The sequence below is a fragment of the Oligoflexus tunisiensis genome, assembly GCF_001748245.1.
GTDB classification, from domain to species: domain Bacteria; phylum Bdellovibrionota_B; class Oligoflexia; order Oligoflexales; family Oligoflexaceae; genus Oligoflexus; species Oligoflexus tunisiensis.
Genome location: NZ_BDFO01000001.1, coordinates 7,397,884 through 7,454,980, shown reverse-complemented (window position 1 = coordinate 7,454,980; position 57,097 = coordinate 7,397,884). Strand labels below are relative to the sequence as shown.

General features: G+C 55.3%; 53 protein-coding genes and 4 tRNA genes (2 of these 57 running past the window's edge). 29 read left to right on the top strand and 28 right to left on the bottom strand.

Annotation, left to right across the window (positions count from 1 at the left end; genetic code table 11):
- From dapA to OLTU_RS31210, 8 genes are all read right to left on the bottom strand, one after another.
- On the bottom strand, positions 1–83 hold the 5' end (the start) of the coding sequence (gene dapA, locus OLTU_RS31245; protein ID WP_141736625.1) for a 4-hydroxy-tetrahydrodipicolinate synthase. The gene continues 832 nt to the left of window position 1, outside the view; only the first 83 of its 915 coding nucleotides appear in the window; it begins with the start codon at positions 81–83; its stop codon lies off the left edge, out of view.
- A gap of 3 nt (positions 84–86) precedes the next feature.
- The gene (locus OLTU_RS31240) at positions 87–1,490 is read right to left on the bottom strand and encodes a hypothetical protein (RefSeq protein WP_141736624.1); all 1,404 of its coding nucleotides are present in this window, start codon (positions 1,488–1,490) and stop codon (positions 87–89) included.
- 124 nt (positions 1,491–1,614) lie between these two features.
- Positions 1,615–3,180: a hypothetical protein gene (locus OLTU_RS31235; RefSeq protein WP_141736623.1), complete on the bottom strand. Its 1,566-nt coding sequence runs from the start codon at positions 3,178–3,180 to the stop codon at positions 1,615–1,617.
- 131 nt (positions 3,181–3,311) lie between these two features.
- The gene (locus tag OLTU_RS31230; RefSeq protein WP_141736622.1) at positions 3,312–4,148 is read right to left on the bottom strand and encodes a TIGR00282 family metallophosphoesterase; all 837 of its coding nucleotides are present in this window, start codon (positions 4,146–4,148) and stop codon (positions 3,312–3,314) included.
- On the bottom strand, positions 4,145–5,710 hold the full coding sequence (rny, locus tag OLTU_RS31225; RefSeq protein ID WP_176737122.1) for a ribonuclease Y: 1,566 nt from the start codon (positions 5,708–5,710) through the stop codon (positions 4,145–4,147). Before rny ends, OLTU_RS31230 begins: the two co-directional genes overlap by 4 nt.
- Before the next feature lie 208 nt (positions 5,711–5,918).
- On the bottom strand, positions 5,919–6,416 hold the full coding sequence (pal, locus tag OLTU_RS31220; protein WP_141736620.1) for a peptidoglycan-associated lipoprotein Pal: 498 nt from the start codon (positions 6,414–6,416) through the stop codon (positions 5,919–5,921).
- A 210-nt stretch (positions 6,417–6,626) separates the two neighbouring features.
- Complete coding sequence (locus OLTU_RS31215) at positions 6,627–8,093, bottom strand: UDP-N-acetylmuramate--L-alanine ligase (RefSeq protein WP_141736619.1); 1,467 nt, start codon at positions 8,091–8,093, stop codon at positions 6,627–6,629.
- 9 nt (positions 8,094–8,102) lie between these two features.
- Positions 8,103–9,020, bottom strand: a complete 918-nt coding sequence (locus OLTU_RS31210) for a S66 peptidase family protein (RefSeq protein ID WP_141736618.1) — start codon at positions 9,018–9,020, stop codon at positions 8,103–8,105.
- A gap of 56 nt (positions 9,021–9,076) precedes the next feature.
- Here OLTU_RS31210 and OLTU_RS31205 point away from each other — a divergent pair, with 56 nt between their 5' ends.
- Both OLTU_RS31205 and OLTU_RS31200 read left to right on the top strand, forming a co-directional pair.
- Complete coding sequence (locus OLTU_RS31205; RefSeq protein ID WP_141736617.1) at positions 9,077–10,210, top strand: glycosyltransferase family 9 protein; 1,134 nt, start codon at positions 9,077–9,079, stop codon at positions 10,208–10,210.
- A 135-nt stretch (positions 10,211–10,345) separates the two neighbouring features.
- The gene (locus OLTU_RS31200) at positions 10,346–11,152 is read left to right on the top strand and encodes a DUF3050 domain-containing protein (RefSeq protein ID WP_176737121.1); all 807 of its coding nucleotides are present in this window, start codon (positions 10,346–10,348) and stop codon (positions 11,150–11,152) included.
- Between the two features lie 178 nt (positions 11,153–11,330).
- Here the strand turns inward: OLTU_RS31200 and OLTU_RS31195 are convergent, their stop codons facing one another.
- On the bottom strand, positions 11,331–11,981 hold the full coding sequence (locus tag OLTU_RS31195; RefSeq protein ID WP_141736615.1) for an HAD family hydrolase: 651 nt from the start codon (positions 11,979–11,981) through the stop codon (positions 11,331–11,333).
- 128 nt (positions 11,982–12,109) lie between these two features.
- On the opposite strand from OLTU_RS31195, the gene OLTU_RS31190 reads away from it, so the two are divergent.
- Entirely contained in the window at positions 12,110–14,563 is a 2,454-nt protein-coding gene (locus OLTU_RS31190) for an ATP-dependent Clp protease ATP-binding subunit (RefSeq protein ID WP_176737120.1), read from the top strand.
- 94 nt (positions 14,564–14,657) lie between these two features.
- Complete coding sequence (locus OLTU_RS31185; RefSeq protein ID WP_141736613.1) at positions 14,658–15,197, top strand: hypothetical protein; 540 nt, start codon at positions 14,658–14,660, stop codon at positions 15,195–15,197.
- On the opposite strand, the gene queA is transcribed toward OLTU_RS31185, so the two are convergent.
- From queA to OLTU_RS31170, 3 genes are all read right to left on the bottom strand, one after another.
- Positions 15,194–16,303, bottom strand: a complete 1,110-nt coding sequence (gene queA, locus OLTU_RS31180; RefSeq protein ID WP_141736612.1) for a tRNA preQ1(34) S-adenosylmethionine ribosyltransferase-isomerase QueA — start codon at positions 16,301–16,303, stop codon at positions 15,194–15,196. The two genes, OLTU_RS31185 and queA, sit on opposite strands and share 4 nt — an antisense overlap.
- A gap of 86 nt (positions 16,304–16,389) precedes the next feature.
- The gene (locus OLTU_RS31175) at positions 16,390–17,457 is read right to left on the bottom strand and encodes a M14 family zinc carboxypeptidase (RefSeq protein ID WP_218110389.1); all 1,068 of its coding nucleotides are present in this window, start codon (positions 17,455–17,457) and stop codon (positions 16,390–16,392) included.
- Between the two features lie 82 nt (positions 17,458–17,539).
- Positions 17,540–19,567, bottom strand: a complete 2,028-nt coding sequence (locus OLTU_RS31170) for a long-chain-fatty-acid--protein ligase (RefSeq protein WP_141736610.1) — start codon at positions 19,565–19,567, stop codon at positions 17,540–17,542.
- 180 nt (positions 19,568–19,747) lie between these two features.
- Here OLTU_RS31170 and OLTU_RS31165 point away from each other — a divergent pair, with 180 nt between their 5' ends.
- The 6 genes from OLTU_RS31165 (at position 19,748) to OLTU_RS31140 (ending at position 24,284) form a co-directional block, all read left to right on the top strand.
- Complete coding sequence (locus tag OLTU_RS31165; protein ID WP_176737118.1) at positions 19,748–20,566, top strand: segregation and condensation protein A; 819 nt, start codon at positions 19,748–19,750, stop codon at positions 20,564–20,566.
- Positions 20,567–20,568: 2 nt separating this feature from the next.
- Positions 20,569–21,654 (top strand): SMC-Scp complex subunit ScpB, encoded by a 1,086-nt coding sequence (scpB, locus tag OLTU_RS32820; protein ID WP_245676849.1) that lies wholly within the window; start codon positions 20,569–20,571, stop codon positions 21,652–21,654.
- Positions 21,590–22,273, top strand: coding sequence for a pseudouridine synthase (locus tag OLTU_RS31155; protein ID WP_369696369.1), 684 nt, complete (start codon positions 21,590–21,592; stop codon positions 22,271–22,273). Before scpB ends, OLTU_RS31155 begins: the two co-directional genes overlap by 65 nt.
- Before the next feature lie 15 nt (positions 22,274–22,288).
- Positions 22,289–23,266: a fumarylacetoacetate hydrolase family protein gene (locus tag OLTU_RS31150; protein ID WP_141736606.1), complete on the top strand. Its 978-nt coding sequence runs from the start codon at positions 22,289–22,291 to the stop codon at positions 23,264–23,266.
- Positions 23,267–23,580: 314 nt separating this feature from the next.
- A complete protein-coding gene (locus OLTU_RS31145) occupies positions 23,581–23,868 on the top strand; it encodes a type II toxin-antitoxin system prevent-host-death family antitoxin (protein ID WP_141736605.1) in 288 nt (95 codons plus the stop codon).
- A 17-nt stretch (positions 23,869–23,885) separates the two neighbouring features.
- Positions 23,886–24,284 carry a type II toxin-antitoxin system VapC family toxin gene (locus tag OLTU_RS31140; protein WP_176737116.1) on the top strand — a complete coding sequence of 133 codons (399 nt, stop codon included), beginning with the start codon at positions 23,886–23,888 and terminating at the stop codon, positions 24,282–24,284.
- Positions 24,285–24,335: 51 nt separating this feature from the next.
- Here the strand turns inward: OLTU_RS31140 and OLTU_RS31135 are convergent, their stop codons facing one another.
- Entirely contained in the window at positions 24,336–25,343 is a 1,008-nt protein-coding gene (locus OLTU_RS31135; RefSeq protein ID WP_141736915.1) for an alpha/beta fold hydrolase, read from the bottom strand.
- A 119-nt stretch (positions 25,344–25,462) separates the two neighbouring features.
- Between OLTU_RS31135 and OLTU_RS31130 the strand changes: the two genes are divergently transcribed.
- Positions 25,463–26,458 (top strand): Gfo/Idh/MocA family protein, encoded by a 996-nt coding sequence (locus OLTU_RS31130; RefSeq protein ID WP_141736603.1) that lies wholly within the window; start codon positions 25,463–25,465, stop codon positions 26,456–26,458.
- Here the strand turns inward: OLTU_RS31130 and OLTU_RS31125 are convergent.
- From OLTU_RS31125 to OLTU_RS31115, 3 genes are all read right to left on the bottom strand, one after another.
- Positions 26,455–27,216 carry an SDR family NAD(P)-dependent oxidoreductase gene (locus tag OLTU_RS31125; protein WP_141736602.1) on the bottom strand — a complete coding sequence of 254 codons (762 nt, stop codon included), beginning with the start codon at positions 27,214–27,216 and terminating at the stop codon, positions 26,455–26,457. The genes OLTU_RS31130 and OLTU_RS31125 overlap by 4 nt on opposite strands.
- Positions 27,213–28,112 (bottom strand): R3H domain-containing nucleic acid-binding protein, encoded by a 900-nt coding sequence (locus OLTU_RS31120; RefSeq protein WP_218110386.1) that lies wholly within the window; start codon positions 28,110–28,112, stop codon positions 27,213–27,215. Before OLTU_RS31120 ends, OLTU_RS31125 begins: the two co-directional genes overlap by 4 nt.
- Positions 28,113–28,352: 240 nt before the next feature.
- Positions 28,353–28,673 (bottom strand): hypothetical protein, encoded by a 321-nt coding sequence (locus OLTU_RS31115; RefSeq protein WP_141736600.1) that lies wholly within the window; start codon positions 28,671–28,673, stop codon positions 28,353–28,355.
- A 182-nt stretch (positions 28,674–28,855) separates the two neighbouring features.
- Here OLTU_RS31115 and OLTU_RS31110 point away from each other — a divergent pair.
- The 4 genes from OLTU_RS31110 to recN all read left to right on the top strand — a co-directional run bounded on the left by OLTU_RS31110 (position 28,856) and on the right by recN (position 31,075).
- Positions 28,856–28,928 (top strand) — tRNA-Lys (locus tag OLTU_RS31110).
- 11 nt (positions 28,929–28,939) lie between these two features.
- Positions 28,940–29,016: transfer RNA gene (locus OLTU_RS31105), tRNA-Glu, on the top strand.
- A 94-nt stretch (positions 29,017–29,110) separates the two neighbouring features.
- Positions 29,111–29,186, top strand: a tRNA-Thr gene (locus OLTU_RS31100).
- Between the two features lie 104 nt (positions 29,187–29,290).
- Entirely contained in the window at positions 29,291–31,075 is a 1,785-nt protein-coding gene (gene recN / locus OLTU_RS31095) for a DNA repair protein RecN (protein WP_141736599.1), read from the top strand.
- 1 nt (position 31,076) lies between these two features.
- Here the strand turns inward: recN and OLTU_RS31090 are convergent, their stop codons facing one another.
- From OLTU_RS31090 to OLTU_RS31080, 3 genes are all read right to left on the bottom strand, one after another.
- The gene (locus OLTU_RS31090) at positions 31,077–32,597 is read right to left on the bottom strand and encodes a hypothetical protein (RefSeq protein WP_218110385.1); all 1,521 of its coding nucleotides are present in this window, start codon (positions 32,595–32,597) and stop codon (positions 31,077–31,079) included.
- A gap of 69 nt (positions 32,598–32,666) precedes the next feature.
- Positions 32,667–33,395, bottom strand: a complete 729-nt coding sequence (locus OLTU_RS31085) for an outer membrane beta-barrel protein (RefSeq protein ID WP_141736597.1) — start codon at positions 33,393–33,395, stop codon at positions 32,667–32,669.
- A 41-nt stretch (positions 33,396–33,436) separates the two neighbouring features.
- Complete coding sequence (locus tag OLTU_RS31080) at positions 33,437–34,543, bottom strand: hypothetical protein (RefSeq protein WP_141736596.1); 1,107 nt, start codon at positions 34,541–34,543, stop codon at positions 33,437–33,439.
- Positions 34,544–34,893: 350 nt separating this feature from the next.
- Here OLTU_RS31080 and OLTU_RS31075 point away from each other — a divergent pair, with 350 nt between their 5' ends.
- From OLTU_RS31075 to OLTU_RS31045, 7 genes are all read left to right on the top strand, one after another.
- Positions 34,894–35,490: a TetR/AcrR family transcriptional regulator gene (locus OLTU_RS31075; RefSeq protein ID WP_176737115.1), complete on the top strand. Its 597-nt coding sequence runs from the start codon at positions 34,894–34,896 to the stop codon at positions 35,488–35,490.
- 521 nt (positions 35,491–36,011) lie between these two features.
- Positions 36,012–37,115 (top strand): tetratricopeptide repeat protein, encoded by a 1,104-nt coding sequence (locus OLTU_RS31070; protein WP_141736594.1) that lies wholly within the window; start codon positions 36,012–36,014, stop codon positions 37,113–37,115.
- Positions 37,116–37,172: 57 nt separating this feature from the next.
- Positions 37,173–38,099 (top strand): hypothetical protein, encoded by a 927-nt coding sequence (locus tag OLTU_RS31065; RefSeq protein ID WP_141736593.1) that lies wholly within the window; start codon positions 37,173–37,175, stop codon positions 38,097–38,099.
- Positions 38,096–39,913: a hypothetical protein gene (locus OLTU_RS31060; protein WP_141736592.1), complete on the top strand. Its 1,818-nt coding sequence runs from the start codon at positions 38,096–38,098 to the stop codon at positions 39,911–39,913. Before OLTU_RS31065 ends, OLTU_RS31060 begins: the two co-directional genes overlap by 4 nt.
- A gap of 217 nt (positions 39,914–40,130) precedes the next feature.
- A complete protein-coding gene (gene lpxC / locus OLTU_RS31055; RefSeq protein ID WP_141736591.1) occupies positions 40,131–41,066 on the top strand; it encodes a UDP-3-O-acyl-N-acetylglucosamine deacetylase in 936 nt (311 codons plus the stop codon).
- A 100-nt stretch (positions 41,067–41,166) separates the two neighbouring features.
- Positions 41,167–42,342 (top strand): ComEC/Rec2 family competence protein, encoded by a 1,176-nt coding sequence (locus OLTU_RS31050; RefSeq protein WP_141736590.1) that lies wholly within the window; start codon positions 41,167–41,169, stop codon positions 42,340–42,342.
- A gap of 58 nt (positions 42,343–42,400) precedes the next feature.
- Positions 42,401–42,838, top strand: coding sequence for a response regulator (locus OLTU_RS31045; RefSeq protein ID WP_141736589.1), 438 nt, complete (start codon positions 42,401–42,403; stop codon positions 42,836–42,838).
- Between the two features lie 8 nt (positions 42,839–42,846).
- On the opposite strand, the gene OLTU_RS31040 is transcribed toward OLTU_RS31045, so the two are convergent.
- On the bottom strand, positions 42,847–44,001 hold the full coding sequence (locus OLTU_RS31040; RefSeq protein ID WP_218110384.1) for a hypothetical protein: 1,155 nt from the start codon (positions 43,999–44,001) through the stop codon (positions 42,847–42,849).
- Between the two features lie 170 nt (positions 44,002–44,171).
- Here OLTU_RS31040 and dnaK point away from each other — a divergent pair, with 170 nt between their 5' ends.
- The gene (gene dnaK, locus OLTU_RS31035; protein ID WP_141736587.1) at positions 44,172–46,070 is read left to right on the top strand and encodes a molecular chaperone DnaK; all 1,899 of its coding nucleotides are present in this window, start codon (positions 44,172–44,174) and stop codon (positions 46,068–46,070) included.
- A 60-nt stretch (positions 46,071–46,130) separates the two neighbouring features.
- On the opposite strand, the gene OLTU_RS31030 is transcribed toward dnaK, so the two are convergent.
- The 4 genes from OLTU_RS31030 to OLTU_RS31015 form a co-directional block, all read right to left on the bottom strand.
- Positions 46,131–46,676 carry a hypothetical protein gene (locus OLTU_RS31030; protein WP_141736586.1) on the bottom strand — a complete coding sequence of 182 codons (546 nt, stop codon included), beginning with the start codon at positions 46,674–46,676 and terminating at the stop codon, positions 46,131–46,133.
- Positions 46,677–46,724: 48 nt separating this feature from the next.
- The gene (locus tag OLTU_RS31025) at positions 46,725–48,236 is read right to left on the bottom strand and encodes a response regulator (RefSeq protein WP_141736585.1); all 1,512 of its coding nucleotides are present in this window, start codon (positions 48,234–48,236) and stop codon (positions 46,725–46,727) included.
- A 52-nt stretch (positions 48,237–48,288) separates the two neighbouring features.
- Positions 48,289–49,017 (bottom strand): tetratricopeptide repeat protein, encoded by a 729-nt coding sequence (locus tag OLTU_RS31020; protein WP_141736584.1) that lies wholly within the window; start codon positions 49,015–49,017, stop codon positions 48,289–48,291.
- Between the two features lie 67 nt (positions 49,018–49,084).
- Positions 49,085–50,668 carry an Rnase Y domain-containing protein gene (locus OLTU_RS31015; protein WP_141736583.1) on the bottom strand — a complete coding sequence of 528 codons (1,584 nt, stop codon included), beginning with the start codon at positions 50,666–50,668 and terminating at the stop codon, positions 49,085–49,087.
- A 171-nt stretch (positions 50,669–50,839) separates the two neighbouring features.
- Here OLTU_RS31015 and OLTU_RS31010 point away from each other — a divergent pair, with 171 nt between their 5' ends.
- The 4 genes from OLTU_RS31010 (at position 50,840) to rplT (ending at position 53,287) form a co-directional block, all read left to right on the top strand.
- Positions 50,840–51,709, top strand: coding sequence for an inositol monophosphatase family protein (locus OLTU_RS31010; RefSeq protein WP_141736582.1), 870 nt, complete (start codon positions 50,840–50,842; stop codon positions 51,707–51,709).
- Between the two features lie 43 nt (positions 51,710–51,752).
- On the top strand, positions 51,753–52,532 hold the full coding sequence (locus OLTU_RS31005) for a hypothetical protein (protein ID WP_141736581.1): 780 nt from the start codon (positions 51,753–51,755) through the stop codon (positions 52,530–52,532).
- A gap of 152 nt (positions 52,533–52,684) precedes the next feature.
- Positions 52,685–52,882, top strand: coding sequence for a 50S ribosomal protein L35 (gene rpmI / locus OLTU_RS31000; protein WP_141736580.1), 198 nt, complete (start codon positions 52,685–52,687; stop codon positions 52,880–52,882).
- A 45-nt stretch (positions 52,883–52,927) separates the two neighbouring features.
- Complete coding sequence (gene rplT, locus OLTU_RS30995) at positions 52,928–53,287, top strand: 50S ribosomal protein L20 (protein WP_141736579.1); 360 nt, start codon at positions 52,928–52,930, stop codon at positions 53,285–53,287.
- A 374-nt stretch (positions 53,288–53,661) separates the two neighbouring features.
- On the opposite strand, the gene OLTU_RS30990 is transcribed toward rplT, so the two are convergent.
- From OLTU_RS30990 to OLTU_RS30975, 4 genes are all read right to left on the bottom strand, one after another.
- On the bottom strand, positions 53,662–54,969 hold the full coding sequence (locus tag OLTU_RS30990; RefSeq protein ID WP_141736578.1) for a hypothetical protein: 1,308 nt from the start codon (positions 54,967–54,969) through the stop codon (positions 53,662–53,664).
- 387 nt (positions 54,970–55,356) lie between these two features.
- Positions 55,357–55,953, bottom strand: a complete 597-nt coding sequence (locus tag OLTU_RS30985; RefSeq protein ID WP_176737113.1) for a mobile mystery protein B — start codon at positions 55,951–55,953, stop codon at positions 55,357–55,359.
- Positions 55,950–56,396, bottom strand: coding sequence for a helix-turn-helix domain-containing protein (locus OLTU_RS30980; RefSeq protein WP_218110383.1), 447 nt, complete (start codon positions 56,394–56,396; stop codon positions 55,950–55,952). The genes OLTU_RS30985 and OLTU_RS30980 overlap by 4 nt, the downstream gene beginning before the upstream one ends.
- A 138-nt stretch (positions 56,397–56,534) precedes the next feature.
- A tRNA-Leu gene (locus OLTU_RS30975) sits at positions 56,535–56,617 on the bottom strand.
- A gap of 130 nt (positions 56,618–56,747) precedes the next feature.
- On the opposite strand from OLTU_RS30975, the gene OLTU_RS30970 reads away from it, so the two are divergent.
- Complete coding sequence (locus OLTU_RS30970) at positions 56,748–56,996, top strand: DUF1844 domain-containing protein (RefSeq protein ID WP_176737112.1); 249 nt, start codon at positions 56,748–56,750, stop codon at positions 56,994–56,996.
- Positions 56,997–57,056: 60 nt separating this feature from the next.
- Positions 57,057–57,097: the 5' end (the start) of an ATP-dependent Clp protease ATP-binding subunit gene (locus OLTU_RS30965; RefSeq protein ID WP_141736574.1), read on the top strand. It continues 2,596 nt past the right edge of the window; the window shows 41 of its 2,637 coding nt (coding positions 1–41); it begins with the start codon at positions 57,057–57,059; the stop codon falls past the right edge of the window.

Sequence of the window (57,097 nt, the reverse complement as noted above, 5' to 3'; positions counted from 1 at the left end):
GCGCCCCAATCGATCTGTCCGTCCTTGGTAAAGGGGGTGACGATTGCCGTGTAGACGCCCGTGATCTGCGGTGCAGAGCCCATGCTTCATTTCTCCTGTGGTGCTGATGGTGAGGGTCGCACGGGTTTTTCCGTACGCTTCTGGTTTGTGCGTTGTTCCGCATGGTAGGGGACTGCGGGACGGAGGTCAAGGACGTCTGAGCGGGGAGCGGTTTTAACTCCACAGCCCGGAAAACAAAGGCACAGAACGGTCAGAACCAAAGCACGACTTAAGTTTGTCTGGATGACATGCAGCAACTTGTCTTTTCGATGCAAAACCACCTGTTTCTCCTGACTCAAGGAGGGACCGATCCCCTTATCCATAGCGATTTTACGAAGGATCTGCAAGGACGCCTCGTCCAGCTCGGGATGAATTCGATGCAGCTCGGCACCAAGCAGTTGGTCGGGTGCAACCAGGTGTTGGCGGCAGTAGCGTTCCAGTGCATCCATGGCAAGCTCGGCATCGCGGATGCTGACCGAACGGCTCAGAAGAGCGCTCAAAAGCTGACGGCGCTCGGCCATCGGCCAGATCCATTCTGCGGGTGGCTTCACGCGACTCGTGCGCAGAATATCCTGAAAGTGTTGTCTTATTTCATGGATTCCCGAACGCATGGCGAGCAGGGCCCCGAGCCAGCGATGGCGCCGGTTTTCCATTTGGGGCAAAGGCGCGGGTGCATAAGGCTGGGTTTTTTGCAGGCGGCCGAGTTCCCCTTGCAGATCCTCCAGGAGAATCTGAACCGCCTGCTCCTGATCGCCCAAAGTGCAGTTGAAACATAGCTGAATCAAAGTGGCGGATAGCAAGGAAAGCAGATTTTCCAGCTCAACCTGGACACCGCGCAGGCTGGCCTGCAGCTTATGAAAGGGCAAGGCCTCAACTTCACCCTGAGCAAAGCCCAGGTGGGTGGCCAGAGCCTTATCCAGCTCATCCAGTCGGGTATCCAAAGCGGGGAGAGGATAGTGCACCCGCAGGTTCAAACCCAGACTTTGCAGCTGTCCGGCGATGCCGCCAATATGAGTCGCTGCATCGACGAGGAAAATGGAGAAGAGCGAGCGGCGTTCGACCAGCTCCTGCTCGACGATGAGCATCGGCTGATTGAACATCAGCTCGGCTTTTTTGATGAGATCCTCGCTGAAATTCCACAGTTCCGTGGCCAGATCCTCACAGGCCCGGTTGATGGTCCAGCGGAACAGGAGGGTATCCAGTCCTTCCGCTCCATAGCGGGCCTGCAAAAGGGCGATCATGGAATTTTTCTGCTGCAGGAGCTCCTGCAGAAGGGTTTTTTGCCCTTCGCCACGCTGCTTCTGATGATCCTTGATGGTTTGCCTGAGGCTGTCGGCATCGCGATCGGTGGCGAGGCCCAGGTCGCAGAGGGCGGCCGCGCAGCCGGATAGAAAGGGAAGCAGATAGGATAAATCAAGACGTTGCAGGGCAGGCCATTCGCTTTGATGCATAGGCTTTCTCCGCTCGTGTGGGCGCATCGAGGATGCGGGCTGAAACTTCTCCATTATAAGGAATAAAGGCGGGGAAGGGCGAGAGAAACTCCAGCCAGGGATCCGGCTGGAGTGCGGATGCTTTTTAGAAATTGAAGCTGACGTGCGATTGCAGGAGGTAGCTGCTTTCGGTTTTGGCCTCGGCTTCGGTTTTCCAGGCATTGCCAGGCAGGCCGATGGCGCCGGCAAAACCGAATTCCATTTCCTTGCCCAGAGCGCGGGTATAGGACAGATCCAATTCAAAACCCAGCGCATCACCGTCGTAACCGATGCCGGTGTTGCCGGCCTCCTGCAGTGCGGTCGGCATCGATTCATTCATTTTCGCGGTGACGACCTTGGCTTCGAAATTGCCATTTTCAACGCTTTGATAACGATAGCCGGCGTTGAATACCGTCGCGTTCACGACGCGATAGGGATCGAATACACCATCGATGCGGCGGCTGTCACTTCTCTTGCGGCCGTTGAACAGCAAAAGACCGGGCTTGAAGTTGGGATGGAAGGCAAAGGCGCTGACCTTGCTGTCGCGCTCACTGACGGCAACATCAGCCGACGGGTATTCTGAATGATAACCATCGGCATCACCGGGAGCATAGGCATAGCCGGCGAAGATTGAATGCGACGTGGCGTTGCCCTGATTATATTCCTTGGGTCCGAGATAAGCTCCGGAGCGCGAGAGGAAATATTCCAAGGAACCTGCAAGGGCGATGGACTGCAGATCGTTGGACACACGGTTTTCGATATCGAGGGTGCGGGCGCCGCCGAGCAGCGACCAGCTGGGATCAGCCGATTTACCGAGGCGGAACACGGCCTCGTTTTGAATGACCATGTCCTGCAGCTGGAAGTTCAGATAAAGGTCGGCAATTTTCAGGTCGGTCCGGTTGTTGTCACCGCCCACCACGTTCGCAAAGTAGATGCCGATCTGCTTCGAAAAACCCTTGCCGGCATTGGCGCGATGATCGTTGTATTCGATGGTCAGAAAGAATTGATCGAGGTCATCACCGTTGTTGCTGGCGCCATAGGCTTCGGTCGCCACGCCGCTCGAAAGAATCGAGGCGCCGGTTTCCGTGATCTTGTCATAACCGACCGAGAAGCCGAGCGTCTGCGATTTTTGAATATTGATATCGCAGGTCACGCCATCGAACACGCTCGCATCCGTTGTGAAAGGACGGGTGCCGTCGTCAAGCAGAATGCCCATACCCCATTGGCGACCGCGGCGACCGGCTGTCAGAAGACAGTAATCCATGGCGTATTTCGCATAGAGTTTGGTGACCTTCGGCATATAGGGCTGATAACGCGGCTCGCCACTGTTCTGGTGCGTGATGGCACAATCCTGGCCTTCGGGAGTATTGGCTCCTGAAGGGCAAGGCTGGGGCCTCGCGGTATCACCGAGAAAGGCCTCGCGTTCGTCATCGAACACTTTAAATTCCATGAAAACGCTGGATTTGTCGTTAACCCGGAGTTCAGTATCGAGACGGAAGAACTGATCGACGGCTTGGAATGTGCTGGAACCTGCCTGAAACTCAGGTTTGGTACGGGTTTCACCGCGCAGGCTGTAGTAACCGTGGCCATCCACAAAAATTGCGGAAGCGGAACCACTGATAAGGGCACCGGCAAGACCGAAACTGCCCAGGATGAAGGATCCTCGTTGCATGCTGTGTTCTTCCTTCAAAAGATATTGGCGGCCAGGTCCCTCAGGTCCCCAGGCCCTATGTCATCCGGATGCTACCCCAATAGCTGGGGTTGACCCAACTTCATAACATGAATGCCGGGCGCTTGGCGAGCTTACTCATCTTCGTCGGAACCTGTGATCTGGTCTTTCATCTGCTCCCATTCCCAGCGGTGCCGCTGAATGGCGACACATTGACCCGTTGCCGGGTCGATTTCGGCCAGGATAAAGCAGAGCCACAGGTCGTGGGTTGCGGGTTCAAATCGGCGTTTCTCACCGGTCTGCATGCGCTGCAGCGCGGCCTCGGTCCGGATGCCGATAACGGAGTCATATGGACCAGTCATGCCGATATCCGTGGTGTAACCGGTGAAGCCAGCGAGGATGCGTTCATCCGCAGTCGGCACATGGCTGTGCGTTCCATAAACGAGCGAGGCGCGGCCCTTCAGAAAGTGACCAATGCCCTGCTTTTCGCTGGTGGCTTCGCCATGAAAATCCACGATACGGATTTTGCACTGCTCGGGAAGCTGTTTGAGGATGGTTTCAACCGGCGTGAAAAAATCGCGATTGTCCGGATGCATGAAGGCCCGGCCGATGAGGTTGATCACGGCAAAGCTGTGGCCGGAACGGCTTTTCAGGACGCGAAAGGCGGCATCGAGACGATCCACATTCATCATGTTCGCCGGCAGGACCATGCGCTCAGCCTGGGGAGCAAACCCATGAATTTCGGGTTTGTCGTGCCAGTGGTTGCCCATGGTAATGCAGTCGATGCCGAAGCTGTCGACAAACTGATTGTAAATTTTCTTCGTGATGCCAAAGCCTCCCGCAGCATTTTCCCCGTTACAGATCACGATGTCCGGTTGAAAACGCTCGCGGGCCAAAGGCAGAAGCTTGCTGAGACAGCGGCGACCTGGTTTTCCAATAACGTCGCCTATGGCGAGGACTTTAATGGTCATTTGGCGAATTCAGCGTATTTGCTCTCGCGGAGAACGATAACTTTCACCTGGCCAGGGAAGGTCATTTCCTTGCGGAGACGGAGTGCTATTTCATTGGCAATGTCGATCACTTCCGTATCGCTGACACCGGTTGGGGTCACGAGGGCACGGACTTCACGCCCAGCCTGGATTACATAGGATTCTTGAATCCCGCGAATCGAGTTGACGAGGCCTTCCATATCCTGGAGACGCTTGATGTAGGTTTCCAGAACTTCGCGACGGGCACCGGGCCGGCGCTCGGACAGGACGTTCGCGGCCTGCACCACAACCGTCAAAGGATAGGCGTAGTTGAGATCCTCGTTATGATGATTCAAGACAGCGTCCACGACTTCGGTCGGCTCGTTGTACTTGATGCAAAGGTCGGCCCCGATTTTGGAATGATGGCCTTCCGTTTCCTGGTCCACGGCCTTGCCGATATCGTGCAGAAGTCCCACGCGTTTGGCCTTTTTCACGTTCAGGCCCATTTCACCGGCCATGATCCCACAGATATGGGCCACTTCCACCGCATGCTGCAGAACGGTCTGCGCGCCGGCGGTCCGATATTTGAGTTTGCCGAGGTAACGCAGAAGCTCAGGATGCAGATCGGTGATGCCGGTATCGAAGGCCGCCTGCTCGCCATTTTCCTGGATGATCTGATCGAATTCCTCGGTGACCTTCTTCACGGTCTCCTCGATGCGCGCGGGGTGAATGCGACCATCGGCGATCAGACGTTGCAGGGAGATGTTGGCGATTTCGCGGCGGATGGGATTGAAGCAGGAGATGATCACAGCCTCCGGCGTATCATCGATGATCAGATCCACGCCGGTGGCCTGTTCGATGGCGCGGATGTTGCGACCTTCGCGACCGATGATCCGGCCCTTCATTTCATCGGAGGGGAGACCCACAACGGTGACAGTGGAATCGTTCACGTATTCGGAGGAAACCCGCTGAACGGCGAGACTGACCATGGAGCGGGCGATGCGTTCGCCTTCCAGTTTGGTATCCTCTTCAATTTTCTTCAGGCTTTCGCGCGCCTGGGCTTTGGCTTCGGCTTCGAGCGATCCAATCAGCTCACGCCTGGCCTCTTCCTGAGACAGATTGGCTATTGTTTCCAGCGTCTTGCGACTATCCTCGACGGCCTTTTCACTCTCGCGAATCAGCTGCTTCAGGCGTTCCTCTTCCTGATTGAGGTGGCCAGTCATTTTTTCAAGATCCTGCTCTTTTTTCTCGAGCTGACTGAGCTTCTTTTCCAGGAGTTCTTCGCGCGATTTTACCTTGCTTTCAAGCTTGGCCAATTCAGAACGGCGCTTTTTGGCTTCTTGTTCGAACTGAAGGCGGCGCGTTTTGGCCTCCTGTTTCACCTCGTTATGGGCTTCCTGAACGATGCGCTCTTTTTCGCGGTGCGCTTCTTCGAGGATGCGTTCGGAATCGGCCTGGGCTGCTTCAAAGGCTTTCTTGAAATTCTTCTTGTTGATCGCGATAAACGCGACAAAACTGACGAATATTGTCGCAACCAGGACGGCTATGATAATTGCGGTATCCACTGTGGGGGGCCTCCAGACAGAATAGAGCCAGAATAGAGCGGGACTCGCTACGGGATCTCGTGCTAGTCTAATGAACTTGTGATGGTAGCCCGAGACTGCAAAGAATGCAACGCAGTGCTGCGGTTGGGTGCAAGCTGTTTTCCGGGGGAAATGGCGGGGATCGGTTTTAGCCTGACCTCTGAGTCCAGGACTCAGAGGTCATGGAGCTTTAGGGATTGGACAGAACGAATTCAGCGCGGCGATTTTTCGCCCAAGCGGATTCGTCATGGCCATCCACGGCTGGCTTTTCTTCGCCGTAGCTCATGGTTGGCAGACGACTGGCGTCGATACCCAGCTGCACAAGATAATTCTTGGCCGATTGCGCACGGCGTTGGCCCAGAGCAAGGTTGTACTCAACCGAGCCGCGCTCGTCGGTGTGGCCTTCGATTTGAACCACAGCGTTGCCGCTGGTTTTCAGGAACTCGCCAAGTCTGTTCAGTTGACCTTGGCCTTCGCTGTTGAGCGAATAGTCGTCGAAAGCAAAGTAAACGGGCTGGGTCACTTCCGCTGCCGAAACAGTTGGAGCTGGCTCGGGAGGAGTAGCGGGTTGTTCGGCGGGAGCAGGCTGAACTACTTCTTCTGGTTTAGGGTCGTCCGAGCAACCAACCAGACCAATGGACAAAGCCATTGCTACAGCAGCCCAGGGTTTGCGAGTCTTGAGAATCATCCTGTCTTCTCCTGAGTATATGAAAAAATTCGAACACCTCAAATGTCGCCATTAACGAGGGGTAATCGTAATCACAGCAGGGTGGAAAATGCAACCTGGATTTCGCTGAAAAGGCCGTGAATCTCCTCCTCAAGGGAAGGGGGTGTGGGATTTTCAGACGAAAACCGGGCGGCCTCGCGCTTTGCTCGGCCAAATTTCTTGGGTGAAGTCCTAGACGTTCGGGTGACTCAGACGTTCACCCAATCGATACTGGATCCCCGAGAAGCTACTACTCGACATGAAAATGATAGCATCATTAGGTTTGGCTTGAGCAACTAAAGAATTCAATAATTCTTCATTGTCGCCAAAAGCCTGCGCTCGCTCACCGATCAGTTGGGCCATCTCCGCCGTATTCATCCTTTGGTCGGGCGGAATACGTTGATCAACTGGGCACGCGCCGATAAAGACCCGATCCGCCACGCTTAGAGACCTGGCGAACTCCTTCACAAATACATTCCGGCGGCTCGTGGCGTTCTTGGGTTCAAAGGCCACGATGAGGCGACGGCCGGGATAAAGCGTTCGCATGGACTCCAGGACGGCTTTCACCGCGGTGGGGTGATGCGCGAAATCTTCAAAGACATCGATGTCGCGCACGCTGGCCAAGCGATCCAGGCGACGCTTGACACCGGAGAATCTCTCAACGGCCTGAGCAATCTGTGCGAACTCCACGCGGGGAGCATCGCCCGCGGCCTGAATCAGATCGAGACAGGCCAGGACCTGACAGATATTGGCCGCGTTATGGGGACCCGCCAGCTGCGTTCTGACTTCACGTTTCTGTCCATCGGCGGTTTGCACGGTGAGCGTCCACAGGTCACCTTTGCCGGGAGCAGGCGGATCCAGTTTCAGAAGTTTCACTTTGGCGTTGGTATTTTTTCCGAGGGTCGCCACCGTGGTGACTTTCTGAGTCATCTGCAGGCGATCGAGCAGGCTGGCCACGCCGGGGTCATCGATGTTGGCGATGATTTTCTTCGGATCAGGGACCAGGCCGAGCAGCCGTGTGAACTGGGCTTCGATCGCCGCCAGATCCTTGAAAATGTCGGCATGATCGAATTCGATGTTGTTGAGGATCACGTATTGGGGCCGGTAGTGCAGAAACTTGGAATCCTTGTCGAAGAACGCGGTATCGTACTCGTCCCCTTCGATCGCAAAGATTTTCCCGGTGCCGAGCGAGAAACTGCGTGGCAGATCGCGGGGAATTCCTCCGATCAGATAACCCGGATCCCAGCCGAGATCCTTGCAGATGCAGGCCATGATCGAAGTCGTTGTGGTCTTGCCGTGTGTGCCGGCCACCACCACGCTCGCTCTTTTATGCAGGAAATGATCGCCGAGGAACGCAGGAAAACTGGTGTAAGGCGTCGCGCTGCTGAGCAAGGCTTCCAGTTCCACGTGACCACGCGACAGGGCGTTCGCCACCACCACCAGCTTGGGGTTCGCCTTGGTGAGGTTCTCAGGAGCGTAAGGCGTGTGGACGTGAATGCCAAGTTCCTCCAGCATGGTCGACATCGGAGGATAAAGGTTGGCATCACTGCCGCTCACCTTAAATCCTGCTTCCTGAGCCAGGCCAGCAACAGAAGCCATACCTGTTCCACCGATTCCCAGGAAATATACGGCATCGCCCGGTTGCAATTGCGTCGTCAAGGGTTCCTCCTAGCTAATGACAAGTTCAATGTTGGGTTCCAGCGTCCATCGCAGGCGATCGCCGTCCACTTCCACCGGCCAACCCACCGGCAAAGGCCAATTGGGTGAACAGTGACCAAAGAGCGGGCAAAACCAGACGGGAATATGAAGACGTTGCACCAGAGCCTCACGCATCTGGGCTTCGGTGCACATGCCTTCGACTTCACTGCCGACAAAGCGACCCAAAACAAGGCCACGAACGCCTTTCAAGGCTCCACTTTGCTGCCATTGATTCACAAAACGCATGATCCGCGCGGGATGTTCCGCGATATCCTCCCAATAGAGAATATGATCTTCGAGGGACTTGGGAAAATACGGTGTGCCGATGAGATTGGTGAGTACCGAAAGACAGCCACCGAAGGCAGGACCTTGCACGCGCGGAGGCAGCCCCTTGCCTTCATAGAGCAACGGCAGTTCAATCTCGTGCCTTGTTCCGCGCACAAGATCCAGCAAGGCGCGCACGTCATCATCCCCATGTTTCCGCCAAAGATCTGTAGCGGGCATGGGGCCATGAATGCTATTCCAACCTAACTTGGTGTAAAATGCTGAGTGAAGCGCGGAAATATCGGAAAATCCAATCACGGCCTTGGGCTTCATCGCGCGACACTGGTCCCAGTTAATGCCGTCAAGAAGGTCAGACACACCGTAACCGCCACGCACACTCATCAAATATTTGACCTCGGGTGCGTAAAGAGCGCTCTGCAGCTGTTCCAGCCGATCGAGACGACTGCCCGCCGTGAAGGGCCAGCTTGGATCAGGATTGACTTTGTGATAGCTCAGCGGGAGCCCGAGGTCTTCCAGTTCTTTCAGACGCGCGTCGAGCAGTTCCTCCTGGAAACGTCCGGCGGGACTGATGATGCGAATGTGGTGACGGTTTCGAGTCGGCATGGGAATCCCATGGCAAATGTTTTCATTCGAGCACTATAGCAGTTCAGGATAGGTCTATGGCATACAATTTTGACTGTCGATTGTTTTCAGGATACAAGCCCTGCGTCCACAAGCGTGACTGCGCAGGATGTCCGCACTACGATCCCGTGAAAGAGCGGATCTGTATTCTGAGTCTGGAGGCCATGGGCGCTGTTCTGCGCAGTACCTGCCTTCTGCCGGCGATCAAGCGCCGCTATCCAAACAGTCATATCACCTGGATCACACTGAAGAACACCAAAGCCTTGCTTGACAATAATCCCTATATCGACCGCATCCTGCTGGCCGATACCACAGCGATCAACACGGCGATGCATCTGCAATTTGACTTGCTGTTCGCGGTTGATAAATCGCTGGAAGCGGGAGCCATTGCCCAACGTTTGCAGGCGAAGGAAAAGCGCGGCTTTGGCCTTGATGGGAATGGCGTGATCGTGCCGCTCAATCCTGAAGCTGCTTATCAATACGATGTTGGGCTGAACGATGAACTGAAATTCTTTATCAATCAGAAAACTGAGACCCAGCAGATTACCGAAACCATGGCTCTCGAATGGCAACGTGATCCTTACATACTTCAGCTGACAGCGGCCGAGGAGCAGGAGACCCGCCGGCGTCGTGAAGGTTTGATCGGCGGAGGAGCGCGCGGCATCATTGGTTATAACACCGGCTGTTCGCTGCTGTTCCCTTACAAGAAATTCACGGTCGAACGGTCGATTGAATTGATTCAAGCCTGGCGTCAGGCCTGGCCGGAATGGGCGGTGGCCCTGCTCGGCGGTCCCGAAGATACCGAACGTCAGCGGCTGATGAAGCAGGCTTTCGCAAATGATCCTTTGGTTCTGAATACACCGACGACCGAAGGCCTTCGATCGGGTGTGCTCTGGATGAATACCGCGGATATGGTGCTCTCGGCCTGCTCGCTCGGTCTGCACATCGCCATCGGTCTGAAAAAACCATCGATCGCGTGGTTCGGTGTGAGTTGCATTCAGGAGATCGATCTCTACGATCGTGGCGTGAAATTACAGTCAGATGTCAGTTGTTCGCCGTGCTGGAAAAAATCCTGTGACAAGCCTGTGAAATGTTATGACCAGGTAAGTGTCGCGCGGATACTCTCTGCAACCAGCGAATTGATGGATCAGCATATCCTACCGAAAAGTTAAAGATTCGACGGGAATCCGTCGAGTCCCGTCCGCGGGCCTATTCGCCCGTCTCTCCTTCCCGTATAATTTAAATATGACCTCACACACATGTTTGGCGCTGATCGGCCCATTCCCCCCTTCAGGAGGATTGCATCCATGTCTTTCATCACTGAGCGGTATTTCCAGGTCCTGGAGAACCATAAGCTCTATGAACGTGTGAACGATGAACAATCCCTGCGTTTGTTCGTGGAACATCATGTTATCTGCGTGTGGTCCTATAATTATCTCTTAAGGGAAATTCATCAGGAGCTGGTGAGTCTGATTCATCCTCTCAATTCCCAATCCCAGAAGGAAGCCATACGCCTGGCATCCGAATTGATTCTGGAGGAGGAGGTCGAGGAGCAGCAGGATGGTTCGCTTCTGAGTCACTTCGAAATTTATCTCGAAGCCATGCAGGATTTGGGTGCCAATATCAGTCCGATCGTCAGCTTCTTCGACCTGCAGGACTCCGGCCAGAACTGGCAGACCGCTCTGAAGCATGCGCGTTTTCCAGCTGCGGTCAGCCGCTATGCGCGCAAGATGAGTCGCTTTGCTCAGGCCCCTCTTCATGAACGGGCGGCGGCACTCTTTTATGAAGGCGAACCCTTCATTCCGGATTCCTTCCTTCTGCGCCTTGGCCAGCTCGGGAATTCGGTGAAGATCGGGCGTCTTCTGGATTATTTTGAGCGGCATATCGAAGGGCTGAAGCGTCCTGGCTTTTCCGCGAGCGGTCGTCTGGTGGAAATTCTTTGCAGCAATGATGAGCAGATGAGCCGCGAGGCCGAGCAGGCTGCCGAGGAGGCGATGAAAAATCGCGTCGAGCTCTGGAATTATATTACAGACCAACTCGAAGCCCTACCCGCGCCCATCAAAAAGCAAAGGCCAGCGGCCACACTGCGCCTGGTTTCCACCACTATGATCTGATGGTGAGTGACGCGGTCGCATCCTGACCCGAGGACGCCGCCGCGTCTGAAAAAAAACTTCATTCTGTGAGCAGCGCCGCCGCGTCCAAGCATCAAACGTCATTTCGTGAGCAGCGCCGCCACGTCCAGGCACCAAACGTCATTTCGTGAGCAGCGCCGCCACGTCCAGGCACCAAACGTCATTTCGTGAGCAGCGCCGCCGCCTCACCCATATGCTCGAAACAAAGCCTTGCCCCTGCCTTTTCCAGAATATCCGGCCTATGCTGCGAGCAGATGCCGATCGGCGTCATGTGCGCGGCGATCGCCGCTTCAATGCCATGCGTGCTATCTTCGAACACCAGGATGCTGCCATGCGCGGTAAACGGGAAGCCCAGGCGTATGGCGCCTTTAACGTAAGGCTCGGCATCCGGTTTGGGGCGGTGGTAATCATCCAGGCCGAGAAAAAAAGGCACCGGCAGCCTGTGCTTTTCAATGGCGGCACCAATGAAATCCCGCGGCGCATTGCTGACAATGCCATAGGGCATGGACCGCGCGCGCAGCTCCTCCAGAAATTCCCGCGCTCCCGCAATCAGCTCGATCGTCTCCAAATGATCAAAGACATAAATCTGCTTGCGACGTATCAGCTCCGCCTTGGCCGCCGGATAGCCGCTGCGCTCCGCAAGAATTCTGCCGATGGCCGCGGTCGAACGACCCACCAGACTTTCGAGGGTGCTGGGATCAAGTTCCTGCTTGAACATGCCCTGGAATGCAGCCTGCCAGCCACTCAGGTGCGTCGGCGTGCTATTCACGATCACCCCATCGAAGTCAAAGAGAGCCGCGCGGAAATCCATAGAATTACCTCTGACGTTTTAGCCGTACCTGAATATAGAAGTCCCGGCCGACTCAGGCAATGATATACTGCACCGAAGAACGGGCCCCCCGTTTGGGGGGCGCAACCTGTCCAAAGCCGGAGGCCAGCATGGTTCAGAGATTGCTGAAGATATCAACAGTGAAGGTTACGGAGGCTCTCCAAGCGGCACTGATGGAATATGCCAACCAGCGCAAGGCGGTGGTCGGTGCCGAGGGCCTGCTCATGGCGCTGCTCGATCAAAAGGATTCGATCGTCGTCAAGATCATCAACGAGCTCGATCGCGATGCCGGGGAGCTGCGGTCCGAAATTGTCGACCGGGCCATGGCCGCCATCAACGAACTGCCTCAGTTCAGCCAGGGACAGGTTGGACAGATTCGCATGACCAAGGACGTCGAGAACCTTTTTGAGGCCGCCGATCGCGAGCGCCGCCGCCTTGGGGACAGCTATATTTCCACCGGCGCCCTGTTTTTGGCCTGCTTTGATCGCAGCGTGCCTGGCACCGCCCGCATTCTGGATGAAGTGAATCTGCGCTACGAGGAATGCGCCCGCGTTCTGGATCAGTTCCGCGGCAATCATAAAATCACCGACCGCGAAGAGGAATCCAGGCAAAGCGCGCTCGACGAATACACCACGGACCTCACCGCCCTGGCCCGCAAGGGGGATCTGGATCCGGTGATCGGCCGTGACGCCGAGATTGAAAGGGTCATTCAGATCCTTTCGCGGCGCAAGAAAAACAATCCCCTGCTGGTCGGTGAACCCGGGGTCGGGAAAACGGTGATCGCCGAAGGCCTGGCCAATCGTATCGCGTCGGCCGATGTTCCGGAATATTTATTGAGTAAAAGGATCCTTTCCCTTGAGATTGCGAGTCTTCTCGCCGGTGCGAAGATGCAGGGGGAATTTGAAGAGCGATTGAAAAATATTCGGGATGAGGTGGTCGCATCCTCGGGTGAAATCATTCTCTTCATCGACGAGATTCACACCGTGGTCGGGGCCGGCCGGGCCTCAGGAGCTCTGGATGCCTCCAACATGCTGAAGCCCGCACTGGCCCGCGGCCAACTTCAATGTATCGGTGCCACGACCAATCGCGAATACAAGCAGTATATCGAATCCGACAAGGCCCTGGCCCGACGCTTCGAGCCGGTCCGCATCGAGGAGCCGAGCGTCGAGGACTCCATCAAAATTCTCAAGGGGATTCAACCGAAGTATGAGGCGCATCATCAGGTTCATTACACCGATGATGCCCTGATCGCGGCCGCTGATCTTTCCCATCGTTATATTCAGGATCGGAGTCTGCCCGACAAGGCCATCGACCTGATCGATGAAGCCGGCGCGGTCAAACGCCTCAAGGTCATCTACACACCGCCCGAGCTGCGCAAGCTGGAACAGAAGCGGCAGGAGCTGTCGGAAGCCAAATCCCGGGCGTTCAATGCGCAGGACTTTGAGCAGATGTCGCGCTTTCAGATGGAACTCGTTCAGCTTGAAACGGAAATGGACCAGAAGAAGGCGGAGTTCCAAAAGGAACGCGGACAGGAGGACCGCAGCGTGGATCGCGAGGATGTCGCCGCGGTTATCAGCAAAAAGACCGGCATTCCCCTGAACAAAATGGTGGCCACCGAGGCCGAGAAGATGCTGCATCTTGAGGAGCATTTGCAAAAGCGCGTCATCGGCCAGAACCATGCGATCCGCTCGGTGGCCAACGCCATTCGCCGGAACCGGGCCGGACTCCGGCGGCCGAATGTGCCGATCGCATCCTTCCTCTTTCTGGGACCCACGGGTGTGGGCAAGACCGAGCTGGCGAAGGCCATCGCCGCTGAAATCATGGATGATGAGAACCGTATCATTCGCATCGACATGTCCGAGTATATGGCCAAGCATGATGTGAGCAAACTGATCGGTTCGCCTCCCGGTTATGTCGGTTACGGCGAAGGCGGTCAGCTGACGGAAAAGGTCAAACGCCAGCCTTATTCCGTTGTGCTCTTCGATGAATTTGAAAAGGCGCATCCGGATGTTTTCAACATCCTGCTGCAAATCCTGGATGAAGGCTGGCTGACCGATTCCGAAGGGCAGCGGGTGAGTTTCGCCAACTGCATCATCATCGGCACCTCCAACATGGGCTCCGAGGTGATGTCCGAGCGCCGCACGCCGATCGGCATCGGGGCTCAGGTTAATGAATGGTCCAAGGACCAGGAAACCAAGGAAATTTTCAAGATCGTCAAAAGTTTCCTGCGTCCTGAGTTTATCAACCGCCTCGATGAAATCATCATCTTCAATCGACTGGACAGCGACCAGTTCCGTGAAATCGTCGAAATCATGCTCAACGACCTCAGCAAACGCCTCGCCCGTCTGCAGGTCGAACTGCAGGTCACCGATGCCGTCCGCGATGGCCTCGTGCAGAGCATCGACACCGCCAACTACGGAGCCCGGCCTCTCAAGCGCAAGATGGAGGAGAAAATCGAGAACCCGATCGCCAGCCTCCTGATCAAGGACCGCGTGGACTCCCCGCGTGTGGCGCACGTGGACTGGGTCGATGGGGACGCGAAGATCGACCTGAAGCGCAAGTGAACGTCAAGGATTTGGCTGACTTTTACGCACCCCAGGGCCGCGCTAGACTGATAAAGGCAGGAAAAATCAGCTTGCGGATGAGATGAGGGGTTCTATGGCTGAGCAGTGGCTTTCCATAGTGGAGTATGCACGAACCTTTGCAGTTTCGGATATGACGGTCCGCCGCCGGATAAAAACCGGCAGGTTGCAGGCCGTCTTGAAGGAAGGCAAATACTATATCCCGGTGGGTCCGGGCACGGCTGCGGAAGCCGCGGAATTTGCTGCGGCCGAAGCGCGGCAGGCCAGTGAACCGCTGCCCGTCATGCCGGCTCCGGCTCCTGCGCTGAAGGAGGAACCGGTTCTTCAAACGCCAAGACCCGGGGCGAGCTTTCGCACGCTGCCCGGGAACCTTAGCAATAGCCTGCAAAAATATGATAACACGCTGGTCGATTCGCAGGCCCTTCTGCAGTTCTGTGAACACAGCGTGACCCGCATCAATTCCATCGAGCGGCATCTTCAGGAAAGCTTTCAGCTGCGCCTTCAGAATATGGAAGCGCAATTGAAACTGAAGGACAATCAAATCGCTGATTTGAAGCAACAGGTCGAGGACCTTTTGATGCTGGTCAAGCTCATGGAACTCAACGCCACCCGTTAATCAGGCAGCCAGAGAAGACTCGTGTCGCCGTAGCTCAGGAAACGATAGCCCTGGGCCAGCGCCTCGCGATAGATGCTCTGCATATTTTCATAGCCCACCAGCGCCGACACCAGCATTAGCAGCGAACTCTCCGGTTGATGAAAATTCGTCATGAGACCATGGATGGCCCAGGGACGATAAAGATCGTGCTTATGCCGCGGGTAAAGAAAGAGCTGCGTATCCTGCCACTGATCCCAAAGACCTTCGGCTCCCTGCTCCCGCATCCGCAGCGCAAACGATTCGAGACAACGCAAGGTCGTGGTGCCGACCGCCACGATCGGACGTTTTTCAGCCTGAGCCCGTTCGATGGCCGCGAAGGTTTTGCGGCTGAGGCGGTAAGTCTCCCGATGCATCACATGCGCATCGAGTGCACTGGTTTTCACCGGCAGAAACGTTCCACCGCCCACATGCAGAGTGACCGGTGCGGTTTCCACTCCCGCTTCACGCAGGGCCTTCCACATGGTTTCATCAAAATGCAAACCCGCGGTGGGTGCGGCCACCGACCCACGTTCATTCGCATAGATCGTCTGATAACGGTCGCGATCCGGACTGGCCGGAGCGCTCTGCGCATCAGGCCGTGCAATATAGGGCGGCAAAGGAATATAACCTTCCTTTTCCATCCAATCAAAAAAAGCTTCATGTTCAAGATTGAAGGACACTTCAAGATAAGGCTGCGCCGCATCCTGATGCCGGCGCTCGACGGTCGCCACACAACCGGATGCCAGTTGAATCGTGGAGCCCTCGGGAAGTTTTCTGAGCGGCCGTCCCAAAGCCTCCCAACGATGACCGGGACCAGTCAAGGGCCGCAGCAGCATCAGCTCCAGCCGCCCACCATGCGGCGTCTGTCCGAGCAGGCGACCCGGCAGCACACGACTGTCGTTATAAAGGAGCAGCGTGCCGGCGGGCAGATGCTCGGGTAAATGGCGAAACATGCTGTGCTGCAATGCGCCATCCGCATGCCGCACCAAAAGCCGCGAGCCGCTGCGATCACCAAGCGGCGTTTGCGCGATCAGATGCTCGGGAAGCTCGTAGCGAAAATCTTCAAGATTGAGGGGGGTATGGTCCATATTCTCTCGCAAAATACGGCGGAAAAGCCGGAATCATGATCGAGAATATGGCATTAAAAGGACCGGATCACAAGGCCTCGTTCCCTTCAGGAACGATCCTTGGACCGGATGGCCAAAGGCTCATAATGACTATAGAATTTAAAGGTATTGAGCTTGGCTTCCACCGACTTTTTGAAAGGATATTCGATGGCTCCCAGCATGCCCGGCAGGAATTGACCCCAATATTCCTCGACTTTTTTCGCATCGGTCGTCTTCAATTCAAGGGTCACCGTCGGAATATGGCGCTCATTTCCGGCAAAATTGCCGAGCGATCCGGGATAGAAGGAATAATCCACGACCCGATAATTGTTGGCCTTTTTGGAAATGGCGGCGGCCAGCATGCGGGCCTGGGTCTCGGTCGGCGTGAGCGTGCTCGGCTTTTGATCGCCGGGCCCATCGTAGTCGAGGAAGCCCAAAGGCGCATGAATCGACAGGATTTTATCAGGCTGGAAATCATCGATCAGGCGCACCTGAAAGATGGTTTCTATTTCCGAATTGGGAAAGTGCCCCGGGAAGTAGCGCAGGTTTTTATTCTTGCCCGACTGCCACCAGCTGATGGATTTTTCATACCAGTCCAGGGTGAAAAAATTGCGATTGGGGTCAACGCCACGCGCATTCGTGCGAATGGGATTTTCCCGGAAAAAACCATCGGGATTGATCAGAGGCGCAATCACCACGCGCTGATCGGGTTTGATCAATTCCGGATGTTCCATCAGGTGGCGGGCCAGACGAAAACCCATCGGCACCGGCGTCACTTCATTCGGATGAACCGCACTCAGGAGCAGCGTCACATCCTTGCCCTTGCCGAACGAAACATAAAGCAGGGGACGCTTTTCCACGGTTTGAATGCTCGCCTGCCATTTTACGGCCCCGCAGGGATCGGATTCCCAACCATATTTTCGAAACTGCAGACCGAGCTGCTTACAGAATTTCCCGACCTCAACGTCCTGCTGGGTCTCGTCCAGGCGAAATTCGCGGGTGTTTTCCGGATTGATCGATCCGGATTTGATAAAGGCGCGTGCCAGGATCGGCGAATATTCAGGTGGATGAGCCCATGCGAGGCTCGTCATCCCAAGGCTTCCCGCCGCAAACAAAGTCAGACCCCATCTTTTCATACGTTCCAGTCCTTGTGCTTTGAGCAGGGAAAACATCGGTGTCCCGCGTTGTTTCTATTATACCCGTCCTGACCCTGATTCTTCACCCTGGACTGAAGAGGGGACGATTTTGATGTCGTCCGTTCCAAATGGGGGCATTCGCCTGGCCGGCCGTCACGAGTTCGAATCGCCGACCGTCCAGAGTCAAAGGCAGGGTATCCTGGCCATGAACGGCGATCTTATGAAGGTTTTTCTGGGCCGGCAACCATTGAGCAAGAATGTCCCAAAGATTTTTTGGGACCAGAACCAGACTAAGGCTCAACGCCCGATCGAGCAAGGTATCACCCAGATTTTTTTGCGGATCAAAGGTTTGTATCCGCAGCAGAGGAGCACCCGCGCAGGGCCGGGGTCGTAGAGTCTGGCCCTGGCAGCGTAGTCCAAAGGCAGCATGCTCCAAAGCCAGATCCATACCGAGGGGCAGGGGGCCCACCGGCTGCGTCGCATCCTGGAGACTCCGTAGAAACTCCTCGTGAAAAGGTGTGGACGTCTCATCCTGCAAAAGAAAAAGAACGCGACTCGACATGCAGCCCTTCTGCAGGAGACTGAAGGCGTCCTTCCAGAGATCTGAAACCTCACCCTTCTGATACATGAGGGAAACCGCAAGGGAGCTGCCAAAACCCTGCACCGGAACGGGAGAGACCTTTTGGACTGCGGCCACCGTTTCATCCGACCCAAAAAGCAGCACGGCATCCACGGGCGGCATGGGATCGACTCCAATTCTTTGTGGAGCCTCCCAAATCATGAATCCTCCCAAAGCCGCGAGCCGTTTCTGCATCAATCGCACGAGGGCATCCGCCGGCCGTGCTCTCAGATGCAGGCCGAGCCCCAGCACGGTCCCCATCAGAACAGGATAAAGCCAGGCGAAGTTGTGACTTTCCGGAGGAATAATGAGCCAGCGGGCCGGACAGCGGGAGCCTCGCGCCACGGCAGCCGTCTCCAGCCAGGCGGCGGGCGAGGTGGGCAGGCTCCGCGCAAGGTCCTCGCGCAACCACTCGGCCGCATGCGTTTGATGCAGTTCCTCCCGCCAAAGATTCCACAACTCCTGATCCTGAAGGAGCGCCTGCGCGATTTCATGAACACGCGCCGCGCGTTCGAAAGAAGGGTTCTCTTCGAGCACGCGAAGGGATGTCGCAGGGGTTGCCACGTTACGTTCACCCGCAATCTGCTCAGCCAGCATCGAGCATCCCTTCAAAGGACTCATGGGAACCCGCCCGAGCAGTTGAAAGGATCCATCCTCTCGCACGCGGGCCATATCCTCCGTTCGAATGGGCCAGGGATAATCGAGGCGCCAGGAGTCGTGAATCGTCAGCGTGCCCTCGCCGATGGTTTGCGGGCGACTCAAACGATCATAAACGCTGACGGAAATTTCAGGCGGAAAACGAAACCAGCGCTGCTCCAGCGAAAGTTCCGGTCCCTCCGGCTGCTCCACAAAATCATAGGCCTGGGTCGCCAGCTCGCACATCCCGTATTCACTGATAATGCGATTGCGCGGTACACCGAGATGCACGGAAATCAAAGCATAAAGTTCATCCCGCGTCACCGAACGCGAACGACCTTTGGTGCCGCCCGTTTCAATCACCACGCTGCCCGCCGGCAACTGAAGGCGGATGCCATCGTCGGCCAGATTCACAAAATGAAACGCTGTACCAAACACCCAGACAGGGGTTTCCGGTATGGGACTCACACCATCCCAGTACTGCAGCCGGAATCCCTCGCCAATCCAATGCACCATCTGCGCGAGACTCGAATCCGGCCAGGCATCGACGTCAGGAATCAAACTCAACCCGGACACCTGGGACGGATCCGCAAAGAAATGCCGCAAAATCTGTTGAAACGCGGCCACTGAATTTCTGCGATAGCAGTCGAGTCCCCGGGCCGAGAAATGACTTTGTGAACGATCCGCGCGTGTGGTCCCGCTCGACAGGAACGTGCGGGCAATCGGCCCGGAAATCCTATCCCGCAAGGCTTTCGCATGGATCTTGAAAAATTCGATCGGCAAGAGGGCCGCGCTTCCATAGGTGGCGCGCAGGGCCTCTTCAGCCAGGGTCCATTCGTTTTTCAGGGTTTCCATGCGTCAACCTCCCGGATCTGCAGCTTATGCCAGTCCAGGCGTCCGGTGTAAACGCCCAATTGTGCCGCGATGAGCCTCCGGTCCGCCGATCGACCCAAGTGCTATCCAAACTCGCAGCTTTTCGCTAGAATCACCAGATTGTTTAGAACCGGCTCAACGAAAGCGCCAGGGATTCAGGGCATGACGACGCAGTATTACCTAAAACTTGAGCAATTCGAGGGGCCTCTTGACCTTCTTTTGCACCTGATCCGCGTGAATGAAATCGATATTTTTCATATCGATATCTTCAAGCTCACTCAGCAGTACCTCGCGTATCTACGAATCCTGCGCTACGATGATTTGGCCGATGCCGGCGAATTTATCGAAATGGCCGCGACGCTGATTGAAATCAAGACGAAGATGCTCCTGCCCGGTCAGGAAAGTCAGGATGAGAGCGGCCTTCTGAGCGAGGATGATCCGCGCTACAACCTGCAGGAACGCCTGCTGCAGTACGAAACCTTCAAGAAAGCTGCGGAATATCTGTCCGTCAAACCCCAGTTCGGTGTGCAGATCCGTTCCTCGATGGAATGGCAGCGCCTCACGCCACTGTACGAAGCCATCGAAGCGCCTTTGGTGGGTGATCCCGCGTCGCTGGTCGTCCTCTATGAACAGATGCTGCGTGATCTGGCGGAACGCAAACCGGCCGCACGACACGAAGCAAAGATGCACCAGGTGACGGTCGAGGAAAAGATCATCGAGCTCGGGCGCATCATTGATAACGTGAATTTTGCCCTGTTTCAGGGCTTTTACAAAACCTTCCAGTCGCGCTATGAACTGGTCGTCTATATTCTCGCCTCGCTTGAGCTGGCCAAGGCCGGCACGATCAAGGTGCACCAGGAGGAGTTGAACGGACCTCTCTGGCTTTATCGCAGTGATCTCGATGCCAAACAGCTGCCTTTGCAGGTGAAAGGCATGGAGCGCCCTCGTTTGGCTGAACCGCCGGAAATGGATGGAGTATGAGCATGGATGATCCGAAGCCCGAAGGTCTTTTTGAAGACGAAGAGGACTTCCCCGATGCTGCCGCGGATGAGCCATCCGCTGCCGACGCCCCTGACTTGACCCTGGAAGCGGGCCCCACCGGGGAATCCCGCGATGGGCTCATGCGCTGGGATGAGGCTCTTACCCTTGAAGGTCAGGTCGAGGCCATACTCTTTGCAGCTCCCAAACCGCTCTCCGCGCAGGATGTTGCGGAAATCCTGGCCGATGAGGACGGCAATCCCGCCGACAGCACCGAAGTCGATCGGGTGATTCAAAACCTTGTGCGCCTCTATCGGGAACGCAACGGCGGTTTTCGTCTGGAACACGATAAGGGCGTGGGCTTTCAATTCCGCACGGTGCCGGCCGCGGCGCCTCTGATGGAGCGCATGTTCTCGGCCCGCCAGAGACCTTTGTCACGCGCGGCCTTGGAAACCCTTTCCATTATCGCCTACCGTCAGCCGGTGACGCGGGCGGATATCGAAGCGATCCGCGGTGTCGATGCCGGCAGCATTATCAAAAACCTGCTCGATCGCGAACTCATCAGCTGCGTGGGGCGCAAGGAGGATTCAGGCCGGCCGATGATGTTCGGCACCAGCCCTGAATTTTTGCGCGTTTTCCGCATCAACAGCCTCGACGATCTGCCGCCGCTCTCCGCCTTTCAGCCGGCCCCCGAAACCATGGCCGAAGCGGAAAACCGCCTCGATCTTGGCGAGGAGGTCGATGTCGATGAATTTATGGACGATCCGGAATCGGAAGATCCAACCGTGTCGGAAGGACTGGATGAAACCATCGGAACAGGCGATTTTGCTGACATCAAAACCGATTTTCAGGTAAGAGAGCAGCTTGAATTGCTTGGCGACGAACCGACTGCACCTACGGAGCAGCCGCGCGTCGGCGCCCGTTATGATGCGAAAGGTTTTGATGACGATGAGCCAGGACAAGTTGATCCGGATACAGAAGTGGCTTTCCCAGCTGGGGCTGGCCTCACGCCGGGAGGCGGAGAGGATGCTGACGGAGGGGAGGATCTCGATCAACGGCAAGGTCGTGAAAGAACTCGGGACGAGGATTGATCCCGACCAGGACCAGGTGACCGTCGATGGTCGTCTGGTTTCCGAGCGCCCGCCTCTTGTTTACTGGATGCTGAACAAGCCTGATCTTTGTTTGACCAGCCGCGCCCGGGAGGACGGCAAGGCCACGATCTTTGATCTGCCTGCGCTGCGCCAGGTCAAATTTCTGCTTTATCCCGTCGGCCGCCTCGACTATCGCACCGAAGGGCTCCTGCTTCTTTCCAACGATGGCGAACTCGTGCATCGCTTGACACATCCGAGCTTCAAGGTGCCACGGACCTACCAGGTGCTTGTGCAAAAGCGTTTAACCGATGAAGAGGAAGCCAAACTTCGCCGTGGCCTTACCCTGGATGACGGTCCCGCGGCGGGCGTGGACCTGAACTTTATTCAGACCATCGACATGGGACAAAGCCGCGGCGCCTGGTATATGATCACGGTCCGCGAGGGGCGCAACCGCCTGGTGCGACGTCTTTTTGAACACCTGGGCAACAAGGTCGTCCGCCTCCTGCGTTACAGTTATGGCGATCTGCATCTGCCTGAAAGTTTGAAGCCTGGTGAATACCGGCAGCTCACATCGCAGGAGATTCAATCACTCAAGAACGCTGTTGGTTTGAAGGACTAAATCCACGGGGGAATCATGAAATTCGGCACACGCGACAACGGAACACGAGATGGAGAACTGATGGTCGTCAGCCGGGATCTGCAGCGCTGTCTGCCGGCCGGGCCTGATGTGACGACTCTGCAGGATGCACTGGATCAATGGGATGAGGCGCTGCCGCATCTTCAGAAAGTTGCAGACTTGCTGGAGAAGGATGCGCAGCTGGGCTCCAAAACATCGGATCAGACATGGCGTTCGCCTTTGCCGCGCGCTTATGAATGGATTGATGGCTCGGCTTATATCAACCATGTGGTGCTCGTCAGGAAAGCCCGTGGCGCCGAGCCGCCGGAAACCTTGCGGACGGATCCTTTGATTTATCAGGGTGGATCCGGCGTGTTCCTTGGACCAACGGAAGATATCCGCCTCGCGGATGTGGCCTGGGGCTGTGATTTTGAATCGGAAGTGGCGGTGATACTCGGTGACCTGCCGCAGGGCACAAAGAAAGCCGATGCCGAAAAATACATTCGCCTCGTCATGGTGGTGAATGACGTTTCCCTCCGGAATCTTATTCCCGTGGAATTGCAAAAAGGCTTCGGCTTTTTCCAATCGAAACCCGCTTCCGCCTTCGCTCCTTTCGCGGTAACACCGGATGAACTCGGTTCGTCCTGGAAAGAAGGACGCGTGCATCGCCCGCTCAAAACATGGCTGAACGGCAAACTTTTCGGGGATCCCAATGCCGGTCCGGAAATGCATTTCTCCTTCCATGATCTCATCGCGCATATCGCCAAGACCCGTTCCTATACTGCGGGAACCATACTCGGCAGTGGCACGGTTTCGAACGAGGATCGCAGCCGCGGCTCCTCATGCCTCGCGGAAAAACGCATGATCGAGAAAATTGATACCGGAACCATGACCACACCGTTCCTTCAGTATGGCGACCGCGTGGAGATCGAAATGTTTGATGATGCCGGGAAGAGTATATTTGGGCGAATCAACCAGAAGGTTGTCCCTTTTTAAGTGTGGTAGGCTCGCTGCGTGCCGCATCTCGCGGGGCCTCTGCCCCGCCTGCCGTTTCCCTCCTTGATGAACCAACAATTCCCAATATTTTTAGATGATTGCATAGTCTTAAAAAAGAGTTGTGCAAACTGGACCTTATGCCGCCTGGGGTCTTGTCGAAAGTTGTTTGGAAACTTTCATAAATAAAACAGCTATTTAATTCCTTAAGAAGGCCAGATAGCCCGAAGGCCAGAAATCCTCTTGACCTGAAGTTGGATTTTTCCGATAAACAGTCAAAGGAGCGGCAAGCTCCAAATTTTCGAGGAGATCGAGCCATGACGAACGCAAGGAAAACTGACCAACCATTGTCTGTTTCCGAAGCGAAGAACAGGATGTCAGAACTGGTGAAAGCTGCACAGCGCGCGCCCCAGCGCATCCAGGTAAGTGGGGAGCCGGCAGGCGCAATCATCGGCGAGAAAGACCTTCAGCTACTTTTGGAACTCAAGCGACAGCGACGGGCAAAACTGATGCGGGACTTCATGAAAGCCGCCGAGGACGAGGGAATATACTCGGAGGATTTTGGAGAGCTACGTGGTCCCATAAAGGAAGTGGATGTTAAGTAATCCCGAAGGAGGAGCGATTGATCATCGATACAAGTGTCCTTTCAGCCCTGGTCAGCAAGAACGTGGAACTTCGGGAAAAGGCCTTTGCCTTCTTCGAAACTCTGCCAAGCGCAGCCACATCAGTCGTCGTCATCTATGAAACGGAATACGGGCTGAGAAAGGCGAATTCGAAAAAAGCCTTGGCGAGTTTCAGGAAACTCATCGACGATGGCGATATTGATGTCATCTCAGTAAGCCCAGAAATCGCAGCTCTTGCAGCGGAAAAACGCGCGGAAATGGCTGCGAAAGGGATCACCCTTCACACCGAAGATCTTTTTATCGGGGCCACCGCCAAAATTCTTGATCTGCCGATTGCAACACAGAACCGTCGCGATTTTGAGCCCTGGGGTATCGAAATTATAGCGCCACTCCAATAACGAAGCATTTGGCTGCCAATCTTGTTGGGCAGTCCTGTCGTGCTTCCAGATTTATTCCAGGAAATGACTCAAGGCATCCATATAGACCGAAAACTGCTCCACCTGCGGCATATGCCCGGCCTCCCTGATTTCCACAAGACTGGCTTTTGGTATCGCACGCGCAGTCTTGCGTCCAAGTTCAGGATAATTCCCAAGTGATGAACGGACCGATGCGGGCGCACGGGCTTTTCCCAAGGCGGTGCGGTCGCGCTGTCCAATGATGAGAAGGGTAGGGGCTCGAATGTTACTGAATTCATAAAGCACGGGTTGCGTGAAGATCATGTCCGAGGTGAGCGCCGCGACCCAGGCCACCTTCGGATAATCAGGATGCCGTGTCCAGCCGGCAAGAACGTCAATATGTTTTTCATACTCCGGCTTCCATTGACCTCCGAAGTAGGAATTCTTCTGATACTCCCGAATGCTCGCCTCATCCGCCTTCAATTCACCCGCATAGACCTCATCCACCGTTGCATAAGGAACCACAGTTTTCCAATCCTCAAGACCGATCGGATTCACCAGCGCAAGCTTTTCCACACGCGTCGGATACATCAAAGCCATGCGTGTCGCCAGCATCCCACCCATCGAATGACCGACGACCGAGATCTTATCGATTTTCAAATGGTTCATCAGTTGTTCCGTCAGTGCCGCGAGCTGATGAAAACTATATTGATAGGACCCGGGCTTCGAAGACTTCCCAAATCCAATCTGGTCCGGCACGAGTACTCGATACCCCTTGGCCACCAGAGCAGCCGTGGTGGGTTCCCAGTAGTGCCCCGAGAAATTTTTCCCATGCAAAAGAAGAACGGTCCGCCCGTTGGCTTTCGCCGGTTCCGCCAGCATAAAGGCCATGCGCAGCCTCTGCCCCTGGCTCGACAACTCCAAAAAATGAACGGGCCTTGGATACTCAAAGTTACTGAGCTCCGCGTCATAGGCCGGCCCCTGAGGACTTATCTCCGTATGAGTGCAACCTGCCCCGGCCAGGGAAAGGACAAAAAGCAAAAACCATAGCCTTGTCTTCATCTTCATGGAATGTCCTCTTCACATAAGGAAGTTCAGGTTGATTGTGATAAAGAAAGGACAGCCTGGCAACCCGCATCTCCGGGCGCTGGAGCGCAGAACTTTCGACGATGGGGAACTTTATGACTGTTACACCCTTAATACTCGGAACAGGTCGTGCCGGACATGCCATTGCCAAAAGTCTTGCCTGCCTGAAGGTATTGCACCCCGGGCTGGGCCTCGAAATGCCTGTATGGCTGGAACGCGATGCCTCGCTCGCGCATGAGCGGAAAAAATATGAAAAGCCGCTCCTCTGTATCGCCAATCCCCATGGCCTGCATGCGGCCACCATTCGGGATGCGGCCCGCTCGGGCTTTCCCGCCATCCTCTGTGAAAAGCCGGCCTGCGTGAATCTCGATGAACTGCATCAACTCAGGGACGTGAAAACGCCGACCGCCATCCTGCATGTTTATCGTCAGACCTGGGGTCTCCAAACCTTAAGGCATATGCTGATGGAGGGTGAATTCGGCACCGTGATCGCCATCGAAGGCCGCTACTGGCAGGCGTCCACCGCAGAACGCGCCCTGACTCAGGAAAAAGGAGCACGCACCTGGAAGGATGATATCAGTCTGGCCGGCGCCTACGATGTGTACCTCGACATTGCCACGCACTGGGTTGATGCTGTGAGTTTCCTCTTCGGACACGCCCCCACGCAGGTTCGCGGCTGGCGATCCTTCATCAACTCGGACAGCCCGCATCGCGACTCGCATGTGCAGTTGATGCTGCAATACCCTAACGCAGGCCGCGCCATGGGTTCGATTTCCAAAACCATTCACGGCGCCACCAATCACTTCGAGGTCAACGTGCTGGGCTCCCAACGCAGCGCCACCTGGACGTTTGAGCGACCCGATGAAATTTTCATTGGCGAAGGCCGCGATCGAAGGGTATTGACTCGCAAGGACACCCGACTGGGTTCAGGAAACCCGCCGCATCACGGCATGGGCTGGCTGGAAGGCTATATTGAAATCACAGGGAATTTGATTCGCAGGGTATTCCACGGAGAGACGCGCAGCTACCCCGAACTGCAGGAAACACTCAAAAACTTGCAGCCGATGCTGCAGGCGGAATGGTTTTCTTAAGTCTGCCGATGCACCTTGTAAACACTGGCCTGCGCCGTCGGCATAACAATGATGCTATCGATATTCACATGCGACGGGCGTGAGGTCATAAACAGCACGCACTCGGCAATATCGCGGCCATTCAGGGGAACAAGTCCCTTATAAACCTGCTTGGCCTTTTCCTTGTCGCCACGGAAACGCACGACGGAAAACTCCGTCTCCACCATGCCGGGGTCCACCGTGGAAACACGTATGCCGGTTCCGTTGAGTTCATGCTTCAACACACCGGTCAAAGCCTTCACTCCAAACTTGCTGGCGCAGTAGGCCCCACCATTTTCATAAGGCTGATGCCCGGCAATCGACCCGATCATCACGATGTGACCTGAGCCCTGCTTTTTAAAGATGGGAATCAAGGCCTGCGTGACCCGCATGACGCCCAGAACATTGGTATCGAGTATGGTTTCCCAATCCTCAATTCGTCCCGTCTCCACCGGCTCCAGTCCGATCACAAGCCCCGCATTATTCACCAGGACATCCAGGTGACTATGCTTTTGCTGAGCGGCTTTGACCCAGGACTGAACGGATTCAAGCGAGCGGACATCAAGGGGAAGGCTGAGAATGGAAGCGGCACCCTTTTCCTTGAGCACCGGTTCCAGGGCCTGGAGTTTATCGAGACGCCGGGCTCCCAATACAAGATGGCAGCCTTGCTCAGCGTAAACCAGGGCCAGCGCCTCGCCGATGCCCGACGAAGCGCCTGTTATACATACGACCGCGGTCATGGATTATCCTCTTGCTCCTGCTTCTCGCGCGTCACAACCACAGCGCGCTGCATGCCTTCTCCGGTCGAAAAGGAATGGAAGCCTTCCGCCACGGCTCTTTTATGCTGCAGACGCCGAAAGAAACTGTTGGATGGGTCGAGTTTGATTTCGGCCAGGGCCGGATTGCTGCGCAATTGATCCACAGCTGTGCGGACGGCTTCCAGCGCGGCTCTTTCCTGATCGGCATGACTGCCGCCACTTTTGATACCGCCAGCACCTGCATCGCGACGTGGTCCGCGTGGACGATCGCGATCCTGGCCGCGCTCGTGGCGGTCACGACCACCCTGCTGAGGTCTTCCGCCCTGGCCGCCTCCACTACGACGTGGGGGACCTTTGCTGTCACCGGGACGACCGCGACGCTGAAAGGGAGCATAACGACCGACGGGAGGGCGTGAGCCGACATCCCAGGTCTGCTCTTCTTTTTTCACGAAGACCCAGCGCAGGTATGTCTTGAAGTGTGAGGAAAAATTCGGCAGCAGCTGATCGAGATGCCGATCGATGGTTTCCCAAACTGCGTTGTTATCGCTGGCCTGGAGGGCGTCCGCGGTGTTTTGACTATCAGCACCGGCCAGAATCTTCAGATCCAGGCAGAAAAATACGGCGGGAGCGGTCAGGTTGCCGATATTTTCCATGGTCATGCTGCGATCTTCCAGCAGCGGGGGAAACTGCTCCACATACCAGCGGAGGCAGGCTTCAACCTGCGTCCCAAGATCACCCAAGTCACGAAAGCTATCCCGCTCGCCATCCAGAAAGGCCACTCCATGCGGCCACCTTTGTGGTCCCATGGCTTTGCCAGGCAGGGCTTTGCAGGTTTGTTCATATTCGAAGCAGGAATAAAGGAAATAATCCAACTTCAAGGTACTTGGTTTGAAATTCGATTGTGTCGTACTAATGGCAGCACCCTACTGTGAAATGAAAGATGACTCGTCGCAGGTAAGTCGTCGAGGCTGACGTCGCGGACTGCGACTGCATGCGCCCGGGGCCGAGCTGCAGCGTATATGGTGAAAATTATAACAAGATTCCGGCAAAAGGTAATCGTGAAAAAATATCCAGATGGACATCCCTTCACTTTGACGGAATTGCGTAATCGTATATGCTCAATAAGCCAGACGTCTTGCCAAACTCAAGACTCGGGAACTGACCTGCGATAATTCTTCGACTTCAGTCCACTGATCCGTCTCGCGCTGCATAGTATAAGCCATGAGTTCATGTTCGCCTTCAAAGGCTTCGATGATGGACTCAATGGCTTCTTTCCAGGCCGAGCTGTTTTCCGCAGAGGCGCGCAGCTGGTCGGCTGCCTTGCGAAGATCAGTGACCGCGTCAAATTCCTTTTGTCGCTCCAGGAGCGGACACAGTTTCTCAATAGCGGAAATCAGATCGCTATTTGTCGTTACGCGGTTTCTTTTGATGATCGTCATGCGGCGCTTACTTTCTCTCGAACAGGGCTGACTGACTCTACGTAGGTGGGCCCATACTAGGAGAAACCGGCCTAAAAATCAACTTACGCGAGGCGGCAAATTTATTGGAAAAATAAGTTGACACAAAAATGGTGCGACTGTAGATAGTTAACTCCCTAGCGCAAGCGTTAGGTTGTTAGTGAGGGCTCTTAGCTCAGTTGGTAGAGCAGCACACTTTTAATGTGCGGGTCGCTGGTTCGAATCCAGCAGGGCTCACTTTCTCCCTGGTCCCCATCGTCTAGCTGGCCCAGGACACCGCCCTTTCACGGCGGTAACAGGGGTTCGAATCCCCTTGGGGACGCCATTCCGCTCTTTATTTTTTTCTGGTTTCTGAGCACAATAGGAATGACCAATCAGAGCGCCTCCAGGCGCATTGCTTGTTTGTACCGTTGTCGAAAGCCATCGTAGCTCAGTTGGTAGAGCAGCTGATTCGTAATCAGCAGGTCGTGGGTTCAAGTCCCGTCGATGGCTCCACACTCTTTCCTGGATCCCCCATACATTTGTAAAAGTCACTGGACAAGCGTCAGCACCTTCGAGACATTGTGGAAGTTCGTCCGCTATTCCACGGAGTTTTTCCGATGATTACCCAGTTGTCCATCCGCGGTCTTGCCATAATCGAAGAACTGCATATCGAATTTTCCCCGCAGCTCAACGTGATCACTGGCGAGACGGGAGCAGGCAAATCCATACTGATTAAGGCTCTCCATTTTCTGTTAGGCGCGAAGGCCGATCCCGAGGTCATCCGCCGTGGTTTTCCCCGGGCCCATGTCTCCGCCTCCTTTCTTTTACCCAAAAGTCATGCCTGCGTTGAAGTCCTCGACAGCCATGGCATATGGCACGATGATCAGGATCTGACCGAAGTCATCATTCGGCGGGAAATTGCCCAGAAAGGCCGCTCGCAGGCCTGGGTGAATGATCAGCCGATCACGCTCTCGCTCCTGAAGGAGCTGGGGGCCACCCTCATCGACATCTACGGTCAGCATGAAAACCATCGCATGCTCGACCCGCACACGCATCTCGATTACATCGATGAATTCGTCACCGATCAGGGCTTGAAAACCAGGGTCCAGGCAGCCATGCAGCAGGTCCACCAGATTCTGCAGGAGCTGCGCAAGCGCCTGGAGCAGTATCTCACCCGACGTCGTGAGCAGGATTATCTGCAGTTCCGGTTTGATGAACTCGCCCGCTTTGGACCGAGTCTTGAGGATTACGAGCGCACGATAAAAGTCTGCGAGGAATCCAGTCTCGTCCTGGCCCAGCAGAAGGTTTTTGATCAGGCGCAGAGGATCTGTGATGAAGGTTACAGCGGCCGTTCCCTGACCGCGGCTTTGCAGGAATTGCAAAGGCTGCTCGAAACGCCGGCCGAAAAACTGCAGGATGCCTCGCTTCGGGCCAGCCTCGCCCAGCTCAGCGAACTCAGCACGGTTCTCGATGAACTCAGCTACGGCATAGGCCGGGCGGTGTCCCGTCATACTCTCGATGAGGAGGAAATCGAGGAGCTGCAGTCGCGGCTGGCCGGTTATCAGAGTCTGATGCGCAAGCACTCGGTGCGGAGCGTGGAAGAAATGATGACTGAGTACGAGCGCCTCGAATCCGAGCTTTCCTTTGTTCAGCAGGGTCCGGAAGCCATGGCGGAATCCCTGGACAAGTTGAAAAAGCTGCTCAATGAAGCCGATGACTACGCGCACAAACTTTCGGCCGCCCGCCGGGAAGCTGCGCAGCGTGCGGTCAAGGCTGTGGTGAGCGAGCTGCATGATCTCAATATGAAGGGAGCGCGCATTGATTTCGAGTTTCAGGAGGTGCAGAACACCATCCCGAATCTCGATATCGCCTCCATCGATCCCGCTCTGGTCGAGGACTGGCAGCACTGCGCCAGCATCCTGACCGAAACGGGCAAACAGGGCCGCGAGCGCGGGCAGTTTCTGCTGTCAGCCAACCCGGGGGAAGGCCTCAAGCCGTTGGCCAAGGTCGCCTCGGGAGGCGAGATTTCGCGGATCATGCTCGGCTTCAAGAAAGCCCTGGCGATGGGTGCCAATACCTGTGTCATGGTCTTCGATGAAATCGACACCGGGATTTCAGGACACACAGCGCATATCGTCGGCAAGAAATTGAAGGAACTTTCGACCAGTTTTCAGGTGATCTGCATCTCGCACCTGCCGCAGGTTGCAGCCTATGGGGACGCTCATTTTCTGGTCCAGAAAGCCCAGAAAGGTGAATCCACCGAATCGCAGATTTTGAAATTGAATCGCAAGGCCAGCGAAGAGGAAATCGCCCGTCTTCTGTCAGGCGATCAGGTGACAAGTTCGAGTCTCACGCACGCGCGCCAGCTGATCAAGGCGGCCCGCGATCGTGTGGCCCAGTGAATCAATCCACAGCGGTCGGGACGATTGGCCGGTACCGGCTCTGCATCAGTCGGAATTTCTTCTGAATCTGCTGCTGCCGGGTCTTGGCCTGCATCTCCCGAATCTGCTTCAGTTTCTTTTCTGATACATAGACATAATAGGGAATCTCGACCGTATCCTGCGGCGCAATCGAAATGGGAAGGCGGTTGGTCCGCCGATCCCAGTCGGCTGTGGCGAGGGCCGTGTATTGAGTCAGATAATAACGTCCCACCACGAGCGGCATCAGCACGTCGCCTTCCACGGGCAAATCCAGGGAGTGACCGGTCAACGGCGCGCCAGCCGCTTCGATGCGGGACAGGTCGGTCACCTGACCCGGACGGTGCAGCTGCCGGGGAATCAGTTTCAAAAATCCAACCTTGAGCGTGGTGTCCTGCGAGGTCGGAGGAATCTTATAACGAATATCGCGGGAGCCCTGGATGCTCAGCCACACATCCTCTTCAAAAAAGAGGATCGGGACATCCGAAGTCCCTTCGGCAAAGTGATAGGCCTTGTCACTTTCATAGAGGAAAATTTCCCGACTGCCGAGACAGCTCCAGTCCCAGGCGGAACAATCCAGATCGACCAGCACCGAGCGCGCCTTGCGTTCGGTGAGTTCGCCTTCCACCAGAGTGACCTTATGCTCATGCAGGGAACCATTGAGTTTGATGGAAGCCTCACCCGGCAGCACCGGATAGGTTTCATTGAGATCGAGCCAGTGACCGGCGTTAAGTTCCACGAAGGAAGGGGTCCCGGTGATGCTGGACGAGGCCTGAATATTCACATTGTCCGAGGAACTCACCCGCAGGAAAGCCGGTCGGAATTCATACTGCTGACCTTCAGCCAGATCCACTTCCAGGCGCGTGCCGTTCACTTCCACCCGATAGCGGCCTTTGAGAAGGAACTGCCAGCGACCGAACTTCTGGGTTTCGGTAATCGATAAAAGACCATCCGCGGGCGAGACGAAGAAACTCGTGGCCGGCTTCATGCCTTCATAGGATGCGATCTTGATACCGGAGAGGTTATAGCTCAGGATCTTCGGATTCGCGGTATCGTTCACCTTGTTGAAATCAATCGACATCGGAATCATGCCGACCAAAAGATCGCGGGTTCCATGCAGAATATTCAAGGCATAGCGATTGTGCAGATGCTGACGCGATTTGGTCTTGGTGAAGCGATTGCATTGAATGGAAAAGTTATCCTCGGCCGCGGGAGCGACCGGCGGATTGAAGAGCACCTGATGCGCGACGAGCGACTGAGTTACGTTCGGCAGAACAGTCAGGATCTCGTAGCTGCAATCAGCGAGGATCAGGTAGCGGCCAGGAACCAGCCGCAAGGGCTGGTTATATTGGCCAACCTGCTCCGAGATGAACTGCAGGGGCTCTTCGGATTCGATGCGGTAAATCTCATAGGTTCCAGGATTCGGTGCGCGAACCAGAACTTCACCAGTCACTTCTTCCAGGCGGCAGCTTTGCAGAAGCGTGACGAAGATGGCAAGAACGCACAAGATTCCGCGTGGGCTTGTTTTCATCGGGATCCATACTGAGTCGCTGGGGGCTTGGTCTATCGGCCCGCGTCAGAGCATGAACCGAAGATCAACACCTAATTGGACGGACTTAAATGCTCCGGAACCGAGGGTCAGTTTCCCGCCTACGGCGAATTTTTCCAGAACAAGATACGATACCCCACCGCCCAGGTTCAGATCAACCCCGGATTTCTCAAGGCTTTGATCAATCGTTGGAATCGAGTCGTTGGAATTCAGATGAGTCTCCGACATGCCCAGTTCCGCCGAGGCATTCACCGAGAGTTTACTGTTCAAAGCCATACGGGCCTTGGCACCAAAGAGATAGCTTTCGACAATTGCACGATACTCGCGATTGTCGAGTTGCACGAGAGCTTCCGTGGGACGATAGCGGAAGGTGCCAAACAGATCGAATTTTTTCATAATCGTGAGAAAGCGATAACCGGCTTCGATATCGGCTGTCGTGCCGGTCACCCAATCACCCTTGCTGCCGGAAAGATTGATCCAGGAAAAACTCGAGCCAAGGTACAGCCGGTCCACGTCGCTCGTGGGAGGCGTTGGCGCCGGCGCCTGGGTCTGCACGGCAGGCTGCACGGCGCTCGGACCAGCGGGAACACTGTCGCTCGTTGGCGTCGGCTGTCCACCTGGCAGTGGCGTGCTGGTCGCTGGAGCCTGCGGGCTGTCCGCCTGCAGTGTATCCAGACCCTTGGCAAAGCCCTGGGAAGACAGGCAAACGGCCAAAATATAGGGGGAAACCATCTTCGAGTATCGTTGGATCGACATGGACCTTGTCCTCTTGTGATAGCAGTTGTTTGACTTCGGGGTCAGAGCAGTAACTTGATTTGCACGGCGTAACGGCGATCCTCTTGAAACCCGGCCTGGGTTCCCAGCTCCTCGGCATAGGTGATGGCGCGCAGGTTGATAACACCGACATCAAACTGGAAACCGCCCGTCAGGTAACCCTGATAAAGTCCGGCCTGCAGTTTGATGATGCTGCCGTAACCGACCTCCGTACCCAGATTCCATTTCTTGGAAAACGAGTAGGGCTGGTTGATGGAATGCATGTCCATCGAAGTCAAAACATAGAACTTATCTTTTTGAACGGGCTTCAGACTGAAACCCACGTTGACACTGGCCAGCTGCGGGGCCGGATTGCCCACCGCTTCGCCGCCAATGTCCTGGGTTTCATAGCTCGTGGCTCCAACATCCGTGACGCTCACGCCGATGGTGGGTTCCATCGTTTTGGTCGGTGTAAAGAGCAGTCCCACGTCGGCACCGGTTCCGAAACCACCGAGGGCGTAGTCATTGATCTTCTTGTCGCTGGTATCTGACCCTTTGGTTTGGAAGGCTTCAATGTCTTCCATGGTGAACTGCCGATCGACGCCGGCACGGACCCGGCCTTTGAGCGAGGCGCCGACGCTCAGCTTGTCATCGAGGAAATTCATCGCAAACGTGAAGGGCATGACCAGGCGAACGCCGGCGTCAAAGTCGGCGGCAATGTTCTTATGGAAGACCATGGAGGCTCCCACGTCGATGCCTATGCCAAAGCCAAAGTTCTTGAAAATCAGGTGGGGTGTCAGACCAAAGCCGGCGTGATAGCTTTTGCCGGTATTCGCCTCGATCAATTCCAGGGTATCCGAGACCTTGCCGGATTTGAGTTTATCCTGAACGTCCTTCATCAGGCCGCCGAGGTTGGTGGACAAATCGACCCGCGGGTTCAGGAACTCACCATCCCATTCCTTAAGGCGGGCAAGACCGGCCGGGTTATAGAACAGTGCATTGTAATCGTCGGCAACAGCTACGTAAGCATTGCCCATACCCAAGGGCCGGAGGCCGAAATGGGTCCAGTTCTCAAAATCCTTGCTCAAGCCAGGCTGAGCGTGGATCGCCAGAAAGCTGACTGCCGTTCCTGTCAGGGTCTGCCACCGCATGCTGTTCTCCACAACGAGGGTCCGTCATTGGGCCCCGGTCCGAAAATAGAAAAATCCGCAGTTTATATCAGTCAACTGTATCACACTCACTATTGCATCGCCAAATTGGTTGTGTAAGATATGCGGGTAACTGAAGATTCGCCGGGAAATTATCGGCTTGCCAAATGCGTAGTGTCCCGCCTGTGCTCGTTGCGAAAGGCCAAGGCCCGTGTTAACATACCGACTTCGTCTCGACCTCTGTCCCGCACAAGGGCTTGTCACCAACGAGCTTGAAGATTCTTTTAACACGCGGACGGAGGATGGTAGCGCCCCACAGGACCGGCGCCCTCGTAGTATCAAATGGTGGCAACATGTCTAAGCCAGATGTAGCAGCAGAACGTAAGGATCAGATCGTACGGGCGACCGTCGAATGTATCACCAAGCACGGTTATCACAATTTTTCGATGCAGGACGTCGCGCGCACGGCCGGAGTCAGCAAGGGCATCATTCATTATTATTTTTTGAATAAAGATGACCTGATGATGTCCGTCCTCGACCGCGTTGCGGGGGACATCGAGAACATCATGGCCACAGACATGGGATCGATCACCGATCCGGTCCAGAAACTCCGGATCTTTATGTCGGTGGGCTTCGATGTCGTGCGCGGTACGAAGGAATACTATCAGGTGAACATGGACTTCTGGACTCAGATCAACCAGAAGAAGGAAGTTCGCCAGGTCATTTCCCGGCATTATGCGAAGTTCCGCGAAAGCTGCGCCCGCGTCATTGAAGAGGGCGTCAAGGCCGGCGTCTTCAAGAACGTGAACCCGCACTATTACGCGTCCCTGGTGATCGCCATTATCGACGGCATCAGCTTGCAGTGGCTCTTCGACGAAACCGTCTATGAATACGACGAAGTCGTCAAGGCTGCCAGCCAGCAGATCCTGGATGGCCTCCTGGCCCGCTAAGCCCCCTCGACAACGCCAGCCCCGCATGGGGCTCGCTCCATCAGCCCCGCACGGCATGCCACCAGGCATCGCTGACGCAGGCGCATTTGCCCCCGGCGTGGCCTCCGCACTCTGATATGCCCGATGCGCACACGCCTCTCCGGGGTCTGATACGGCCGTGTCGCACTCGTCGCCAGCGCTTCCGAACTCTGATGCGCCCGCCCCAGCGCCTCTCCGCGGTGTGATACGCCTGTGTCGCACTCGCCCCGGCGCCTCTCCGCGGCCTGATACGCCTGTGTCGCACTCGCCCCGGCGCCTCTCCGCGGCCTGATACGCCTGTGTCGCACTCGCCCCGGCGCCTCTCCGCGGCCTGATACGCCTGTGTCGCACTCGCCCTCAAGCTCATACGCCCGTGTCCACGGGGGCTTCGTCAATTTCCGCAACTCTGTCAGCCCCAAAGGGGCCCGTCACTTTCTATTAAAGACGCCCACACTTTGCTATGATGTTTGTTAACACGCGTAGGCAATGGCGGAGTCTTTCCCATGGATATTTCCCTGTCCCTGGATATTAACGATCTGGTTTTCCAGCTCAACAAGGGGGCGTCGATTCCCGAGCAGCATTTTGAGGCCATCCTGGAAAAGCTCCAGGACTATGAGTGCTGGTCGCTTTATTTCCGCCTGCTCGAAGCCCAGATCGACAACCCCAAAAAACGCCAGCTGCATTTTTATGTACGCACCGCGCGGGCCTATGCCGTGCACCTTGAAGATATTCAGCGGTCCGCCAAGATCTGCGTCAAGCTTCTGAAAGACCTGCGCCTGAGTTATGCTGAGTTTCGCGAGCGGGCGCTGGCCCAAATCATCAGCGAACAGGATTTCGAATCCGAAGCGATTATTCTGCAGGCAATACTGCCTCGCCTGCGCACCAAAGAGGACTCGGTCGCCTGTCTGGAACGCCTCTGCCTGATCTTTGAAAAGAAAAAATACGACGAACTCCAGCTCAATCGCTGCTACGAGCGGTTGATCGATCTGGAACCCAACAATCTGAAGGCCCTGCGCTACTTCAAGGTCGTTTATACCCAAAACAACCAATGGGATAAAGTCGTCTCGGTCTTGCAAAGCCTTTTTCAAAATGCGAAACATATCAACGATCGTTATCGCAGCGCTCAGGAACTGGCCGCCGTTTATCTGTACCAGCTTGATCAGGCGCAGAATGCGGTCGACATCATTGAGAGACACTGCGCCGACAGTCCCTTGAATACGTTCACGATTCACTACGAGGCGTACTTCCGCCAGCAGAATTGGGAAGGCTGTCTCAAGGTTCTGCGCAATTATCTACGTAAAATTGATGGCAATCTCAATAAGGCCATCATTCACTATAAAATCGGTGAGCTGGAGGAACAGCTCAACCGACCGATGGATGCCGAAGAAAGCTATTTGAAGAGTCTGGAACTGGCACCCCGCATGCTGGAACCCCTGGAAAACCTGATTGAAATGCACCTCGAGGCGCATCGTTGGGATAAGGTTCTGGCGGATCTTGGCAAACTCTATGAACTGGTCGATGATCCCTATCTGAAGGAAAAAGTGCGGGAAGGCCGCACTCGTTTGCAGGATGCATATGATGCCAGTCGGGTGCCCGACGCCAGGTGAGACGAAGGCCGGGCTGCGAGTATCCACCGACCGGCATTTCGACAATAAGGCTGCGGCATGTATCTTTACGAAGCATCACTTTCGATCCAGGGCAGTGTCTGTCGCTGGCCCCTGCCTCCGGTCGATCGGGTTCTGCAAAGAGCCCGGGCGCTGGATTCGCTCATCCTCAGTCGCGTTCATAAAACAGCCGAGCGGCCCAATCTTCTGCTCTTCGCATCATCCGACGCGCAAAGACCGCCGATGTCCTCGCTCTTCTCCCGCACCACGATCCTGAATAGTTTGACCGATCTTTGGAATGCCATCCTGAAGGAACCTTATGGGCATGCATGCTTTGCCCAGATTGTCGATCAGGCGCCCGGCCTTCAGGAGCCAAGTCGCGCCGCCTTGGAAGTTTCGCTGGCCAAGGTGAAGCCTTTCGATATGCTGGCGTTTGAACAGCTCCTCGAAACTCAGGATCGCATGTATCGCACGCCGGAGAGCCAGGCGCTGCTGCAGGATAATCTCGGCCGTCTGCTGAGCGTCGGCCCGGTGTCCCGGCGTCGCGGGAGCGCGCGGGTGGATGGCAGCCGCAGTCTCACCTGTATCGAAGCCTTTTTGGAAACCGATGCCATCGATCGCGGCAGCGGCCCCTTCGTTCTACGTGGCCGGGATTTTCCCGTCGCGGATTTCCGCGAAAGCCTGCAGGGTGTGTCGGAATTTTTTCATCGATGGAGCAGCTGGCTGCAGGACGAAGGCCTTACGCCGTCCAGCATTGATCGCATCTATGTCTACAGCCATATCAAAAACCTTCTGCCGGCCTGCTGGGATGAATTGCGTTCGCGGGCCGTGGCCGCTGATCAGGTGCGCCTGCCGCAGTGGTCGGGACTGGCCAACGCTCTCAGCAGTTTCATGGAATTTCTGCTGACCGATGCGAAACGCGCAACTTATCTCTATTTCCCCTTGAACGGTCGTTGTCACATGGCGTATCTGGTGCGTAACTCATGAAATATGAACAGCATGACAACCTGATTCTTGCGGACTGGACCTATAGCGGCAGTCCGTTGAGCCGTGCGGTGGACGAAACTCTCACCGTCTTTGAAAAGTTGATGGAGCGGGTTTATCAGACCGCTGCCAAAAGCCACCTGGATGCGGTGATCTGGATTCAAAAGGTACCCGTCCATGACTTTCACACGAACTGGCTGGAGGAAGTGAATTCCAGTCTGCAACGTGATGAACTCCGCTGGCGCCTCAGGCGCTGGTATCGTTTGCGGCAGAACATTCAGTTTTCGCCAGTGCCCTGGTTTTATGTGACCGAACATGGCTGCCAGGGAACTTTCTTTGAAATGATGCTCGTCTGCCAGCGCCGCTTTGTTTTCAATCGTGACGTCTGGTTTGGCTTTCCGGAAATGGCCATCGGCTCCATGCCTCCGCTCGGCTGGGTGGCGGGACAGCTCAACAAACGGCCCAGGATTCTTGAGCAATGGCAGAAGCGACCCTTGATGCGAGCGGAAGAGGTTGTGCAGCATGGGTATGTGGATGCGGCTCTGACCTGGAAGGACTGGCGACTTCAGCTTTTGCCCTGGGCTGCCCGGCAGATTGAAAGCTGGAATCAGGAGCAGCCGCAGCGTGGCAAGGTGCAGATGATGCAGGATCACGCGGCCGTGATGTGGACCGATAAGGCCATTCGTGATCCGGCCCGCACTCCGACCTTGATTCATGTCAATGCTCCCAAAATGCGGGAAACTCCCAGCACAACCGATTATGCTCTGCTGGATACAGCCGCGCATTTTTATTGCCAGCCGCAGTATGAGGCTTTTTTGCAACGCCACATCCGGCAATTCAAAACCTGGGGTGAACCACCCCATTACGAGCTGGTTTATCTCGATCTGAATGAAGCGCTGCCGCCGCTCTCACTCCTCACAAGACTGCTCGACAGCGGCTATCGCCTCTGCTTCATCGCGGCCTCCTCCGAGGTCCTGAGACAGGGACTTGAAGTCCTGTTTCCTCAGCTTGACACCTACTACCGTCGTGGTGTTCTGCAGCAATTTGAAAGGCAATTGGCCTGGTATGTGGGAGAAACTCCAAGAGAGCCGCAGTATCCCACGCTCGCGTTCGGCGCGTTCCGCAATTTCCAATTCAATCTGCGCGACCTTCGCATTCGCGGCTGGGCACTCGCCGCGCAGAGCGTGCCGCGGCAGACGGCGGAAATATCCGATGATCATGCATCGCGTGGCAACCTCCTGCGGACCTTCTTCGACGGCATTCATTCCATTGCCAGCCCGCACAAGCCGCGACCGGCTCTCTATTATGTGAAATCCCTGGCACTTCAGGCCCTCGCATCCTATGCGGAACAGTCAGGCGAGGCGCTGCCCGTGATTCTGGAGCAGCTGCGAAATCTCGGCTGGCATCTCATGGGCAGTGAACGGCATTGGCAGCGTTTCATTGAATATCGCTCCGGCATACAGGGCCGCGTGCCGGTGCAGGAACCGGATGCGGTGGGCAATCTTGGGCTGGATCGCAAACTTTTGCTTGCCCCGCACTGGCGTGCAGTGTGCGAGATGACCGCGGCACGCTCCCTTCGCGAGAACGGGCAGCGCGGGCCAGGTCTTCTGCAGAGCTATCTGGTGGGATTCTGCACGCAGCTCGCCCAGGCTCTGGTCCAGTCTTCGTGTCTGCCGACACTGGGGCTGGCGCAGCTCTATGTCGCCGATGCCCTGGGTTTTCCAGAAAACTGGGGAAGCGCGGACATCTTCGAGACGCGAACCGGGGTGGCGCGGCCCTATTTCAAGAACCGTGATTCGACCCGCAGCTACCGCTAGCCCAAGCTTTTTCCGCAGGTGTTTTGTTGTAGACTTGCAACGCCATTATGGATACTGTGGCGCTACTGCCACAGTCAGCTCCGAATCCCCGCTGACGATCAAATTATTACCCAATGGAATCAGCGGCTTCAGTTTGTACCAAAGGTAATTTTGGTGGCACAGGTCTTGCTCAATAGGGGATGGGTCTGTAAGTTCCCCTTTTAAATTTGAGGCTTGAATGCTTCTCTCGCAAAATCAAACAACTCTGCTCAATACGGTAAGCTTTACCGGCAAGGGTTTGCATAGCGGTCGTATGGTTCGCATGACGGTGAAACCGGCAGCGGCTTATTCGGGTATTCAGTTTCAAAGAGTGGACAGTCCCAGCAGTCTTCCGGTTCGTGCGATCGCCCAACGTGTGACGTCCACGGCTCTGTCGACTACCATCGGCACCGGCAGCGAATCCGTTTCGACCATTGAACATCTGATGTCGGCCTTTGCCGGTCTCGGAATCAGTAACGCCCTTGTCGAGATCGATGCTCCGGAAGTTCCTATTATGGATGGCAGCTCCGCAGCTTTCGTGCGGCGCTTCCTGAGCGCTGGTTTGAAGGATCTCATGGCTCCTGCCAAGGCCTATCGCCTGAAGCAAAGCGTCGTGATTAAGGACGGTGATAAGGTCCTGCGCCTGGAGCCTTCCGATCGTCAAAGAATCAAGTGCTCGATCGAATTCAAAGCAGCCGTGATCGGTTGTCAGTCGATCGATTACATTGCAAGTCTGGAAAACTTCCTCACCATCGCCGATGCGCGGACGTTCTGCAATCTGAGCGATGTGAAAGCCATGCGCGAGCAGGGTCTTGCCCTGGGTGGTGGATTGGAAAATGCCATCGTCATCGCGGAACACGGTGTGATGAACGAAGAAGGCCTCCGTTCGCCGGATGAATTTGTTCGTCATAAACTGCTCGACCTTATCGGTGATTTTGCTCTGCTCGGTGCACCTTTGCTGGCTGATGTCTATGCGCACAAGTCCGGTCATGCTTTGCATGCCAAGGCTGTGCAGACGCTGATCAACGAAGCGGATGAATACCTGGAGGAGTTCCATCCGGATCTGAGCGATGTGGCTCTGTCGATGGCTCTGAATCAAATGCTGCCCGCAGCCGGGATCGCCAATTATGCGTAAGCGGCTGGCGGACATCTGCTGCTTGACCCTGTCACTCGATCAATCGAACCACTCCCGCTAACCTTGTGCCTCCCGCACCCGGTTTTGCAGGAGTGGTTTTTTGTTGCCTTTCAATTTTCTCGCCGGTCAATGCACAGTGGGCCTTTGGCAGCTCCTGCCCTGGGATGGGCGTGGCTGGCTGCTGTTTTTGCCCGCCATTTTCCTTCTGCGCGGCTGGGCCTGGCTTGCTTTTGCGGGCGGTGGCCTTTGGCAGAGATATTGGACCGCGGACACCATGAATCCGGATCATCCCTTCTTCTGGTTTCTGGGATCCGCGGAAAGTTCTCGGGATCCCGTCCCACTCTTTTTTCAAACCGGTTCTCTCAATCGGCTAGCCGGGCTTCTGGCTCAGAACCTTCAAAGTTTCTTTCTCGATTGGGATCCGGTCTGGGGCACCTGGTTTTTGCGCTTTGGTTTTGGGCTCAAGGATCAGGGCGGCGACGCCTGGCCGCGGATCTATGAGGAGCTGGGTCTTCTGCATGTTCTTGTGGTGAGTGGCGCGCATTTCAGTTTTGTGGGGGGGCTCGGTCAGACGCTGGTTGAAGGTCCGGGTCGGCTGGCCTATGCCCTTCGGCTTTGGCCCTTTTCCGTCTGGCTCGGTTGGGTCACGGCGGCCCGCATTCTGCTCACGGTCCTGATCACCCTTTTTGCTTTGGTCGTGGGTTTTCATCCGCCTTGCCAGAGAGCCTGGCTCAGTTTACTCCTCAGCCTTTGGCTGCCTTTGCTCGGCTCTCCTTTGACCGCAGCGCGCAGCGATCGCTGGGTTTTTTCCCTGCAGGCGCTTTGCTTTCCCGGAAGCTTTCTGAGTCTCTCCAATGCTCTCAGCTGGAGCGCCTATAGCATGGTTCGTTATCTGAAACCCTGGCCCAAGGCCTGGCAACGGCGAATACTGCCGGCGGTTGAGGGTCCTCTGATTGCAGTCAACCTTAGTTATTTTGGAACATTCAGCCCCTGGGGTCTTGTTCTCAACACTCTCTTACAACCCGTCTGGCATATTGTGCTGGGATGGGGGCTGCTCTTCTGGATTTGGCCGGAACGCTGGATCGGCGAGGCGCTCCAAAACATTCTGCAGCTGCTGCATGAGGGCATCCTCTTTGTCCATGCGCATGGCCAGCAGAACGGACCCATTCGTTGGGAAGGGCAGGGACCATGGGCGGACCTGGGGCGCAGCCTGCTCTGGGGCGCGGCCAGCTGGATATTTTTCAGCCTCTGGCGGCGGCGAGAGGACGCTTGCTGAAACCGGCCTTCTCCCGTAACCTGATTGCATAGGGGGCGGCCCCTGTGAAGGAGGATAAATGAGAGCTTTGATCGTCGATGATTCTCCCAAAGTGCGCAGTGAATTGCGGCATCTTCTGGGTCGTCTGGGTTGGAATATTGTGGGCGAAGCTGTGAACGGTGTCGAAGCCCTCGAGTTGGTTGCGGAACTCAGGCCCGATCTTATCACCTTGGATATCATCATGCCCGAGATGGATGGCATCGAATGCTATCGCGAGCTGCGAAAATTAAGCCAGCCCCCGCGCTGTCTTTTGATTTCCGTTCTGGCGACGGAACCCCGGGTGGTGGCGGCCTATGGCCACGAAATTCTGAGCAGTCATTTTCTGAAAAAGCCGGTGCTTGAGAAGGACCTGCGGGCAAAACTGGAGGAGGTCATGGCGATGCCTCCTCTGCCTTACCCGCCGCCTTCGGAGCTGCCGGGCGGAATGGAACCCGAAGCTCTCAACCCCGGGGAATAGAGGACTCGTTACGAGGCCCGGCCATATCCGGTCGCGTTCGCGTTCGCGTGGCTTCCTCCCATGCTGCCAATGGAGGCTGAGAGTTTCTTCAACTCCTCCTCATCGCGTTCGGCTTTTTTCCTGAGGCTCGTAAAGATGCTGATCCCCGAGACACCAAGGGAGAACAGGGCCACAAGAAGGAAGGCCGGATGCCAGCTGATGCCGAACAGGAAAAAGATGAACGAGGCAAAGCCGGTGACGTAGGCGTTGATCATGATCTTGTCATGATAAACCAGGGCCAGTTCACCCATCAGGATGCCCTTGCCATAACCGTCCAGAATCAGCCTTTTCTCCTTCGGTCGATAGAAGTGCCGCACGAGACTGCGCGGCCGATAAAGATAGCCGATCTTCCAGATGGGCACATGAATCAGCTGAATCCCGGCCACTTCGAGTTCGGTGCGGTAATCGATGAGGTAATCCGCATTCAAACAGGCCAGCTTGTAGTGATACAGCTCGACGTGATTGCGCGCCCTCCGGAGTCCTTCCTCCTCCTCGACCTGGATGCCGAGGATGGGCAGACCGTTGGCATATTTGAATTCAAAGTAATGACGGGCTTCATAGGCGGACTTCTGCTCCTCGTCCATGAGGCGCCCGCGCGAGAAGGTCGAGTCAAAAGGAAAGCCATCCCATTCCACATGAATGGGCTCGGTCGGTTCATGAAGACGGGTCAGGCCCCAGGTTTCGCAGATGTTTGATCGCGCCAGTACCGCCCAGCGATAGCTCCGGCGGAATTGACCTGACTCAGTCAGATAATCATTGCTCGTGTGACTGGCGACCTGCCGGTTTTGCTTGCGAACGAGGCCTTTCCAGGCGGTGTGCCCTTCCACGGAAATGATCCATACCGGCACACTAAAGCCCTGCACATCGACAACAAAGAATTCCTTGTCGACCGTTCCTGGCTTGTGATGAATTCGCCTCAGCCATTCCAGAGCCAGCTCTTTGACCGTACCTGCATCGAGCAGATTCGGAACAATGTAGTGGTCTCCAAAAAGTTCCTTTTGCCCGCCATCAACATTGAATTTAAAGGTGGCCGAGCAGAAGGGGCAAAGCAGCAAATAATCTGAAAAATTATACTGGGATGCCTTGTTACAGGAAGGGCATTGCAATTCATACACAGCGCTCATCCTCCTCGTTTCTTTCATCTTATCATGATTGACCCGTTGACAGCCGCCCGACCGGCATTAGGTTTAAGGAGAGAAAGCGAGCCAGGCCTAAATGGCGTAAGTGGCTGGACGAGTTCGATCGTTTAACCCTTGAGCAGGCCCCACCAGGGTTGCCAAAGATGGAGTAAGATATGGGAAAGATTATCGGTATTGACTTGGGAACGACCAACTCAGTGGTGGCCGTGATGGAGAACGGGCAGCCCGTGATCATCGCCAATGCTGAAGGCAAACGCACCACGCCCAGCGTTGTCGCTTTTGCCAAGAATGGCGATATTCTGGTTGGCGATGCCGCCCGCCGTCAGGCTGTGACCAACCCACGCAATACGATCTACTCAGCCAAGCGTTTTATGGGTTGCACCTTTGGCGAGCGTAAGGACGAAGCCGAAAAAATGCCCTACAAGGTCACCCGCGGGAAAGGTGATATGGTCGTCTTCGAAATCGAAGGCAAGACCTATACGCCGCAGGAAATTGGTGCCAAGGTCCTGGGCAAGCTGAAACAGGCAGCTGAGGACTATCTCGGTCAGCCCGTGACCGAAGCGGTCATCACGGTTCCTGCTTATTTCAATGACAGTCAACGTCAGGCCACCAAGGATGCCGGTCGCATCGCGGGTCTCGATGTCAAACGTATCGTGAACGAGCCAACTGCTGCGGCTTTGGCTTACGGTCTGGATAAGAAGAAAAATGAAAAGATCGCCGTTTATGACTTCGGTGGTGGTACCTTCGATATCTCGATCCTCGAAGTGGGTGAGAATGTCGTCGAGGTGCTGGCAACCGGTGGTGATACCCACCTCGGTGGTGACAACATCGATGAGATTCTCATCAAGTGGCTGGTGGATGGCTTCAAGTCGGAAACCGGTGTGGACGTTAAAGGTGACCCCATGGCGATGCAGCGTCTGAAGGAAGCTGCGGAAAAAGCCAAGATCGAGCTGTCTTCGGCTCAGGCCACGGACGTGAACCTGCCGTTCCTGACAGCGGATCAAACCGGTCCGAAACACTTGAACGTCAGCCTTAGCCGCGCGAAGTTCGAGCAACTGATTGCCGATGTGATCGAAAAGACTCTTGTTCCTTGTCGTCAGGTTCTGAAAGACGCCAAGCTGAATGTGGAAGATGTGCAGGAGGTTCTGCTGGTCGGTGGTTCGACCCGTATTCCTCTCGTGCAACAAAAAGTAAAAGACTTCTTCAAACGTGAACCCAACCGGACCGTGAACCCTGATGAAGTGGTGGCGGTCGGTGCCGCGGTTCAGGGTGGTGTGCTGGCTGGCGATGTGAAAGACGTTCTGCTTCTGGACGTGACGCCTCTGACTCTCGGTATCGAGACTCTGGGTGGCGTGATGACCCGATTGATCGAACGCAACACCACGATCCCAACCAAGAAGAGTCAGATCTTCTCAACGGCCGCTGACAATCAGACCTCCGTTGAGATCAACGTCCTCCAAGGTGAGCGTGAGATGGCTGCCGATAACCGCCAGCTGGCCCGCTTCACACTGCAGGACATCCCGTCTGCACCACGTGGTGTGCCCCAGATTGAAGTGACGTTCGATATCGATGCCAACGGTATCCTGTCGGTTTCTGCGAAAGACCTCGGCACCGGCAAGGAGCAAAAACTCCGGATCGAAGCCGCCACCAAGATCGACGAACGCGATATCGATCGCATGGTGAAAGAAGCCGAAGCCAACAAGGATGCGGACCGTCAGCGTCGTGAACAGGTTGAAAATCGCAACCAATTGGATTCCTTGATCTTCTCGACCGAAAAGTCGTTGAAGGAAGGTGAAGGCAAGGTGCCGGCCGACATCAAGTCCGATTTGGAAAGCGCTCTGGCAGCGGCCAAGGCCAAGCTGGATTCCGGCAGTGCCGAAGAACTGAAAGCAGCCAAGGACGAGCTCGAAGCCAAGTCGCATAAACTGGCGGAAGCTCTGTACAAACAGGCTGCCGGTCAACAGGCTGGCGCCAGCAGCGCCCAAGGTTCAACCGGTGGGCAGAAGTCGAGCGATCCCAACGTGGTCGATGCTGAGTTCGAAGATAACAAGTAAGTGTTGATGTAAGAGCAGGAACAAGGGCGGTCCTCACGTGAGTGGGGGCCGCTTTGTCTTTTATGGACTGGGCATGAGTCCTTTGAATTTTTGCAAAGCGGTCCAGGCCCCGGCTTTTAAAGCGGGCTCCCGAAGCATGGCGCGCGGATGCGGAATGGTTAAGAGAGGCGCGCCCTGCAGAGCTTTCTGAATCGTATTCATGGCCACCGTTTGTCCCAGGGCCAGCAGAGTCTGGCCGCTGCCGGGACCAAGGGCCACGATATAGGAACAGTGTAGAAGATCGACCGGCACGCGCACCAGACTGTCGTCTGCCCAGATTTTGAAATCCTCAACGGGGAGGCCCAGGGCCAGCGCGATCTTTGAAACCATGATGAATTCCTGTTCCGTCAGATCGCTCGAGCTATAAAAGCCGACCTTCCAGCCCGCCTGGGTTTCGGTCGCAGCCCCAGGTTCCGGACTTTCCGGCACGACGGCCTGTGGCGCGGTCTCCGTCTCGTCTGGCTCTGATGGCGCATCGACCGGAGCGCGAAACGCGACCGTTCCTGTCAAACCACGGCTGTCCAACCAATCCAAATAAACGCCAAGCTGCGCACGCAACGAATCCATGACCGATCCCTCCACGGAGGCGATCATATGCGGGATCTCCCGGGAGTGCTAGGAAACCTTTTGAAAACCGCGTTTGACACGACGTCGGGCCAGGAGGAGCTGGTCAATCTCAGCAATGGGAGCCGGGATTTCCTCGTTCGGATTCAGCTGCTTCATCCGCTCGCGAATGTACCAGGTTTTGCCGATTTGTTTGGTGCGAAAGGTGGAGATCATCAGCAGTGGAAAGGCCTTCTGTGGGTCAATGCCACTGTCGATGCCATGATGCAAGGTCGCCATGGCCTGCGCATACTTTTTCAGCTGCAGATAAAGCTGAGCCTGGAGCATATAGCCGACGGGATCCTTGGTGATATTGATATAACGCTGATACACGCGGATGGCGCTCTCGCTATCGTTTTGCTGCAGGTAGTACTGGGCCATGGCCACGTGCGCCTGGGTGAATTCGGGCTTGCGCTTGATGGCCGCTTCCAGTGTCTGGTAGGCCTGCTCTTCCTTCTCATGCTTGAAATAGAATTCCGCCAGAATCAGATAGGTATCAAGCCGCTCGGGATGCGCTTTTCTTTCATCAACCAGAGCCACTTCCGCGATGCGCAGCTGCTGGGTCTTCTCCGCAAACTGCACGATGGCTTTCAAAGGCCGGCTGTCCTTGGGATGATTGCGCCGATAGCGTTTGAAATAGTAGATCGATTTTTCGAGGTTTTCCGCCAGCGCATAGGCCATGCCCATGCCGTAGAGAGCTTCCGGATTCTTGTTGTTTTCCAGAAGGGCCAGACGGTAGTGTTCGATGGCCGCATGCGAATTGCCTTCCTTCAGCAGCATGTTGGCGAGCTTGATCTGCCGCAAGGGCTGCTTGGGATTGAGCTCCAGCTCCATGGTCAAAGCGTGGATGGCGTTCTTAAAATCCTTGGCCTCGATATAGAGGTTGGCCAGTGTGACAAAATTCTTCAAAAAGTTCGGTGTGGATTTGATATTGGCCTGCAGCAGCGCGATGGCTTCCGCGGTTTTACGCTGCTTGACAAGGGCCACGGCCTGCAGATGGCGGGCGCGGGGGCTGTCCTTTATTTTGACGAGTTCATCGAGAACGGTTTCCGCTTCCGCGAACTGGCTGGCGACGAGGAGCTTTTCCGCTTCGCGCAGGCGCCCCAGGATGGGACCCGGCGCATGATACTGATTCAGCATCTTGATGATCTTGGCTTCCAGCTCCTCCGGGGTGAAGGGCTTGACCATGTATTCTTCAGCGCCTTTGTTGGCGGCTTTGACGATATCATCCTTGTCCGCCGCGCCGGTCACGATCATGAAGGGCGTGTCGGAGCCGGTATCGAGACTGCGCAAATGATCCAGGACTTCGAAACCTGAAATGAAATTCAGATCGAGGTCGCAGATCACCAGATCCACAGCCTGCGTATCGAGGATGATTTTCGCGTCGCGTCCATTGTGGCATTCAAGAACTTCGGAAAAGCCAAGGCGTACCAGAGCCTTGGCAATGGACTTCCGAATCAGGTCATGGTCGTCGGCGACCAGGGCCTTCAGGCCACTTGGAAAATTGTGCGGGCTCTTTTCCATTCGGATTTATCTCCTGGCCTGCCCATCGGCTAAAAGCAGGAGGATGTTGACTTTAAATTGTTGCTCCCGGCGGATTTTTGGAACTGCTGCGCAGGTAAGTGCGCGAGGTTCTATCGTTGGGATTGACGTTTTGCGTTTTTTGCCAAAAGTTCTGTGCGCCGTCCCAATCGCCCATTCGAAATGCGATGGTGCCGAGCAGATTCAGACATTCCGGATGATTCGGGTTCTCCTCCAAAAGAACCATGAGCTGCTCACGCCCCTGATGATAGGAGTTTATTCGCAAATAAACCTTGGCCAGACGCAGACGGATATCCGGCATGCGGGGGTAGATATGAAGGGCCTTGGCATATTCCTGGGCGGCCTGATCATAGAGGCCGGCATGTTCGTATCCCAGAGCGGTCTTATTGTGAAGGTTCGCAAGTCGCCCGAGCACGAGATCAGGCAGGGTTTGACCGTCCCCCATATGGCCTTGAAGTTCGCCGTAGACCTTTTGTGAGGTTTCATAGAAGCCGAGGTCGGAGAGTGTCACAGCGAGGTTCAACGCCGCTTCGATAAAGCGTGGGTTCGCCTCCTTGGCTTTCTCGAAGTATTCGATGGCTTCGGGGAATTTCGACTGCCGATGATGACAGAGCCCCATGAGGTTCAAAAGATTGGCCAGGGGCCCATGCTCTTCCATGGCATTTTGCAAAAGCTCTTCCGCAGCCTGAAACCTTTGCAGCTTCAGGTAAATCATGACCTTTTCCTGGATATCATTGATCTGGCGGCGGGATTTCTGCGGCATGCCAAGCTCCAACAAAAAAGGGGCAGGAGGGCCCCCTTGCTGGAATTTATTATAACATGAAGTCGGATCAGGCGACTGCGGAGGCTTCAAAGCGTCGAGTGACGAGCACCTTGATCTGACCGGGGAAGGCGACCTCCTCTTCGATCTTGCGGGCAATCGCAGCCGCGAAACCCTGCAGTTCCTCTTCGCGAATCTTCTTATGGTTCACACCGATATGGACTTCGCGTCCCCCATTCATGATCGCCACCTTTTGGATGCCAGGGAACGACTTGATAGCTTCCTCCATCGCTTGCAGGCGCTCCTGATAACCTTCTTCCAGATTAATACGGGCACCGGGACGCGCGCCGGAGAGGGTATCGGCGGATTTCAAAACATAGCTCATCGGCGTGTCGAGCACGAGATCGTTATGATGCGACATGACCGTATCACAGATGATCCGTTTTTCGCCGAAGCGGTCCGCATAGTCACCGCTGATCACAGCATGGCTGCCTTCGATGCGATAGTCGATGCCCTTGCCGATATCGTGGAGGAGGCCACAGCGCTTGGCTATTCTGGGATCCACACCGAGTTCACCGGCCAGAACCCCGGCGAGCTTGGCCACTTCGAGGGAATGGTAATACTGATTCTGCCGATAGCTCGTCCGCCAGTTCAAGGCGCCGACCATCTTTTGAATTTCCTCGTGGATATCCGGCAGACCCAGCTCGATCACAGCCTGGCGGCCCAGCTTCAGAGCCTGATTTTCGAGGGTGCGGCGATGCTTCAAATAGGTCTTGTCACATTTCGCCCAGTTGTTGGGACCCTTGGGCAGGAGCTCCTCGAGGGTCAGACGGGCCGCTTCCTTGAAGATGCCGTATCCACCACCGAGCCGTATGATCGCCGGCAGACCATCGTGCGTGGCCGGGGAAAGGGTGATCTCCACACCTTCGGTCAGGGCGGTCAGGTCGGTAATCAGTTGCGGATTATTCTGTAAAGTTTCGAAGAGCCGTGGATTCAGGATTTCCACATGGTTGGTGTTCTTCGGCCAGATGAAGCTGGGTTGATAGCGCGACATGATCCGGCTCAGGACTCGTTCCGCGCCTTTTTTGGAATGGCTTTCCAGGTCATCGACCAATTCCTTGATCCGCTTTTGACTGTCGAGGCGACGCTCGTTCACCAGCGAATCGATGATCATGTGCTGGGTGGCGGCGCGGTCGCAATCGGCGATGCGAGCGAGGCTGTCCTGCAGCGTGGTTTTCACCTGCACCACCGAAGCCTGCACATCCGCGAGTTGTTTTTGCAGCTCGCTGACTTTTTTCTGATGGTTTTGAAAGGTGGCCTCGAGTTTTTGAATGCGCTCCTCTTCGTGCTGTACGAACTGATCCTGCACCGCGAGGTCAGCATCACTGGCTTCAAGGGCCAGACGCTCTTCCTCGATGGTCATCTCGAGTTCTTCCTGCATCTGCACGGCCTTTTCTTCCGCACGTTTTTTGGCTTCCGCAATGACCTGCTCTTTGCGCTGCTGGGCCTTTTGAATGACGAGATTGCGCTGCTCCTGGACGTCCGCTCGCTGCTTGCGTGGCAGCATAAAGCGGACCGCCACGAAAAATGCATATCCGAAGGCCACGCCACAGGCAGCGACCAACGCGATTTCAGAAAAAGTGATAGATTCCACAGATTATTCCTTTCCAGATACCCACTTACTTTTCGGCAGATTGGGATTTAAATTTAAGGGCGCATGGTGTCGGTCGCCAAGCGGAAAATATGCCAGGATTCAAGGTCTTGGAAACCGGTGCCAGACTGTACGAGGTAAGCCTCGCGCAAAGCAGGCGACCGTGCCACAATAATGATCATACAGAAACTGGAACAGATCCAGAAGATGAATATCTATCGAATGGAAGCCCCAATGGAAGCGAGATATACGGAAGAGATGGCCTTTTTGCATGATCTGAGCTGCCGCGCTGGCGCTGAACTAACCCGGCGTTTCGGTTCCGATGTTCGCGTACGCCAAAAATCTGACAAAACCCTGGTCACCGACGCTGACCTGGCAAGTGAGAAAGTGATCCTCGATACCCTCCGGCAGAAAAGGCCTCAGGACAAGATTTTCTCGGAGGAAGCCGGTCTGTCCTCCGAGGATCGCACGCCCGGCTCCTCGATCTGGATTGTGGATCCACTCGACGGGACGACCAATTTTGCCAATAATTACCCATTTTTTTGCGTCTCGATTGGCCGTGGCGTGTTTGAGGAGAATGGCAGGATTCGGGTGATGGCGGGCGCCGTGCACGATCCGATTCGCGGAAAAACCTATGTTGCCGAACGTGGACGTGGCGCCTGGGTGAATGAAAAACCGATTCATGTCTGTCCCGATCGTCCCCCTCAGGACGCCTTTCTGGTGACCGGCTTTGCCTATCATTTGGGCGATAACCTACGGAAAGATATAGAATTTTTCATGGCCGTGGCCCAGACCTGTCAGAGCATTCGGCGGGACGGAGCCGCAGCCCTGGACCTCGCGCTCGTGGCGGAAGGAGTCTACGACGGCTACTGGGAGACCGGGCTCCGGGCCTGGGATCTGGCCGCGGGTTCTCTGCTCGTGGAAGAGGCCGGGGGAGTGATGCGGAACTTCAAGTGTGAACCGGGGGCTCGCTATGACCTGGAGCAGGGTGATATCATTTGTGGGACACCTTCAGTTGTTCAACTCATCTCAGGATTGATCTGACCTGGATTGATCGTGCGCGATGAATCGATAGCAAGGAGAGCCTATGAATAGCAAGGTTTGCCATCTGAGTTTGCTTTTGGCCACGGGTTTAGGGCTGACGTCGGTTGGCCAGGCCCAGCCGGTGACCGAGCAGATTGATCGCTTTGAATTGAATTACTCCACGATGCGGATCCGATTCTATGGCGAGGCCACGGTCGACTTTGCTGAAAAGGGTTTTGAGGGCGCTGAGAAGGTGGCCGTGGAAGATGGTCTGATGTATGTCCTGTCAGCCCTGAGCAAGGCCCGGGCTCAGAAAGGCCTGAATGAAGAAGCCTCGGCGGCCCTGGCCAGTGAACTGACCCGATCCGCCTATGTTTACAACACCACGTACTTCACCGACGGTCGGGTCCGGGTGGAACTGGATAGCAGCCTCTCCCGGGCCATGGACTTCGGTGTGAGTGAATTCGCCAGTGAGGAGCCCAAGTCCGAACCGAGTGAAGGCAGTGCGATCGTCGTGCAGATCAGCGGTTTGAAAGTGCCGCTGCTGCAGACCGAGATTCGCAGCACCGATGGGGAACTCCTGTTCAGTCCCAAGGATGTCGCCAGGTCAGCCTACAAAAAGCAGCTGGCCGGTCGCTGGTTCTTCAAGAACTCGGGCGAGCTGAAGTCCTATGCCGGTCCCAAACCGATTGAGATCAATGCGGTCGCAGAGGGCGATAAGACTCTGATCGTCACCAAGGATTCCTGGAGCAAACTGAAAGCGGACCATCCGCGCCTGCTGGAAGAGGCCAAATTGGCATTCGTCATCGCAGGCCCGGGCCGGGGCCAGAAGTCCAGCAACTGATTCGCTGATTGCCGTTGCACCAACGCATGGGAAGTGATAGACACTGGGGTTCCGTTCGACCTCATCGGGTCCACTCGGGGTACGGCCCCAACTTTCGCCTGACGTGACTGCCGCGAAGCAGTTCGTGGGCTCCAAAGAAAAGGAAGACTTCCATGCCAAAAATGAAGACCAAGCGAGCCGCGGCGAAGCGTTTTACAGTGCTTGCGTCCGGTAAAATCAAGCGCGCCCAGGCGTACAAGCGCCACATCCTGACCAAGAAGAGTCGCAAACGTCTGAACAAACTGCGGACCGCTGCCTACGTGCACAAGTCGAACGTTGGCCTGATCCTGGCCTGTTTGCCTTACCGTTGATTGTAAGACTGAATTAACCTGACCTTCTTTTAAAGGATAGAGACTATGGCACGCGCCAAACGCGGTTTTAAAGCAAGACGTCGTAGAAAGAAAATATTCGCCCTGGCAAAAGGCTTCCGTGGAGCCCGCAAGAACCGGTTCCGCAACTCCATTCACGTCGTGCGTCGCAGCCTTGTGTACGCCTACCGTGACCGTCGCGTGAAGAAACGCGAATTCCGCAAGCTGTGGATCGTGCGTATCAACGCCGCTGTCCGCGCTGCCGGCCTGCGCTACTCCGAGTTTATCCATGGTTTGAAAAAGGCCAACATCACTTTGGATCGGAGCGTCCTCGCCGATCTGGCTCTGAACCAGCCAGCCGCTTTTGCTGATCTTGTGAACAGCGCCAAGGCAGCTTTGGCTCGCTAAAACGCAGTTTCAAATAAGACTTATCCACAGGAATTGAATGATCCTGTGGATTTTTTTTTATTCGATTTATCGGTGAGTTAGACCTGGTACCCCTTGGTCCATGGTGGGAGATATCCACAAGCGCCTGTGGATAAGTTCGACAGTGATGGACTGCCGTGCAACTGCCTCAAAATTCGTCTTCCGTATTTCAGAGTTTCTCAGTATGGACCAACTTATTTTAAACATCAAGAGGCATAGTATTCTCTCTGATAAGAGGCACTTACTTGCGATTTGAGGCTTGGTAAAGTTGCAAAAAACTATCCAATGTGAGTAGGCCCGAAGAGAAACACGGCCCAGGACCGTGTCATAGTGATCTCTTCGAGCCTCATTCCACCTTAGATATTCACGTTTCCGAGGTCGATCGTGGTGAAGTCGAGGGGCTTGTTTTCCACCCAGGGCTTGTTGCGAAGGATGGCGCTATCAGCAGGATGCAGAAGGTAAGGAACCTGCGCATCGCTGTTGAATTCGATGCCTGTGATACCGGAACATGCGCCGGCCACAGGATCCGCCTGATCCTTCCAGCACATGGTGGCTGCGTCAACCGCCGTAAAGAAAGAGGCTTTCAGGAAGGCGTCGACGTCTGATGTGTTCGAGGATTTATAGCCGCGTGAGGTCAGGCCGCCCGTCAGGGTTCCTTCCAGAGTAAAGAGGCTTCCATTGTAGGTGACAGGTTCCGTGCTGCTCGAATAGGTATTGGCCACAACACCCGAAATGCTATCGAGGGCTGAGAACTCAGCGCTGGCATTCAGTGTGCCTTTGGCGAGGATCACATCATGCACGGTGCCTTGCCATTGCTCTTCCGTGCTGACGCCAAAGCAGGTTTTCAAAGCATCGCCCGTGGCATCATCACAGTCCACGATCATGCGACGGTAAACATAGCGAAGTTCGCCGTTTTCGATGTCCACAGACACGGCTACAGCGTCGTCACCGAAGTTTTGGGTGCCGCGGGAATAGGAGGCAAAGGCGAGACTCTTATCCTTCTCTTCTTTGAAGAGCATCCGATATTCGCTCTCTTCGCCGGCCGTGATTTTCAGATCCAAATCCCAGCCTTCCACTTCCGGAGTGGCCGTGGCGTTGACGACGACATTCAACTCCCCACCTTCAGCGAGACCGGTGTCCGGATCATCCAGCAGCGAACCGAAGCACTCACGCGTGACATTCAGAGTGACATCATGATCTTCACCGTCCAGCGCCGCATCTTCAACATTCGACAGCGCGCAGGCAAAAACTTTCGGCATGAAATAGGCGCCTTGCACCGAAGTGCTGTTATCGGTCTTGTTGACGATCGAGCAGTAGATACGGCCGGTGCCGAAGCGTGGGTCGCTATCCTGGAAAAAGCCTTGAGCATTATTCTTGCTGGCATCCTTCAGATCAACCGGATAGTTGGTGTCGTCATGGCAACCGATGTCGCCTTCATCCTCCAAACGCAGGCCCGAGGTCGCGCCGGCGATTGGTCCGCTCAGGTTGGTCCCCAGGCTGGAAATGCTGGAGTCCATCGACAGGAGCAGCGTACCGGGTTTGGTTTCCAGTTCACCGATCGTAGCAGGAGTTTTGGCATCAGCGGTGCTATCCGAATCGCTTTTGCCACAGGCCGTGACCAACCCTGTCGTCAGGGAAAAGAACAGAACAAGCGAATGTCTCATGGCGAATCCTTCGTGCAAAAATTTCCGTACATGCCCGGGATATTCGGCAGGTCTTTGTAAAGACTTCCATACGTTTTCGTCCGAATGACGCTCATGCCGCCAGGGTATGAATCGGGTGCACAGGATTGGGACAATCGGGAGAATATTGGGACAAATTTTTGTCCCAATACTCGAAGTGTGGAGGAGTATGAGTGAGGAAGAAAAAGGCGGATTTAGAGGCGGTGGTTTTCACAACTCTGAAAGAAAAGTAAACGATAAGAGTCCCAGACGTCGCTCAAGCAGCTGGATGTCGAAATCGGATGCTTGAAAAAGAGGCATAGGCGGGCTTCAATATTCGGCCTACCTGTGATGGGACTTTGGGTGTCAGAAGATCATGAATAATAACTTCTAGGAAAACATGAAGTCCGACAGGAGCGAATGGTTCTTCTGCCAGCGCGCTGTTTCAAGTGCATCAATATAAGTTTTTCTGCCCCGGCCTGGATCGCCCGTTTGGCATCGTCCCCAGAGCGGTATCTCAGCGTTCGTAGTGCGGCAAAAATGTTCAACTATTATTCTCCCGAATCGACCGTTGCCGTTTGCGAACGGATGTATGGTTTCGAGCCGCTCATGAAATCGAGCCGCGATTGTTCTTGGCGGAAATGATTGATGGTCCGTCCAAGTTTTCAAATTCGATTCGAGCAGGAAAAGTTCGGTTCGGATTTGATAGGGCTTGATAAAGCCAACGTTATCCAGTTCATGATCGCGGATTTTTCCTGCCCAAGTCCAAACGTCTTCAAAAAGTTTTTTGTGCAAGCGAATCCAAAACATGCTCTCACGCGGATCCTTTCTTTGCGTTGAAAGCCAGTTTATACCGCGTGCGATATTCGCTTCTTCATGCTCATCAAGTTCACCGACGGTTTGAATGGTCTTTATCTTAAGACCTTTCTGAAGTTCTCGTGGGAGTGGAGTTTGTCCGTCGCGGTCTTTGAAAAGAAAGTTCGTCACCAGACATCTCTGCGATCGAAAAGTTCTTGGGCGAGACGTGCCACGCGGGCTTTCAGGGGATCTTCGACGCGCTGATCTTCGAGTTGCATGTGAACGTCAGCTTGTTTGATGAGGCGAGTAGCCTTTTCCTGAGCTTTCTCCTTGAGATATTCGTTGATGGGCTGCTTCGGAACGAACGCGTATATCAATTCACAGTTCATAGCCTGAGCAATTTTCTCCAAGGTCTGAAGCGTGACCTGTCCCTTGGCCTCCCTCTTTTCCATTTGTTGCACTGTGGGTATCGAAAGATCGGCTGCCTTCGCCAAATTGGCGAAAGTCATTCCGATCGTGTGACGTACATAGGCTATCCATCCACCTTTTACCTTCATATGAGGAAGGGTGCGTCGTAGCGCTTTGAAGCGTCGTTCAGCTTGTTCGATACTTAGGGAATGGCCAGCGCTCATGTCCGCTCCACTTATGTAAATTTGCATAAAAAATTATCTCATAATTATGCTTAAAAGCATAAAATATCAATCACGAATTATGCTTTTAAGCATAATCATTCATCGATAAATTACAATAATTGCAGGGAAAATAATGATTGGTGCGGACGGAGAGACTTGAACTCTCACACCAAAGGCACTGGCTTCTAAGACCAGCGTGTCTACCATTCCACCACGTCCGCAGAAGACGAGCAGAAACTTATACCTTTGGCCGGCGCAAATTTAAAGAGTTAACTGGCATGATCGCCATGTTGGCTGGATCTTGAAGCAGGATAAGGATCCGTACTATAAGAAGAGCAGTGAGGTGCGATGATGGCAAACGGATCTGAAGTCGATTTTTCTGGTTTAATTCTGGGATTCTGCTCGGCGGCGTTGTCCTATATGGGCCTCGGTCCCGAAAAGGTGAGCCGTAATCTGATACTGGCGCGTCAGAATATAGATATTCTTGAGCTTCTTGCCAATAAGACCAAAGGGAACTTGAGCGCCGAGGAGGACAAGCTGATGCAGGAAGTTCTGCATGATCTGCGCCTCAAGTTTGTAGAAGCCAGTCGCCAGGGCTAAGCCCGCGTCCTGATTCTTCCGACACAGGACCTACCCCCATATGGATCAAGGGAGTGGGTCGTGGATGTTTCCCGCTATAGCTTTGAAGCGCAGACTGTTCT

Coding starts and splice junctions, on each gene's coding strand:
- OLTU_RS31240 (WP_141736624.1), bottom strand. CDS start 1,490: ATGCATCAAAGCGAATGGCCTGCCCTGCAACGTCTTGATTTATCCTAT.
- OLTU_RS31235 (WP_141736623.1), bottom strand. CDS start 3,180: ATGCAACGAGGATCCTTCATCCTGGGCAGTTTCGGTCTTGCCGGTGCC.
- OLTU_RS31230 (WP_141736622.1), bottom strand. CDS start 4,148: ATGACCATTAAAGTCCTCGCCATAGGCGACGTTATTGGAAAACCAGGT.
- pal (WP_141736620.1), bottom strand. CDS start 6,416: ATGATTCTCAAGACTCGCAAACCCTGGGCTGCTGTAGCAATGGCTTTG.
- OLTU_RS31210 (WP_141736618.1), bottom strand. CDS start 9,020: ATGCCGACTCGAAACCGTCACCACATTCGCATCATCAGTCCCGCCGGA.
- OLTU_RS31205 (WP_141736617.1), top strand. CDS start 9,077: ATGGCATACAATTTTGACTGTCGATTGTTTTCAGGATACAAGCCCTGC.
- OLTU_RS31200 (WP_176737121.1), top strand. CDS start 10,346: ATGTCTTTCATCACTGAGCGGTATTTCCAGGTCCTGGAGAACCATAAG.
- OLTU_RS31195 (WP_141736615.1), bottom strand. CDS start 11,981: ATGGATTTCCGCGCGGCTCTCTTTGACTTCGATGGGGTGATCGTGAAT.
- OLTU_RS31190 (WP_176737120.1), top strand. CDS start 12,110: ATGGTTCAGAGATTGCTGAAGATATCAACAGTGAAGGTTACGGAGGCT.
- OLTU_RS31185 (WP_141736613.1), top strand. CDS start 14,658: ATGGCTGAGCAGTGGCTTTCCATAGTGGAGTATGCACGAACCTTTGCA.
- queA (WP_141736612.1), bottom strand. CDS start 16,303: ATGGACCATACCCCCCTCAATCTTGAAGATTTTCGCTACGAGCTTCCC.
- OLTU_RS31175 (WP_218110389.1), bottom strand. CDS start 17,457: ATGAAAAGATGGGGTCTGACTTTGTTTGCGGCGGGAAGCCTTGGGATG.
- OLTU_RS31170 (WP_141736610.1), bottom strand. CDS start 19,567: ATGGAAACCCTGAAAAACGAATGGACCCTGGCTGAAGAGGCCCTGCGC.
- OLTU_RS31165 (WP_176737118.1), top strand. CDS start 19,748: ATGACGACGCAGTATTACCTAAAACTTGAGCAATTCGAGGGGCCTCTT.
- scpB (WP_245676849.1), top strand. CDS start 20,569: ATGGATGATCCGAAGCCCGAAGGTCTTTTTGAAGACGAAGAGGACTTC.
- OLTU_RS31155 (WP_369696369.1), top strand. CDS start 21,590: ATGCTGACGGAGGGGAGGATCTCGATCAACGGCAAGGTCGTGAAAGAA.
- OLTU_RS31150 (WP_141736606.1), top strand. CDS start 22,289: ATGAAATTCGGCACACGCGACAACGGAACACGAGATGGAGAACTGATG.
- OLTU_RS31145 (WP_141736605.1), top strand. CDS start 23,581: ATGACGAACGCAAGGAAAACTGACCAACCATTGTCTGTTTCCGAAGCG.
- OLTU_RS31135 (WP_141736915.1), bottom strand. CDS start 25,343: ATGAAGACAAGGCTATGGTTTTTGCTTTTTGTCCTTTCCCTGGCCGGG.
- OLTU_RS31130 (WP_141736603.1), top strand. CDS start 25,463: ATGACTGTTACACCCTTAATACTCGGAACAGGTCGTGCCGGACATGCC.
- OLTU_RS31125 (WP_141736602.1), bottom strand. CDS start 27,216: ATGACCGCGGTCGTATGTATAACAGGCGCTTCGTCGGGCATCGGCGAG.
- OLTU_RS31115 (WP_141736600.1), bottom strand. CDS start 28,673: ATGACGATCATCAAAAGAAACCGCGTAACGACAAATAGCGATCTGATT.
- recN (WP_141736599.1), top strand. CDS start 29,291: ATGATTACCCAGTTGTCCATCCGCGGTCTTGCCATAATCGAAGAACTG.
- OLTU_RS31085 (WP_141736597.1), bottom strand. CDS start 33,395: ATGTCGATCCAACGATACTCGAAGATGGTTTCCCCCTATATTTTGGCC.
- OLTU_RS31080 (WP_141736596.1), bottom strand. CDS start 34,543: ATGCGGTGGCAGACCCTGACAGGAACGGCAGTCAGCTTTCTGGCGATC.
- OLTU_RS31075 (WP_176737115.1), top strand. CDS start 34,894: ATGTCTAAGCCAGATGTAGCAGCAGAACGTAAGGATCAGATCGTACGG.
- OLTU_RS31070 (WP_141736594.1), top strand. CDS start 36,012: ATGGATATTTCCCTGTCCCTGGATATTAACGATCTGGTTTTCCAGCTC.
- OLTU_RS31065 (WP_141736593.1), top strand. CDS start 37,173: ATGTATCTTTACGAAGCATCACTTTCGATCCAGGGCAGTGTCTGTCGC.
- OLTU_RS31060 (WP_141736592.1), top strand. CDS start 38,096: ATGAAATATGAACAGCATGACAACCTGATTCTTGCGGACTGGACCTAT.
- lpxC (WP_141736591.1), top strand. CDS start 40,131: ATGCTTCTCTCGCAAAATCAAACAACTCTGCTCAATACGGTAAGCTTT.
- OLTU_RS31045 (WP_141736589.1), top strand. CDS start 42,401: ATGAGAGCTTTGATCGTCGATGATTCTCCCAAAGTGCGCAGTGAATTG.
- OLTU_RS31040 (WP_218110384.1), bottom strand. CDS start 44,001: ATGAGCGCTGTGTATGAATTGCAATGCCCTTCCTGTAACAAGGCATCC.
- dnaK (WP_141736587.1), top strand. CDS start 44,172: ATGGGAAAGATTATCGGTATTGACTTGGGAACGACCAACTCAGTGGTG.
- OLTU_RS31030 (WP_141736586.1), bottom strand. CDS start 46,676: ATGGATTCGTTGCGTGCGCAGCTTGGCGTTTATTTGGATTGGTTGGAC.
- OLTU_RS31025 (WP_141736585.1), bottom strand. CDS start 48,236: ATGGAAAAGAGCCCGCACAATTTTCCAAGTGGCCTGAAGGCCCTGGTC.
- OLTU_RS31020 (WP_141736584.1), bottom strand. CDS start 49,017: ATGCCGCAGAAATCCCGCCGCCAGATCAATGATATCCAGGAAAAGGTC.
- OLTU_RS31010 (WP_141736582.1), top strand. CDS start 50,840: ATGATCATACAGAAACTGGAACAGATCCAGAAGATGAATATCTATCGA.
- OLTU_RS31005 (WP_141736581.1), top strand. CDS start 51,753: ATGAATAGCAAGGTTTGCCATCTGAGTTTGCTTTTGGCCACGGGTTTA.
- rpmI (WP_141736580.1), top strand. CDS start 52,685: ATGCCAAAAATGAAGACCAAGCGAGCCGCGGCGAAGCGTTTTACAGTG.
- rplT (WP_141736579.1), top strand. CDS start 52,928: ATGGCACGCGCCAAACGCGGTTTTAAAGCAAGACGTCGTAGAAAGAAA.
- OLTU_RS30990 (WP_141736578.1), bottom strand. CDS start 54,969: ATGAGACATTCGCTTGTTCTGTTCTTTTCCCTGACGACAGGGTTGGTC.
- OLTU_RS30980 (WP_218110383.1), bottom strand. CDS start 56,396: ATGAGCGCTGGCCATTCCCTAAGTATCGAACAAGCTGAACGACGCTTC.
- OLTU_RS30970 (WP_176737112.1), top strand. CDS start 56,748: ATGGCAAACGGATCTGAAGTCGATTTTTCTGGTTTAATTCTGGGATTC.